The following is a 56504-nucleotide window of genomic DNA, read 5'->3' as shown; positions in this document are numbered from 1 at the left end:
TAAGCGTCCAGGTCCTCACAGACAACCTGAAGCACGAAGTCCACTCCGCCGCCGACAGAGTAGCAGGCAATGACTTGCTCAAGCTTCAGCACTGCTTCTTCAAACTCGACAGCCTGCTCCACGTTGTGTGCATCTATCTGGATGGTGACAATGACAAGCACACCAAAGCCGAGGGTTCGGCGATCCAACCGAGCTGAGTAGTCGCTGATCACTCCTTCCTGTTCCAGTCGTCTGACACGTCTCCAACACGGCGACGTGGACATTCCCACCTTTTCAGCAAGCTCTGTGTTGGAGAGACGCCCTTCCTTTTGAAGAACCCGCAGGATCTTCTTATCTGCGGCATCCAACTGAACAGCTTGCTTTTGCATTGCATTCTTCGCCAACGACATTCTCCATTTCAGGTAGACCCTACCCAATTAGACGCCAGTACAGGTAGACTCTACCCACTTGAAACTCATTACCAGTCAAAATAGATCAGATCGCCTCTACTCGTCCAGATACTATCCTCTGAACAGGAGGTAGTATGTTTATGAATCAAATCGAAAAGCAGCCGTTGCGAGGTGAGCAGGATTTGCGGCTTGCTGTTGTGGTGGATCCTGACTTGCCCGTTGGCTGGCTCGCCAACACTGTGGGTGCCATATCTGTCGGGATCGGAACTGAGAATGTAGGGCTTGGAGGTGTCACCCTCACAGACGGCGACGGCGCATCTTACAAGAGCAGTGCAGATCGCCCTGTGCCCATTCTTCAGGCCAATGGCGATCAGATGCGCGTGGTCCTGGAGAAGTCTGCTGCACGCCTTGATGAGATGACACTGGTTGTCTTTCCTGCCTTTGCCAGATCCATTCATACGTTCGCAGACTATGAAGCGTTGGTGCCGACACAGGCCCTTAAGAGCGAGAAGATCGATGGGATCGGGCTTTGTGGTCCCAGCAAACTGGTACGTTCACTGGTGGGGTCATTAAAGCTTCTAAGGTAAACCTCAGAGCACCAAAGCAAAAACCCCGGCGCATAGCACCGGGGTTTTCTCATTTCAGAAGATTTGATTGCCTGGCTTATGCTGCTTCAAAGCCGCCGCTGCAAGCAGTTCTTTGGTGTAGTCTTCTTTCGGGCTGGAGAAGATCTCTTCTGCCAGTCCCTTTTCAACCACTTCACCTTTCTGCATCACCATCACGGTATCGGACATGGCGCGAACCACTGCCAGATCGTGAGAGATGAAGAGATAGGTCAGGCCATGTTCCTTCTGCAGGTTACGCAGCAGCTCCACCACCTGTTTCTGTACAGTACGGTCCAACGCGGAGGTTGGTTCGTCCAATACAACAAGCTTTGGATTGAGGATCATGGTGCGTGCAATCGCGATACGCTGACGCTGACCACCGGAGAACTCGTGTGGGTAGCGGTTGCGCATTGCCGGGTCCATGGACACTTCTTCAAGCGCCTGGATCGCCCGCTGATCACGCTCTTTCGCTGAGAGCTGAGGCTCATGCACCAGCAGACCTTCGGTGATGATCTGGCCCACGGTCATACGTGGAGACAGGGAACCGAATGGATCCTGGAAGATCAGCTGCATTTCTTTACGAAGCGGCTGCATCTTCTTTTTGGTTGCACCGGTGATATCGTTACCGAGGTAAACAACACGACCACCTGCAGTTGGCAGAAGCTGAAGGACTGCGCGGCCCAGAGTGGACTTACCGGAACCGGATTCACCCACGATGCCGAGGGTCTGGCCTTCACGCACTTCCATGGAAATGTCGTTTACAGCACGCAGAACGTGGTTTGGCTTGAGGAAACCTGTTTCAGTTTCAAACTCAACGCGCACGTCCTTTGCATCCAGAACAATCGGGTTACTGTCAGGTACAACAGCTTTAGAACCGGTTGGCTCTGCATCCAGCAGCATCTTGGTGTAGTCGTGTTGTGGGTTACCAAAGATCTCTTTGGTGTTGCCCTCTTCAACAACCTCACCAGACTTCATCACGTACACACGGTCAGAGATGCGCTCAACGATACCCAGATCGTGGGTGATGAACACAACTGCCATGCCGAGGCGTTTTTGAAGATCTGCCATCAGCTCAAGGATCTGAGCCTGCGTGGTCACGTCGAGCGCAGTGGTTGGCTCATCCGCGATCAGGATATCCGGATCGTTTGCGAGCGCCATTGCGATCATGACACGCTGACGCTGACCGCCAGACATCTCATATGGGTATGCTTTCACCTTACGAGCTGGCTCAGGGATGCCAACGAGTTCGAGCAGTTCAACCGCGCGTTTCTTCGCGGTTGCCCAGGTGTACTCACCGTGCTCGACCATTGGCTCACAGAGCTGGCGTTCAATGGTGTAAAGCGGATCCAGAGAGGTCATCGGCTCCTGGAAGATCATGGTGACTTTCGCACCACGGATCTTGTTGAGCTTGCGAATGGAGGAGCCGAGGATGTTGTTGCCACGGTAACGGACTTCACCATGCGTGATGCCGTTGCCTGCCAACAGACCCATGGCTGCCATCATGGTCTGGGATTTACCAGAACCAGACTCACCCACAATTGCGACTGTCTCGCCGGAATCCACGTGGATGTTCACGCCTTTAACCGCGTGAACCATGCCGGTGTTGGTTTCGAAATCAACTTTCAGGTTGTCGATTTCGAGAACAGTGTTTTCGTTAATCTTGCTCATTCTGCCCTCTTATCGATCCTTAGGGTCAAGCGCATCGCGCAGACCGTCGCCGATGAAGTTCAGCGCGAACAATGTGGAGGTGAGGAAGATTGCCGGGAACACCAGCATCCATGCTGCACCTTGCAGGTTACGCGCACCTTCGGAGATCAACACACCCCAAGAGGTCATTGGTTCCTGAACACCAAGGCCCAGGAAGGACAGGAAGCTTTCCAGCAGGATCACTTTTGGCACCAGCAGGGTCATGTAAACAACCACTGGGCCAAGAGTGTTTGGAATGATGTGACGCTTCAGAATACCGCCACCTTCTACACCCATAGCTTCTGCTGCCTGAACGTATTCCTGACGTTTGATGGACAGGGTCTGACCGCGAACAATACGCGCCATATCCAGCCATTCCACCGCGCCTACGGCGATAAACATCAAGATGAAGTTACGTCCAAAGAACACAACAAGCATGATCACGAAGAAGATGAATGGCAGTGAGTAGAGGATGTCTACCACACGCATCATCACCAGATCGACTTTGCCGCCGAAGTAACCGGAAGCAGCACCCCAGAATACGCCGATGCTGATCGCAACGAAGGTTGCCAGCAGACCGATGGTCAGGGACACACGACCTGCAATCAACGTACGGGTGAGCATGTCACGGCCGTTTGCATCGGTACCGAAATAGAAGTGCATGTACTGAATATCAGCAGTTACAGTTGCGCTCTTCTTGTCAGCAGAGATGTTGGTAATTGCAGCGCTTTCGAACAGGTCGGAACGGTCGAAGTAACGTGCGTACCGTTCATCCAGCTTACGGCGGGATGTAACGGTTGCAGTCACCTTGCCATCGGTCAGCTCATAGCTTTCGATGGTCATACGAGCACGCTTTACGATCTTTTCAAAAGCAGGCTGGATCTCATCTTGCTTCGGATAAGCTTCCAGGCTCGCAGGTGTCTTCACGTAGTCGCGATAAACCTGATCATATGGGTGCGGAGACAGCATTGGGCCAATGATGGACAGCAGTGTGATCACTGCCAGCACGATCAAAGAGGTCACTGCTGCTTTGTTTGCGAGAAGACGATCACGGGCGTCATCCCACAGCGAGCGGCCCATTTTTGGGGCTTCTGTCAGCTGGTCGGAGGTAACACTCATAAACTACGTCCTCAGTCAAAACGCACGCGAGGATCAAGCATTGCGTAAAGCAGATCCACGATGAGGTTGAAGATAATGACGAAACAGGCGACGACCACTACGGTACCCATAACGAGTGTGTAGTCACGGTTCAGAGCGCCCTGTACGAAGTAACGTCCAATGCCCGGAATACCGAAGATGGTTTCGATAACCACGGAACCAGTCAGCAGAGCTGCAGCTGCAGGGCCGAGGTAGGAAACAACCGGCAGGATCGCGCCACGCAGAGCGTGAACGACAACGACGGTGTATCCGGACAGGCCATAGGCGCGTGCAGTACGGACGTGGTTAGAACGCAGTGCTTCGATCATGGAACCACGGGTCAGGCGTGCAACAACAGCAATCTGCGGAAGAGCCAGTGTTACGACAGGCAGAACCATGTTGACGAAGGCGCCCCCGCCCCAGCCCCCAACAGGAAGCCAACCATAATGAACACCCAGTATGAGTGTCAGAATTGGTGCCACAACAAAGTTCGGGATGGTCACCCCGAGTGTCGCAACGGCCATCACAGAGTAGTCGACGCCTTTATTCTGGCGCAGTGCTGCGATAACCCCCAAAAACCCACCAACAGCCAAGGCAAGTGCCAGTGCGGAAAGACCGAGCTGCATGGAGATTGGAAGACTTTGGGCGAAAAGTTCATTGATCGAGAAATCTCGGAAGAAGAAACTTGGACCAAAATCACCGGACAATACGCTCTTGAGATAAATGAGGTACTGTTCCCAAAGAGGTTTGTCCAAATTGTAAATCTTGTTCAGGTTCTCCATGACCTTTGCTTCCAGTGGACGTTCGAGATCGAACGGACCACCTGGCGCTACGCGCATAAGGAAGAAGGAAATGGTAATGATCAAGAACAAGGTCGGTATCGCGCTGAGCAATCTGCTCAGGACATAGCGTAACATGGGCCTTGCTTCTCCAGTTGTTTATCGTTTTTATTTACCGATAGTTCACAAAAATGCCAGCCATGAGCTATCCTGCATGACTGGCATTTTCTGTCGCGTTAAAGATTACTTGTTAATCTTGACGAAGCGGCTTGGATGCACGTCCAACAGGTTGGATTCGAAACCAGAAACCTTATCGGAAACAAGGTTCTTGGAGCCGTAGTACATCAAAGGCAGGAATGGCAGGTCACGCATGAAGATAGTTTCAGCTTTCTTCAGGATTTCTGCGCGCTTTTCAAGGTCAACAGTTACTGCTGCTTCGTCCATGAGTGCATCGTACTCAGGGTTTTCATAGCGAGCGTAGTTGAAGCCGGTGTTGTCGCTTTCGGTCATGAACAGGAAGTTCTGTGGGTCGGAGTAGTCACCGATCCAACCTGCACGAGCAACGTCGAAATCACCACGGTCACGCAGGTGTGCGTAGTGGGTCTTGGTGTCAGTGTTCAGCATGGACACTTCAACGCCAAGAGGCTTCCACATGTCTGCGATCGCAACAGCAGTGTTCTTGTGGTTCTCAGAGGTATTGTAACGGATTTCAACCTTCAGAGGGTTGCTCTCGTTGTAACCTTTGGACTCAAGAATTTTCTTAGCTTCTTCTTCACGGTCGAGCAGGTCAGTTTCTGCCCAGGAAGAGTATGCTGGTTCGCCGTAGTTGTCGATTCCTGGAGGCACGAGGGAGTATGCAGCAACCATGGTGCCGCCCCAGATGTCTTCTGCCAGGAACTCACGGTCGATTGCCATGGACAGAGCCTGACGTACATCAGGGTCTTTCATAGCTTCGGATTCGTGGTTCAGCGCGTAGTAGTAGGTGCCCAGGTAAGGCGCTACTTTGAACTGGTCACCCAGCTCGCTGCGGATGAACTCGATCTGCTCCAGTGGAGCGTCGTTGTTGGTGTCCAGTTCGCCAGCCTGGAAGCGGCGAAGAGCTGCACCACGGTCTTCAGTTGGGTAGAACTTAACTTTGTCCAGAGCAACGTTTGCTGCATCATGGAAATGTGGGTTCTTAACTGCGGTCACTGCATCGTTAGGAACGAAGCTGGACAGAACGAATGCGCCGTTGGTTACGATGTTTTCCGGCTTAACGAAGTCAGAACCATACTTTTCAACGGATGCTGGGTGTACTGGAAGACCGGACTGGTGCGCCAGCAGCTGGATGAAGTAAGGAGTTGGAGCGTGCAGCTTGATTTCAAGAGTTTTGTCATCAATTGCTTTAACGCCGAGCTTCTCACCTTCCATGTCGCCTTTGTTAACGGCTTCGGAATTCAGGATTGGGTAGAGAACGTTTGCGTATTTCGCACCGGTCATTGGGTTCATGATGCGGCGCAGAGAGTAAACGAAGTCACCAGCAAGAACTGGGTCGCCGTTTGACCATTTCGCGTCGTCACGCATCTTGAATGTGTATGTCAGACCATCGTCAGAAACAGTCCAGCTTGCCGCCGCGCCAGGGATGATTTCGCCCTTCGCGTTGTAAGCAACAAGACCTTCGTAAAGATCACGCAGGATGTGAGCTTCGTAGGTAGTAGATGTCTTATGCTGGTCAAGAGTTTCCGGGTCAGCGGAGTTACCACGGTTGTAAACGGTTTCAGCCGCAGCAGATAGCGAAGTAGCAGCCACAAGAGCTGCAGCTAGCGCTGACATACGAATGGACTTGATCATACAGATCTCCCCTCTCCTCAAGTTACATTCCGCCAGATTTGGAGACTGGCAGTTCGCAGCAACATTTCACTGTTGCGTTATTATAGCAAGTGTCGAGGGATCAAAATTTCCTCGCAATCGGAGATTATTTTAATCTCTTATTTGAATAATAAACGTTTATGGAAGTATTATTTCTAAACTTAGCTCAAATTCGAACTTTTATTTCAAGTTCCGTTGCTGAATCTTTTCCAATCGCGTCACTATGACGCTCGAGGTTTCTCGCCCCCATTTTTTCACAGGCGTGGCAAAAAACTTTAACCTCAGCTCATTTGTGGTAGAGCACTAGCAACAAATCTACTCCTAGCGTTGAAATGCGCTGCTTCAGGAATCTGGAAAGACTGGCTTAATGGCACCACCGCTTCTTCATGTGCGAGACATACACCTTAACTTTGGGACGACCCCTCTTCTTTCGGGTGCAGAGCTGCAAGTCGGGGAAGGCGAGCGGATCTGCTTAGTTGGTCGGAACGGGTCTGGCAAGTCGACACTGCTGAAAATTGCCGCCGGGCTCACAGAGCCGGATAAGGGGGAGTACTTTTTGCAGCCAGGGAGGACAATTCGCTACCTGCCGCAAGAACCTGATCTTTCCGGGTACCCAACCGTGCTTGCCTACGCTGAAGGTGGACTGGCGCCGGGCGATGATCAATACCGGGCAAAATACTTATTGGAGATTTTGGGCCTGACCGGGGATGAAGATCCGGCGACGCTTTCTGGTGGTGAGGCGAAACGGGCGGCAATTGCGCGGGCGTTGGCGCCGGAGCCGGACATTTTGTTGCTGGACGAGCCGACCAACCATCTGGACCTTCCCGTGATTGAATGGCTGGAATCTGAGCTGAAGCAGATGAAGTCTGCCATTGTTCTGATCTCGCACGACCGTCGTTTTCTAGAAAACCTCTCTCGCGTAACCTACTGGATCGACAGGGGTATCTCCCGCCGCATGGACCAGGGGTTTGCCAAGTTTGAAGAGTGGCGGGACAAGGTTTTTGAAGAGGAAGAAAAAGAGCAATCCAGGCTGAACGAGAAGATCCGGCAGGAAGAGCATTGGATGGTTTATGGCGTGACGGCGCGTCGTAAGCGGAACATGCGCCGGGTGCGGGAGTTGGCTGAGCTGCGTCAGAAGCGCAAGGAGCACAAGGGCCCGCAAGGCACCGTGAAGATGGCCGCCACTGAGGGGGATATCTCCGGCAAGCTGGTTTCTGAAGCCAAGGGCATCGGCAAGACCTATGAAGAGCGCCCGATCGTCAAGAATTTCTCCACCCGCATTTTGCGCGGAGACCGGATCGGCTTTGTGGGGCCGAACGGTGCTGGCAAGACCACCTTGCTCAAAATGCTGACCGGCGAGCTGGCTCCAGATACGGGCACTGTGCGCCTTGGCGCTAACCTGCAGATGATCACGCTGGATCAGAAGCGCGAGAAGCTTGACCCGAATGATACGCTCGTCAACGCCATGACAGGTGGCAGCGGAGACATGGTTATTCTGGGCGACACCTCCAAGCATGTCATGAGTTATCTCAAGGACTTCCTGTTTAAGCCAGAGCAAGCGCGCACCCCTGTGCGTGTGCTTTCTGGCGGGGAACGGGGACGCCTGTTGCTCGCGCGTGCGCTGGCTGCGCCTTCCAACCTGATGGTGCTCGATGAGCCGACCAACGATCTGGACCTTGAAACGCTGGATCTGTTGCAGGAGCTGATTTCTGATTATCCCGGCACTGTTCTGCTTGTGAGCCACGACCGTGATTTCCTTGATCGCATTTGTACCAGCGTGATCACCATGGAAGATGAGAGCGGCAATTGGGGTGAGTATGCGGGCGGTTACACCGATATGGTGCGCCAACGCGGTGAAGGTGTGCAGGCGCGTAAAGCAGCCAAAGCCGACAAGCCGGCAAAGGAGGATAAGTCCCCTGCCCCTGCTGCTGCGAAGAAGGAGGATAAGAAGTCTGGCCTCAACTTCACGCAGGCGCACCGTCTGAAAGCCATTCCGGGTGAGATGGAAAAGCTGGAAGCGAAAATTGCCAAGGCTCAGAAAGAGTTAGAAGACCCGAACCTGTTTTCTTCCAATCCGGATCGTTTTCATAAAGTGACGAACGCGATTGGGAAGTTTCAGGAGGAGCTTGGCGCGCTGGAAGAAGAGTGGCTGGAGCTGGAGATGCTGGCCGACGAGGGCTAACTTCTTCTTATAACTAGAGTATTTGCAAAGGCTTCGGAGCGATCCGGAGCCTTTTTTGCTTTGCGTTGTTTTGTGCGTTCGTTTGCGTTCTTTAGGGATTTTCTGCGTTCTTCCCGAAACGGTCACGTAGTACCCGATCAGACCTTATCCCCCTGCGCGGGCTTACTCATCGTGGTCAATCAGGTGCGTACCGTGGGTGATAGCGCTGCTGGCGCGGATGGCCGCAGCGATGAAAACCACTTCGGCGAGCTCGGCATCCGTGGCGCCACAGACCTTGGCGTTCTCGCGGTGGATCTCGATGCAATACGGGCATTGGGTGGTGAGCGCGGCGGCGAGTGAAATGAGCTGCTTGTTCTTTTTGGAAATCGCACCGTCAGACATGGCCTCCGCATTGAAGGCGATAAACATCTTCCATGATTTCCCGGTGGCCAAAGAATTGAACTTCTTCAGCTTGCGCATATTGTCCATGGAGAACATTGGCATGGGCGACCTTCCGGTTGGCTCAGGTGTTTCCCGGCAATTAAAACAGGCTGCGCTTAATAACTGCCGATGAAACCCGTTCAGCTTTAATCAGGATCAGATGGGTCGCCTTCACTCTTTATTTCGATAGTGGCCGCAGGTGCTGGTTTGCGGTGGGCGGTCCCGCTGGTCAATCTTTCTTGCGCGGCTGCCTGAACTTCAGGAACTTGCCGACAATGATGGCGGTGAGCACGACCATGTAGAACTGTCCTGCCAGCCCAACAATCATGGCGGCTTTTCGGGCGATGGGCGTTAAGGGTACGATGTCGCCGTAGCGATTGTCATCAGGGTGATGAAGGCGGCATACATGAGCGCTTCTTCCTGCGAGCGGGTCTCTATGTTTTCAATGGGCAGGCCTTTGAAGGAACCCGGGTGCATGTGCTCTATAAGTATAAAGAGAAAGAACGAGACCATGCCGATGGAGATGTAGCCGCTGAGCACGCCCAGAACGACGCGGTAGTTCTCTTCCTGAGTGACCAGCATTTCGTCGATCAGCACGATAGCGACCACCGCGTGAAAGGCAAAGTAGATGGCGATCTGCGGTACCAGCGGGTCAATTGTTGGGAAGATGGGCGTATCCAGAAACGCCAGCACCAGCGAGCAGCCCAGTAGGACGGCCACCAGCCGGAAGAACTGCGTCTTCTTGAGGGTGATCAGCATGCCGGTGGCGATGTTGAAGATGTAAAACGCGCTGAACACGTGGGCTTCCAGCGTCTGCCCCGGCAGGATCAATGATCCGAACATGAGCATCATCTGGCTGAAGAGAAACACCTCAACCCGATGATTAAACAGATCCTTCAACCGCTTCGACCGCACCGGTAGCCCCAGTTTCTTTGTGATTTACGGCCAATTTTCGCAAATGACTGCTAAAAAATGGGAAATCCTGAGGGTGGGTTGGCCCATGGTTTTTGGGAGGTCGTGGTGTGTACAGCGGAGCAGAACCGCGTCTATCGCGAGTGTCATAACACCCTAACGCTCGCCTCCTTCCAACGTCATCTCCCTAACAACGTCATCCGCGCACGTTCCTCAAACATCACCTTCCCCAGCAACATCATCTCCCCACCGACATCATCCGCGCGCCCTCCTCTGACGTCATCCCAGCCCCCGAGCCAGGACCTAAGGCCGCAAACACAGACGCAGCTTACTCACCAGCCGATGCCACACTCACATCGAGAGACGTGGGAACGTAATAAAGCAGAGAGGCTCCACCGTGCCACCCTAGGTCCCGCATCGCGCTACGCTTGTGCGGGATGACGGCAGAAGGACATTCGCAACCACATCACCTCACCACCACGCTATGACGTCGCCAGCCATCTCCGCTCCAACGCCACCTCCCCACCGACGTCAACCGCGCGCCATCCTCCGTCGTCATCCCGGCCCCCGAGCCGGGACCCAGTGCCGCAAACTCAGACGATGCTTAATCACCAGCCGAAGCTGCACTCAGGCTAGAAAGTATGGGAACGTAATAAAGCAGAGAGGCTCTACCATGCTCCCTAGGTCCCGCATCGCGCTGCGCTTGTGCGGGATGACGGCAGAAGGGGAGCCGTAAACGCATCACCTCACCACTACGTACATCACCACCACACCTTGACGTCACCAACCATCTCCGCAGCAACGCCAACTCCCCACCAACGTCATCCTCGCGCCCTCCTCTGACGTCATTTCGGCCCTCGAGCCGGGATCTAGGACCACAAACACTGATACTGCTTAATCACCAGCTGATGCTGCACTAACATTAGAAAGTATGGGAACGCAGTAGAACAGAGAGGCTCTGCCATGCCACCCTAGGTCCCGCATCGCGCTGCGCTTGTGCGGGATGACGGCAGAAGGGGAGCCATAAACGCATCACCTCACCACTACGTACATCACCATCACGCCATGACGTCGCCAGCCATCTCCGCTCCAACTCCGCCTCCCCACCAACGTCATCCGCACGCCATCCTCTGACGTCATCCCGGCCCCCGAGCCGGGACCTAGAGCGGCAAACACAGACGATGCTTAATCACCAACCAATGCTGCATTCACATTGAGAGACGCAGGAACGCAACAAAGCAAGATTTGCAAAGATTGGTGGGGCAACACTCTCTATCTTAATGAGTACAAAACGCGAACTCGATTGGAGAGAGAGACCATGGAAGTACTTGGTGTGGACGTTAAAAACTTTGAACCGCGCACTGTTGCTTATGTGCGTTGCACTGGCGATTTTCAAAAGAACCCTGAACTGTTTGCGCAGACATGGGGCAAGTTGATGGGCTGGGCAGCGCAATCAGCCTGATTGAAGGGGCAGAGACGCTGTGTATGTTTGATCAGGATCCTGATGCGGTTGGTTCTGATGAGCGGGAGTTCACCGCTTGCATTACCCTGAAGCAAGATATGGATGTTGCCGGTGAGATTGGCAAAATGACTGTTGCGGGCGGTCTTTATGCCAGTGGGCACTACAAGGTGAGCAATCAGGATTCTGCCAAGGCGTGGGAGGACATGTTTGCCAACTGGCTACCTGCAAGTGGGTATCAGCCCGATGCAAAACCGTGCTTCCAGCTTTATCCCAATATGCTGGCGGATAACACACCGCAGGATATTTACGTTTGTGTTCCTGTGCGGTCTTCCTGATTTTTCTACACCCACCGTTCTTTAAACGGAGGATGTACGCATCTGGCGTGCCGGGTCCCCAACCGATGGTGCGTCAGGTGCGGTTCCCCTTACCCGACTGGTTTGTTCTATCTATGCTCACCGACTTTCGACTTTTAAGTGGCACAGTTGTCGCTGCCGCACTTTCAGGCTCCCTTTTTGCAGGGAATGCTGTAGGTTTTTATCAGGCATGGGAGGCTGGTTATGCGGCATGAGGCTTTGCAGAAGAATATCTATACGCAGCGGATCAACCGGGCGATGGATTATATTGAGCGCAACATCTGCGAGGAGCTTTCTCTTGCGCAGATTGCGGATGCGGCCTGTTTTTCTCCCTATCACTTTCACCGCATTTTCCGGGCTATGACCGGGGAGACGGTAAACCAGTTCACCAGTCGCCTGCGGGTTGAAAAGGCGGCGCGGCGGCTGAAGCAGAACCCATCGATCTCCATTACGGATGCGGCGCTGGATATGGGCTTTGCCTCCCCTTCCACCTTTGCGCGCTCGTTTCAGGCGCGGTTTGGCATGCCTGCCAGCCAATGGCGGCGGGATGCGACGGCCTCAGTGGAGGCGCGGGCCAATGAGACCATGGTTCTGGAGCGACCTAGGTCTGGTTTGGTGGCGGACAAGGTGGAAGTGGGCAAGCTGGAGCCACGCACAGTGGCTTATGTGCGGCGCACCGGTAACTTTCAGGAACGGCCTGAGATTTTTGGAGAGGCGTTCGGCACGCTGATGGCATGGGCCGGGCCGCGCGGGCTGGCGCATGGGGCGGAGATGATGTGTCTGTTCCACGACGATCCGCAGGTGACTGATGCGGAGCTGATGCGCTTCAGCTCCTGCCTGACCTTGCGCGGTCCAGCGGATGTGGAAGGTGAAGTGGGCAAGATGGTGGTTGGCGGCGGGCGTTATGCCTGCGGGCACTTCGTGATCACCCATGATCAGTCGCAGGCGGCGTGGGAGTATATGTTCGGCGACTGGTTGCCCATGAGCGGGTATGAGCCGGAGAACATCCCCTGCTTCCAGCTGTACCCTTCCATGACCGGCGAGATGGGGCCGCATGAAGTGGTGATCTGCATTCCGGTGCGGCCACTTTCTTAAGCCGGTTGTGCGCAAGTTGCACCTGCGGTTTATCGCGGGGTTAAGGGGCGTGGCCTTAGGTTCCGGTGGTGTTGGCTGGTTCGCGAGAGGTTCATGGTCTTCGGCTGGATATTCAGGCGCCTGTTGTTCTATCGCCTCCTGACCCTGTGCAGGATGTGGGGCTTCTACCTGTCCCTGCTGCTATGGGCGCGCAAAGGGCTGTATCTGGGGTTGCTGGCTGGCGTGCTGATGACGGCACTGACGTTTGCTTATGCTCTCGGGATCTACTGGGTTACGAATTGGGTCTACGGCCAGTCGGAGGGCTATCTGCTGGCCGAGATGAGCTGCTGGCTGCTGTGGTTTCCGCTGGTGTGGATGGCGGCACTGGACACGCAGCTCTACATGGTTTGCCTGCGCACGCCGAACCAGAAAGTACTCGGCAACCTGCTTTCCACCTGGGCCTATGAGGAGAAGTTTCTGGCGCATCTGGACATGGTGCGCGAGAAAGCTGGCGGTGACGAGCGCTGAAGAGTGGTGTCAGCGCTCTATCTTGTCATTCGCACTATCGCGTTTTGCAGGACAGCAGGATTCTTGAGGTCTGTGTGCTTTCATCCACGAGTGGCTTCTTGCTCAGGATACCGAACCTGTTGGGATCGGCATTTGGCAGGAGGGAGTTACACATAGGCGTGACCGTCTCGAAGATCGTTTCCAGCACTTTCTGATCCCGGAATGGATTGGTGGTTGGGGTGATGCTGAGCAGGAACTGCCAGTTCTGCGTTTTGTCTGGCTTGCCGTAGGACAAGGTGTATTTGCCGACCTTCTTTGTATAGGTCAGCGGGTATTTGCCAGACTTGATGTTCTCGTGAATGCGTTTTTGATTGGGGCTTTGGCAAGCTGCCAGAGCGACACCGCTGAGCACAAGAGCTGCAGCCAATTTCAGTTTCGGGTGCATGATCGACCTTTGGTTTGAAGGCCAGGTCTGTTGCACACTGATGGCAGCAGACACGACCTTGCGCATGAAAGGTCTCATGTCTCATCTGGAGCCGGAGTGAGGCTGAATGTGGTGAGCGCGCAGCCTTACCCGAAGATCTTATCGATGTCGTCTTGTGCGAGGAGCTTCCAGGTGCCTTCTTCCACGCCGTCCAGTGTGAGGCCACCGAGCTGGGCGCGGTGGAGGTTGGTGACGTGGTTGCCGGTGGCGGCGAACATGCGGCGGACCTGGTGGTAGCGGCCTTCGTGGAGGGTGAGGCGTGCTGAGGTCTCGGAAAGGACTTCCAGTTCTGCTGGCTTGAGCGGATTGGTCTCGTTTTCCAGCATCATTTCACCGGAGGCAAACAGATCGCCTTCGCCGCCGGTCATTGGGCGGTCGAGTTCAACCTCGTAGATTTTTGCAACATCTGCCTTGGGCGAGATGATCCGGTGCAGCAGCTTGCCATCATCGGTGAACAGCAGCAGACCGGTGGTGTCCTTGTCCAGTCTGCCCACGAAGGACAGCGCTGGTTTGCGGACACGGTAGCGATCTGGCAGCAGGTCAAAAACCAGCCGCCCGCGATCTTTCATGGAACAGGTGTAGCCGAGGGGCTTGTTGAGCAGGATGACGGAGCCTTCTGGTGGGTCCAGCGGCTCGTCATCAAACAGGATCTGATCATGAGGCAGCTTGCTGTCGGCTTTGATCGGGTTGCCGTCTTTATCGGTGACCCAACCATTGCGGATGGCGGCCTGCATTTCTTTGCGGCTGCCGTATCCCAGATTTGCAAGCAGTTTCACAAGTCTCATGCTCGTTTCACCCTTCAAAGACGATTTATGCAAGATCATCAGGCTGTGCGCTGCACTCCTGATTGAATTCTGGATCCCCGATCAAGTCGGGGATGACGAGACTGCGTGGAGCATTTTTGAGTTAAAGCTCATCTCAAACATCCACGCAGATCAACTTCCGCCGCCTTACTTATTCGCCTTGATGGCCCGGATGACCTTGTAGCCGCCCTGATCTGCCATGATCTCGTAGGAGGCGAAGACTTTGTCCAGCGTTGCTTCGTATGGCAAGTGGCGGTTGGCGACCAGCCAGAGGTGGCCGGACGGGCGCAGTGCCTTGGCAGCGGCTTTGATGAAGCCCTGACCGATGTCGGCACGGTCCTGCTTGCCACCGGCGTGGAATGGCGGGTTCATGACGATGAAGTCATACGCGCGGTTGAGACCCTTGGTGACGTCCTGCCAGATGAAGTCGACGGCGACTTCTCCTGTCTTGCCCTTCAGGTTGGTTTCAGCCAGATCCAGCGCGCGCTTTTCGGCTTCATACAGATCCATAGCTTTGACTTTGTTCACCTTAACCACTTCAGAGGTCAGGTAGCCGAAGCCTGCGCCCAGATCAGCACCGCGGCCCGGAAGGCGGTCCGGCAAGGTTTTGACCAGAAGCTGGGAGGCTTTGTCGATGTGGTCCCATGCGAAGACACCCGGACGGCTCATGAAACGGCCATCGAGGATTTCGCGTGGGGCATCCAGCTGGCTCCACTCTTCCAGCAGCTGCTGGTTGATGGTGTCTGCAGAGACTTCTGCCCAGAACACACGGCATTTGTTTTTAGAAAGCTTGCCAGCGTTGCCTGCCAGTTTGGTCAGGTCGCTTTCCGCTGTCTTTGCGCCTTCGGTGTTGGAGACAGCTGCGATGACGATGCCACCCTCACCTGCGCTTTTGACAGCCTGTGCCATGAGAGCACGGGCTTCATCACGCTGGCGTGGAGGCAGGACCATAACCAGCGGATAGGTACCGGAGGCTTCTGGTGTGACAGTGAAGCCTGCACGTTCCAGATTGTCTTTGTCTGCAGCGAACGTCTGCTGGCAGACCACGCGGGACTTGTCCATGGCGTTCATGGCAAAGCCCATGCGGGCGCGCAGGAACAGAGCCTTTTGGTCTGCACTGCCGTCTTCAAAGAAGTCGAGACTGCCGTTTTCAAAAGGCAGAAGAAGCGTATCGAGAGCCGGGTCTTTCATGAGACTGATCTGCCTTTAAGAGGTGTGCACGATTTCGCGGGTTTCGCGGAAGCTGATGTCCGGGTTTTTCTCACCCACATAGCTTACTTCCCAAGCGTTCTTGAAGAGGTAAACAGGCTTGTCGTCCCGGTCCAGCGCCACGTGTGCACGGTTGGTCTCAAGGAACTTGTCCAGCTTGAGAGGGTCCGTGCACTCTGCCCAGCGGGCGGTGTTGTACATGACTGGCTCGAAGCCGATTTCCGTCTGATATTCCGCTTTCAGGCGATCGACCACAACGTCGAGCTGGAGCACGCCGACCACGCCGACGATCCAGTTGGTGCCGATGGCTGGTTTGAAGATCTGCACCAGACCTTCTTCTGCCAGATCTTCCAAGCCACGGCGCATCTGCTTAACGCGCATGGTGTCTGTCAGGCGGACGCGGCGCAGGATTTCCGGTGCGAACGCTGGCAGGCCGGTAACGTGGATTTCTTCGCCCTCGGACAGCGTATCACCCACACGCAGCTGGCCGTGGTTTGGCACACCGATCACGTCGCCCGGATAGGCTTTTTCTGCGATCTCACGCTCTTCTGCAAAGAAGAAGATTGGCGCGGACACGGTGATTGGCTTGCCTGCGCGCACGTGCTTAAGCTTCATGCCGCGCTTGAAGGTGCCGGAGCACAGACGCACAAACGCGATGCGGTCGCGGTGTTTCGGGTCCATGTTCGCCTGAACCTTGAACACAAAGCCAGTGACCTTGTTTTCTTCTGGCTTGATGGTGCGGCCACCGGTGGCTGGCTGAGAGTGCGGAGACGGTGCGTGGGCTGCGATGAAATCGAGGATCTGGTCGATACCGTAGTCGCGCAGAGCGGAACCGAAGAAGACTGGCGTCAGATGGCCTTCCAGGAAGCTTTCCTGATCAAACTCGGAGTAGCCTGCGCCGCCGAGCTCTACGTTTTCTTCCAGCTCTTCGCGGATGTTGTCGAACAGCTCACCCACCAGCTCAGGGTCTTCGAGGCCCTTCACGTCTTTGATGGTGTCGAGCGGACCACCGCGGCCTTCAGTGGAAGTGAAGAAGCGGTTGCCGATGTGGTCGTAAACGCCGAAGAAGTCGGAGCCCATGCCCACTGGCCAGCTCATTGGAGTGACGTCCAGCGCCAGCGCTTCCTGAATCTCGTCGAGGATTTCCAGTGCGTGGCGGCCTTCACGGTCGATCTTGTTGACGAAGGTGATGATCGGAATGTCACGCAGGCGGCAGACTTCAAAGAGCTTGCGTGTCTGGCTCTCGATACCTTTTGCAGCATCGATAACCATGATCGCAGCGTCTACGGCTGTCAGCGTACGGTAGGTGTCTTCAGAGAAGTCTTCGTGGCCCGGTGTATCCAGCAGGTTATAGATGATGCCGTTACGCTCGAAGGTCATCACGGAACTTGAAACGGAGATGCCGCGTTCCTGCTCGATCTTCATCCAGTCAGAACGGGCGCGGCGGCGCTCACCACGGGCGCGGACCTGACCCGCAGCACGGATCGCACCACCACCCAGAAGCAGCTTCTCAGTCAGTGTGGTTTTACCCGCATCCGGGTGAGAAATAATCGCGAAGGTGCGGCGTGCCTCATAGGCCTGTGTGCCTGCTGTGCTCATAGAGCCTCCTTTTGCAGGCAAACCCCTGCATATTCTATGTACCGCAGATTTGAGGGTATCCATCTGACGCGCAGGTCTGAGTGTCCTTTCCGGCAAACTCCGGTCCGAAAATTTCCGGAGCTTTTGAAGGACATCGTGCAGGCGCAAAATCTGCTGAAACTTTTGTCGGATTGGGTCTTACAGAATGTGCCTGCGCAATGCCAGCCCTTCCCTGAACTTTTTCCGCAAAGCATGGCTGCACTGCAAATGCACAAAACAAATACCTGAGATATTTTAATTGCTCAAAACTTTTGCATCTTTACGTTGCATTAACTGGAGGCTGAAAAAACGATTTTGCATGAATTTACTGATTCCATATTTAAAATCAGAAGCTTCATACAATTGATATATATTATTCATATTTGACGAGATCAATTATGTTGCGCAATTTGTCTGTTTCCAGCAAGGGTGTTGCTGCCTTTGGCATTCTTGCTGTGGTTGGCCTTCTCATCAGCAGCCTTTCCTATTTCTCATCTTTGCGTGTCAGCCGGGACGCGGTTGAGGTTGCTCACTTCCACACTATCCAGACAGAACTTGAAGAGCTGGAAATTCTGGTTCTGGATCAGGCAATCTCTCTGAAGAACTATTTGCTGACAGGTCAGAAGCACTGGGCCGAGAAGCTGGAGCATGATGCAGAGCTCATTCCAAAGATCTTTGATGAGATCGGTGCAGATGTAGATGCCTTGCAACTTGAAGCCACTTCTATGACAGAGCTGCTGAGCGCCTGGCAATCATGGATGGATGCTTACACCAACACGCAGATCATGCTGATGGCGGATGAGGCAACCCATGATGTTGCCCGTGAAATGGAGATGGATGGCACCAGCGCATTGCTGCTGGAGGAGATTGAGCTTGGTTTTGAGGCGATCGTCAAAGAGCTGAAGATACGCCGGGAGATTTTGACCGGCTCGCAGGAGCATGATTTGCAAATCCTCCAATCGGTTTCTCTCATTGGTGCTGTGGCGGTAGCTCTTGCAGCATTGCTGATGGGTTATCTGAATTATGCGTTGATCTCTAAGCCTATGAAACAACTGACGGATACCACTCATGCGCTGGCGCAGGGACAGCTGGATGTTTCCATTGGACATACCGCCCGCGGTGATGAGATCGGCGCACTTTCCAAGGCTTTGGGCGTGTTCAAGGAGGAGCTTCAGAAGTCTCAGGAGTTTGAAGCTCAGCGCAAGCAGGCACGTGAGGCAGCAGAAGCAAAGCGCCGTGCGGAGCTGGATCGGCTGGCTTGTGATCTGGAGGGCTCTGTTCTGGCGATTTCGACGGATATCCGCAGCTCCACCACGCAGCTGGATGCAACAGCCAGCAGCCTTGCAGAGATTGCTGCGCAGACCACCGAGGAATCTGAGATTGCCTCCGTATCTTCTGAGGAAGCCAGCCGCAATATGCAGGGGGTTGCAGGCGCGACAGAGGAGCTTTCTGCCTCTATCAACGAGATCAACGGACAGGTTTCCACCAGCTCTGATGTAGCGCAAAGCGCTGCCGCTCAGGTGGAGCAGACCAACGCAGCCGTTGGCCGATTGCAGGGCGTTGTGGCGCGTATTGGTGAGGTGACGGACCTGATCCATGCCATATCCGACCAGACCAACCTGTTGGCACTGAACGCGACCATTGAAGCAGCCCGTGCCGGGGAAGCAGGCAAAGGGTTTGCTGTGGTGGCCTCTGAGGTGAAAGCATTGGCCCAGCAGACTGGGTCTGCCACTGATGAGATTGAGGCGCAGATACAGGAAATGCGCAGTGTGGTGGATGCCTCTATCTCTGCAACAGATGAGCTGACAGCACTGGTGAACTCCTTCCGCGAGCACACTACGGCGATGGCGTCTGCTGCCGATCAACAGGCCACGGCGACCAACAGCATTGCGGAGAACATCTCCAGCGCGGCGGATGGTACCGCGGCGATTGCACGGGCGATCAATACGGTGAAGGTGTCTGCGGGCAAAACGGGTGAGCTTTCGGAGGAGATCCACCATTCCATCGCCAGCCTGTCCGAGCGGTCCGATCAGATGCAGGATGCCATGCAGGCGTTTTTGAGCCAAGTTCGGGCCGGATAAGTTAGTTCGATCTCTATCGAAACATCGCTTAAGTGAAGTGGGTTAGAGCTTGAGGTGGGTTTTCCATCTCAAGCTTCAGGAGCGTAGCGTGCTGCTCAACTATCTTTACTCAGAGTTCTATGAGGAACAGGTGTTCCTTGATCTGCTTGGCCTTTCTTCAACCGACTGGCAGAGCCTGCTGGAGCGGCGGGTGATGCCAGCTGCGTCCTATCTGTTCACCAACAGCTCACTGTGTGTCTCCTTCCTTGGGCAATATCAGGAACGGGAGCTTTATCGCTTTCACCTGAAGAGCCATCGGCGCTGGTTTGAGGATCTGCAGTGCTTTGGACTGACACAGGAGCAAGCGGCCAAGGCGTTTTTCCTCTCCCGTTTCCGCAGCGCCAAAGAGGCGTTTCTTGCCGGAGAGCTGGGGGCACGTTTGCACGCGCTGCATCCTGATGTGATGGCGGATTTTGATGGCGCTCTGGAAGAACGCACCTGGGGCCACTTTCTCAACGGAACCTATGGCATCTGCACCCGTGACGGGCAGCCGGACACAATCTTCCAGAAACAGGCTGGCGTGCGGTTTATTGAGAAGATGACAGAGACTGAGCCCCGCCAGTTCTCAAAGGAGCACCTTGGGCTGCTGCGGCAAACCGTAGACTTTCTGGACGGTGTGGAATCTGAGTTTGCTCCGCATGAGGTAAGTCAGTCCTCGAGACAGCGCTGTATCATCGATGTGCGGAAGCGATATTTGGCGGAGCGGGCTGCGGCTTAGTTTCCCTCGCAGGTGGTTTTCTCAAGCAGGTGGGCCCAGACGTTCTTTGGAACGGCGATTGAGAACTTGTTTTGGGCGGAGGCGACCATGATGCCGGTGAGTTTGAGTTGGCCGTTTTCTTCCACCATGACAGGGCCGCCTGAGCCCCGTAGTTGGTGTCACAGCTGGTGAGCCAGAGGTTGCCGCGGTCTTTGTAGAGCTTGCAGTTTTTATCGGCGGCGAGCAGGAACGGGCGGTCTCTGGCGTATCCGGCGCTGGTGAGGTCAAGGTTCTGTGTTACTTCCGGCGCTTTACTGATCACCGGCATGGGCGGCACGTCCAGCGGCTTTGAGAGAATGATCACACCTACATCGGTTGCGGCATGTTTTAGTGTCGGGCGGTTGGTGAAGGTGTAGCCATCCAGCAGATGGGTGCAGGCGGCGGTGGTGTGAGCGATGAACTTATCCCGGCGCACGCCTGCCACGAAGTTGATCTTGGACGGCACATGAGCTTTGCCGGTGCGGGCGTTGTAGAGGCAATGGGCGGCGGTGATGACCATGCGGTCGGAGATCAGGGTACCGGAACACATGGAGCGGGAGCGAAACCCGGCGACGTTGACGCGGCCAATGGCGTTCCACGGCTTATCCCAGCTGTCGATGATCTCGCGGTTGTCTTCTCCGATGATGCCGGGAAAGAACTTTTCCGATTTGCTGGATTTATCCTGAGCCAGAGACGGGCCAGCACTCAGGGCTACCATGAATAGTGCAGCGCTGAGCACGCATTTGGAGAGAGCATTCAAAAGCATATGCAGATCCTGCTGAGCCGGTACCGGCGAAAACATCCCTGCGTTTATAGGCGGCTTGCGGGCGTTCGCCCAGAGCTAATTGGTGCCTGCGGTTTGCCTGTTACTCGGCTTTGGCTTTCGCGTCAGCGCGGGCCTGCGCGATGACTGGCAGATCCATGTTGCCGTCCTGGAACTTGAAGTTGAACTGGATGCGGCTGATCTTCCACGTCCCGCCTTCATGCACCAGTGCGATGTTGTAGGTGCCGTAGACAACCCAGAGATCACCGCCCTCAGCGCCATCAATGAAATGAGTGGCGGTTGCATGGACTTTTACGTTGGCTTTTTGCTCTTTGGATTCAATAAGCGGATTGCCGATCTGGTGGTGGGTCTGGTCGAAGCCGGGCAGCAGCTCTTTCCAGGCTGTTGTGATTTCAGCTGGTGTCAGATCCACGGGTTCCCCTGCCCCGAAGGAGGAGTAATCCAGATGTACGCGGCTGGTCATGACACCTTCGACGGACTCCCAATTTCGGTCGTCGACATCAATGAAGAAACGACTTACGCGATTTTGGATTGGCCCAATAGTGTCCATCTACATGCTCCCAGCTGGTCAGGGCATCCGATGATGCTCTAACTGTTCGTTTTCGCGCGTATCCATAAGCCGAAATCTGGTGTGCGTTTCAGGGATAAGCCCGAGTTCGTCTCCAAAGAGTACCATAGCCGCAGGCAGACTAGCGCATTTGCCTGCACTACATACCTAAGGAATATAACGGTTACGCAGCGGAAAGAGCAGCTTCTTCCGGTTCTATGGTTTTCAGAGGGATAATTCCCCGCCGCATTTCCGCCACAAATAGTGACGGATTACTGATCTTTGGGCCGGTGGATCAGGCGGGTGGCGATGGTTTTGCTGTGAGCCTGCTCGCTGCTCATGGTCTGGGTCATGGCTTCCAGCGCCGCTTCGGCCCATTCTGCCTCGTTCTGTTTGACGGACCAGATCTCGTTGGGCAGGAAGGACAGCATCTTGTTGTCATCGAAGGTGGCCAGACGCAGCTGAGGTGGAATGTGGCCCAGCTTTTCGCGCAAAACGGCCAATGCGCCTTCCAGAACAGGCAGAGAGGACACCATCAGGTTCTGCGGGGCTTTGCCGAGCTTCTCCCAGAGCTGCAGCATCATCTGCTCACCATCCTGCGTGCGGTTGCGGGCAGATTGCAGGGTCCAGTCTTTCTCGGCATTTTGCGGCATGACTTCCAGATAGCCGCGGGCACGCTCGGTGATAGTTGGCTGGTTGCTACCGCCAATGAGGAAGTAGACCGGCTCTCCGTCTGCATGTTTGGCAATGGCGGCGGCGAGATCTTTAGCGCCCTCAAAGTTGCTGGAGGTGATGATGGGCGCGTCGGTGTTGCCGTAGTCACGGTCCAGAAACACCATTGGCTTGGAGATGGTTTTGCCCAGATGCTGCTGGCTGCCAGAAGTGGAGGACACCACGAACAGGCCATCCACATTGCGCTGAACGAGGCCGCTGGCCAGTTCTTTTTCCGTTTCCTCATCTGAGTTGGAGCAGCTGATGATGAGCTGGTAGCCGGTTTCGCGGCAGCGGTGTTCCAGTTCTTCGGAAAGCTTGGCGAAGAACGGGTTGGCTAAGCGCGGAATGATCAGGCCGAAGGTGTTGGTGCGTTTCAGCTTGAGGCTGCGGGCAGTCAGGTCGAATTTGACGCCATGCTCTTCCACATACTCACGAATGCGGGCTTGGGTGGCTTTGCTGATGCGGTACTTTTCCGCCTTGCCGCCCAGCACCAATCGCACTGTGGTGATGGAGACGCCCAGCGCCTTTGCAATTTCATCTGGCTTTTTGGCCATTGCGTGCTTTCTCGCCCTGATTTTTGTAGGTACGCTTAACTGTCGAGTGGTAGTCAGCCTTCCTCAAATTGCCAAGCAGAATATGGCAGGTGCGGGGTGGTGTCCGTGGATATCCCGCAGCTTTTGCGTGAGTTTGAGCACCACGGGATGCTCAAACTCTGTTTTGCTGGGTTTAAAGCAGATCTTTCGCAGAGCCTGCGATTTTGACGTTGATGCCCTGCGTGAGCGCCTGAGCCACGAAGGCTCGCAGCACATCCTGCAATTTTTCTTCCGGCACATAGGCCACGGTGATGTGGTTGGACTGGTGCCCTGCCATCAGATCATCACGGCCCACACCATCGAGCGTGCAGTTCATCAGAGGCCACTCATAGGTGGTTGCCTTGCGGCGACGTTCAAACTCATCTTCTGGCAGCTCAACCGCATGGCCAGTGCCGATGTGCATGATAACCTGTGTGCCTTCATAATGCGCGCGCGCCCAGAGGAAGGCACCCGCCTTACACTGGCCTGCGATGCTGGACCCGCCTTTCGGGAAGTACATGGCCGGCTGGCGATAGCCTGTTGCCCCTGCAAGGCCGCCTTTGAGATGCTCAAACGGTACGGAGCCGGAGATTTCGAAGTCCCAATAGAAGGTGCCTTCATACTCGCTGCCCCAGCGCACATCATGCAGAGTGGTTTCAGCAGGCAGGCCCATGGCGTCCAGCAGGCGCCACATCATGGTCTGCGGAATGGCGGTGCCCATATCCACTTCGTTGATGCAAGGGATGGGCTTGCTTCCCAGATGATGGACCCGTCTTCATCCGGGATCGGGAAGCGCTCGGTGGACCCGATGGCGCCCTCGGCAAAGTCAGAAGCTGCGCAGCTGTCCTTCAAGCCCTGCTGGTACTGTACGCCGACAGCGGACAGACCAAAGCGGGTGGTGAAGCGGGCCATGGCGATCATCATGGCGCACTGTTCCAGCACCTGCTCGCGGGTGAGTTCGGTCGCATCATCACTGCCGAACATAAAGGTCATGCCACGGTCCTCATAGAACTTCAGGCAGTCTTCACGCAGGGACTGAGGCACCTTTTCCATTTCCACCAGAAGGGCCGACTGGGAGAGGCTTTCCAGCGGCATGCCGATGTCAGTGAGGGCTTTGACCGGGAAGTAGCCGTTCATCATGCCCATGCAGAACGTATCAAACAGCCCAAGGATCGCTTTGTTCTTGAGGATGTACTCGCCGACCTGCTGACCGGCCTGCCCTGCTGGTGTTTGCAGGAGGGCATGGTTTGCTGCGACATCCTGCAGATACGAGGTGTCGTGGCTGAGCTTACCGTCTTTCAGCCATGTGGCGAGACCGGATTTGAAGAAGTCATCTTCAAAGGTCTGGGACCAGAGACGGGAATACTCAACACCCAGACTGGTGAGAGACCCAGCCATGCAGAGCATGCCCACCAGACCCGGCCATGTACCATCAAAGTTGGCGAGCAGCAGGACTGGACCTTTGTGCTTGGCAAGGGATGGCGCAATGTGGTGCGAGTATTGCCACGCGGTGAGCAGCACGATGAGCGGAGCTTCCGGATCGATCTTCGCAAACAGCTCTGAGCCTTCTTTTTGCGAAGAGATGAAGCCGTGGCCGCGCGCTGCATCATATTCATGGGCGCGCTTCATCTTGAAGCCTTGCGCGGTCAGCTCGTTTTCCAGTCGCTGCGCATAGTCCTCATAGGTGGGCCAACAGGTGACGTTGGCACTTTCGCGAAGATCTGCATTGGTGACGACAAGGATTTCCTTGTCCGCTACGGAGATAGGCGCTGGGGCCTGAGGCAGGTTGAGCACGTGGTGTCCTCCTGAACTTGTTTTGATACTTAAATTGCTTTTTCCATGAGCGCCTTATGGTGCTGATGGTTGTCGTAAAGATTGAGGTAGACCTGATATTTGGCGGCGTGGAACTGAGCGGTGTTGCCTTCTGGTTGATGAGCCCACCAACACGCACCAGCTTTGCGCTGGCTGATGGAATGTCCTTGAAATCACCACAGGCCACGGCGCCCAGAATGGCAGCGCCCAGCGTGACGGCATCTTCTTCTTCCGCCAGCTGAATTTCCCGCCCTGTGATGTTGGCGTACTCTCTAAGCCAGAGCGGGTTTTTGGTGGCCCCACCGCACATGAACAGCTTGGTGATGCTGTGCCCGGCCTTGGTCATTTCCTCAATGATATGGCGGGTGCCGTAGGCAATGGCCTGAAGCGTTGCCAGATAGAGGCGGGCCAGAGCATCCCGGCCTGTTTCCAGTGTGAGGCCAGAGACAACACCCTTTGCATGCGGGTTGGCGCGTGGTGATCGATTGCCGTGATGGTCAGAGAGCACATGAAGATCTCGGGTTGGGTTTGCTTCCCGCTCCTCCAGATCCTGTACCCAGTTGTTGAGGAGTGCGGTCTCATGCAGGCCCTGCTTGGCGGCTTCTGCTTTGAGCTCGTCATAGGCATCAGACTGCTGGATGGTCCATTCTACCAGCGAGCCAGCAGCGCTTTGTCCGCCCTCACCCAGCCAATAGCCCGGCAGCATGGCACCCCAGTATGGACCCCAGACACCTGGCACCATGACGGGCTTTTCATTGACGATCATATGGCAATTGGAGGTGCCGCTGATGATGGCAAGCCCGCCATCCGGCTCCGCTCCAATGAGTGCCAGACCTCCTGCATGCGCATCAATGATGCCCGCAGCAACCGGTGTGCCTGCGTTGACACCGAGGTCCTTGGCCGCTTGTTCTGTCAGACCTCCGGCGGATGCGCCAAGATCCAGCACTTTCTCCGGCACCTTCTCCGGCAGATCATGCAGACCGACGGCTTGCAGCATATCTTCAGCAAAGCGGCCTTCGTGAGCCAGATAGTTCCATTTGCAGGTCAGCGTGCAGGTGCTGGCGACGTCCGCACCTGTTGCCCGCCAGACCAGATAGTCTGCCAAGTCAAAGAAACGCACGGTGCGCTCATAGCGGTCCGGATAGTGGTTCTTGAGCCAGAGGATTTTGGGCAGTTCCATTTCGATAGAAACTTCACCGCCAACATATTTGAGCGCCTCATCCCCGGTGGCGTTGATTGTGGCGGTTTCTTCTGCTGCGCGATGGTCCATCCACATGATGATGTCCTGATCGGCCTCTCCATTTTCAGAGACGGAGACCGGGCTACCACCCTGCCCGACTGCGACCAGCGAACAGGTGGCATCGACGCCCAATGAGCGGATTTCATCCGCAGAAACGCCAGCGGTGGCCATCGCCTCCTTCATGGCGGCGCAGATCTGTTGCCAGATGTCTGATGAGGACTGTTCGACAAAGTTGGCCCGACCATGAAACTGCTTGATAGGCCGCACCGCAAAGGCCAGCCTCTCGCCCTTTTCATTGAAGATCCCGACGCGTGCGCTTGCAGAACCGACATCAATGCCAGCGTAACATGTCTGTTTCATACGCGGCCTCCCTTTTCGACTCGCGATTGTTCTTCTCCCTTGCTAACTACACCTGCTAACTCGTGTTAGCAAGAGCAAAGCAAATGAGATTTATGCAAAAATTCTCATAGGCAAGCACAGCAAAGCAGGCCGGAGGACGGTTCCACCAGCCGTGACTTTTCAGGATTTGATTGGATCAGGGTGGGTTAGTTTGGCTCTTTCGAGCGGTTTTGTGCATCACTCAGTAATCGCGCGAAAAACCCGTAGCCGATGCCAAAGGCCAGAGCGCGAATCACCAGATCGATGATGAAGAACAGTCCCATCTCGTCCCCAGCAAACGTGGGAAACGGACTGGCCGGAGCAACTGTACCCTCCCCTGCCAGCAGGTAACTGCGCACAATCATGGAGATGGGAAGGCTGGCTGCAAGGGAGCCAACGAACAGACCCCAATAAGTCGCCCCGGTTGGCGCCTTGTGTTCATTTCGCACAAAGATCAAGCTGGTCAGGATCACTGGCAGGCCAAGTTCTATGAACATATTGCCCGCCTGCTTGATGCCGTATTGAAAGACCAACAGGGTCACTGCAACCTGCACCACCGTATAGCTCACGATGAACCAGCTGAGGTAAAACCAGAGGGAACGGTGCAGCTTGGTCATGGATTATACTCGGCTTAGGATGTAGTCAGATCGTTCTCTTCAACATGCTCAGCCACGGTTTGCAATGGCCTGTGCATCTCATATTGCTGCAGCGTTTTTATTGCCCCCAGCTTTGGCAGGGCCTGCATGATGGTCTCATCGCTCTCATCCACGTTGATGAAGGTCAGCGCTTCCTTCTCCACATTGGCAAAAGCAACCGCAAGCAGTGCAGAGGCAAAGCCCTTACCGCGATGTTCCGGCGCGACAGCAAGCTGCATCACAGAGCCGGTTTTGCGGGTGAAGGTGATATAGGCAGCGAGCTTTCCATTCTGCTCGATCTTATAGGAGGTAGCCTCGTCGCCCAGAGCATTGACCGCGAAAGCAGAGTTCTGCCAGCTTGGTGGCTTTTGCCAGAGTTCAGAGGCCAGTGGCTCCAGCTTGCTCCATGAAGCGATGACAGGCTGGGCTGTGGTTGAACGTTCAGAAAACGCAGTCTTTTGCAGGCTGAAGCACTGGAAGTGTCTTTCAGTTGCAAAGCCCAGCTTTTCATAGGCTTTGACAGCCGCGGTGTTGCTGGTGATCACTTCCAGCTGGATTTTGCCGTAACCTGCTTTCAAGGCATGCTCTTCAACCTTGGCAAAGAGCTTGCTGGCAATGCCCTTCCCGCGTGCATCTGGCACCGTGCCTGTTGAAACGGCATAGACTGCGCCAGGGTAAGCTGCCTGTTTGCCGATGAACCAGAACCCCACCAGCTGCTCATCCTCAACCGCCACCCAAGACAGCTCAGGATCAAACCCGCGGGTGGTGATCATCCTCTCAAAATCCGCCAGAGGCATTTCCATCTGAATGACATAATCGGAAAACGCCGAAACCATCACCCGATGCAACTGCTCCATCGAAAACGCCGAAGCCTTCTGAAACAAAATCACCCCAATCCCCTTATCCCATGAATCACCTTGGACGGTGCGCCTGTTTTGATACCTACCCTGTTTGAGGGGGATGGCTCAATGTTTGTGTGGGGTGTGACGTGAGCATTTGTGATCATCTTCCCGTTTCCTACGCTGCGTTTCCGTGAGGGTTTGGGGATTTTGGGAAAAGGTGTTCTCAAACAGAGGTGTGTGAAGAAAGCTGTCGCGTTTTGGGTGGGGGTGTGGTTCTATCGTCTACTGTGATTTTCGGGGCTTCGTCTTTTCAGGGATACCTGCCCATTTTCTGAGTAGTTGCCATGCGCCAGTTCCTGCTTCCCATTGCGTCCTTGCTGCTGGGGTCCGCCTTTCTGTTTTTTGCCGGTGGTGTAACCGGCATGCATTTGCCTCTGCGTGGTACGTTTGAGGGGTTCTCTTCTCTCTCGCTTGGTCTGCTTGGTACGGGCTGGGCGATTGGTTATGTGACTGGCTGCTTGAGCGTGCCGAAGATCGTGCAGCGGGCAGGCCATATTCGCGCTTTTGGGGTGATGGCATCGCTGGCGTGTCTTTCTGTGCTTGCCTCATCATTGCTGGTTGATCCGATTGCATGGGTTGCTTTCCGCTCTCTGGCGGGCTTTGCCTTTGCCGGTGCGGCGATGATCGTTGAGAGCTGGCTGACGGAACGCTCCAACCCGGGCAACCGCGGCGTGATCTTTGGCACCTACACCATGGTGAACCTTGCTGCGACCACTGCCGGTCAGGTCGTGCTTTCCATGGGACCGATTGATGGCTTTGAGTTCTTTGTCATCGCCTCGATGTTTTATGTGGTGGCGCTTATTCCAACTGCCGTCACCCGCACCCCTGCCCCAGCTCCACTGGCGCAGGTGAAGCTGGATCTGAAGCGGCTGTGGCGGAACTCTCCAGTGGCCGTGGTTGCCGTTACGCTGACCGGCGTTTCCAACGGTAGCTTTGGCACGCTGGCGGCGGTGTATGGTGGTCAAGTTGGTTTGCCGATTGCCAGTATTACGCTGTTTGTAAGTGCTTCCATTCTGGCAGGTGCGTTTGCACAGGTGCCGATTGGCATGATCTCTGACCGCACAGACCGACGCTTTGTGGTGATTGCGATTGCCATGGTCGCGCTGGCGGCGGACTGTATCTTCCTGTTTGCCGATACCAGCAGCGCCAACATTGCCATTGCGTCTGCTGTGATCTTTGGCGCGGCGATCTACACCTTCTACCCTGTGCTGGTTGCGCACGCGAATGACCACGCGGATGCAGGGGATGCCATGCAGACCAGTGGTGGCTTGTTGCTGATGCTGGGTGTTGGTTCCATGATCGGGCCGTTTCTGGGTGGTGTGCTGATGAGCGTGTTTGGGTCGATTGGCCTGTTTATGTCCACCTTTGCAGCTCACGCGCTCATTCTTGCCTTCACCCTGTGGCGCCTTACTCAGCGTTCTGCTGTGGCGGAGAGCGAGAAGAGTGTGTTTGTTCCTTCTGCTCCAACGCGCACTGCGACACCGCAAACGATTATTCTGGCGGACGAAGAAGTGGCCAAGGAAATGGAAGTGGACGAGATGTCGGAGCAACCTTCGTCTTAAGTGGTTTTGCGCAGGTATCCACCGGATGCCTGCGTTAACGAATAAATATGAGGTTAAAACTCCTATTTAAACTTGACTATAATTATCAGGTATACAATAGCTCGGAACACAACCGTTGCTTTTGCTAATCCTTTTGAGAAGTCAAGCTCATGAAAACCAATCTTTTCGCTGCTGCCATTGCCGGTGCCCTTTCCACACTTGTTGCCTTTGGTGCTTCTGCACGGGACGTCAAGCACGAGCTGGGCACCACCACCGTTCCTGATCAGCCACAGCGCATTGTTGTGCTGGAATACAGCTTTGTGGACGCACTAGCTGCTGTTGGTGTGGCACCAGTGGGTGTTGCGGACGACAAGAAGCGTGATCGCATCATCAGCGCGTACACCGACAAGATTGGTCATGACTGGGTTTCTGTTGGCACCCGCAAGACCCCAAGCCTTGAAGTGATTGCCTCACTGGGTCCGGATCTGATCATTGCTGATAAGACCCGTCACACTGCGGCCTATGAGACCCTATCCGAAATCGCACCAACCGTCGTGTTTGATAGCCTCGGCGGCGACTACCCTTCCGCGATTGCGCAGCTGGAAGCCATTGGTGCTGCTGTTGGCAAAGCCGATGAGATGAAAGCCCGCGTTGAGGCGCACAAGGCCAAAATGGCGGAGATTGGTGCGCAGTTCAAAAATGCTGGCCACTACAAAATCCAGTTTGGTGTAGCGAATGCCAAAGGTCTGTGGCTGCACTCCCCAGTTTCCTACAATGGCTCTTTGCTGAAGGGCTTTGGTTTTGCCAGCGGCATGAAGCCGACCAATGGTGCGGTTTATGAATCCAACTATGTGAAGACCTCACTGGAGCAGCTATCTGCGGTCAACCCGGACATTCTCATTCTCGGCCCATACGCAACACCATCCTTTGCTGATGGCTGGAAGGGTGAAGCGCTATATGAAAACATCAGCGCCGTGAAGAACAATCGCGTGTTCCATGTGGAAGCACATGTGTGGTCTCGTCTGCGCGGCATGGTGGCTGCAGAGATGACCGCCACTGATCTGCTTGAAATCATGAAGCAAGTTCAAAACTAAGTCCCGCACATGCCATTGACTGCCATGTACTGGAGCCTTATGGGGATGGCGCTGCTCGCAGGAGCGGCGCTGTCCCTTGCCACAGGTGGCCGGCAAGATATCGGCTTTGATCAGATCCTGAGCGCGCTGTCTGCGCAGCTGGATGAGCAGAGCCTTTCCATTATCTGGGACATTCGTGCCCCACGTACTCTGATTGCTGCGTTGATTGGCGCCAACTTGAGCCTTGCCGGGTTGCTGCTGCAGGCCACAACTCGCAACCCGCTTTCCTCTCCCTCCATCCTCGGCATCAACCAGGGTGCTGCCCTTGGAATTGCCATCGGGCTGGTGTTTCCATCTCTCGTGATCTTTAACATCGACACCATGGCCGTGCTGGGTGCCGCCTTTGCTGGTGGCCTGACCCTGACGCTTGCGGGTGGATTGAAGGGCACGCTCAGTGCTCTGCGCCTGATCCTTTCCGGGGTGGCTGTCAGTGCTTTCGCATTCGCGCTGGTGCGCTTTACGTTTACGCTGGATGACGAACTGGCGCTTTCCGTTATTCAATGGACAACCGGTGACATTGCCGATGTGCGCTGGAAGCAGGCCACGCCACTGCTGGTGTGGTGTCTGGCTGCTGGTGTGATGACATTCTTCATGTCTCACAAGCTCAATCTGATGGCGCTTGGGGAAGCTGCCTCGAAGGGGCTTGGCTCTGACCCACGTTTTACCCTGCTGTTCGGCATTCTGCTTGCTTCTATTTTGACCGGCGTTTCTGTTTCCGTAGCTGGCCCAGTAATGTTTGTGGGTCTTATCATTCCGCATTTGTGCCGTGCTGGGTTTGGAACGGATCACCGTGTACTGGTTCCTGCTGTGATGCTGTGCGGCGCGACCCTGATGCTGGTCGCAGATGGCGTTTCCAAGCTGATCAACTTTCCTGAGGAGACAGCCGTTGGCGTGGTCTCCGCTTTGATTGGTGCACCTTACTTTCTTTACCTGACCATCACTGCCAAGGAGATTGACTGATGAGCGTGCTCTCCGAGACCTCCGCGCCTCCTCAATGGCGGGTGGACTTTAAAACCCATCGTGGCACCAAAGCGTTCCGTGTTCAGCTGCTGCTGTTCATTGCCTGCATCACTGCCAGCATGATCAGCCTTGGCGTGGGTGCTGTCAGCATTCCGCTGGATGTGATCATCAACAGCCTGTTTGATCTTGAAGGGCCAAAGCAGACCTACATCATCTGGAAGTCTCGCCTGCCCCGCGTTCTGATTGCCCTTATGGCCGGCGCGAGCCTTGCTGTTTCCGGTGTGATTGTGCAGGCGATTGTGCGAAATCCGTTGGCGAGCCCGAAGATCATGGGCATCAACTCGGGTGCTGCGCTGGCCGCTTTGGGGACAATCATGTTCCTGCCTGAGATGCCCGTCACCTATCTGCCGTGGCAGCTGCTTTGGGCGGCATCGTTGCAGCGGTGATTGTTCTGTTTGCAGCGCACTTGCGTCAGGTCTCTCCTGCCCGTCTTGCTTTGGTGGGCATTGCGGTGGGCATGGTGTGTGATGCGGGCGTTGATTACCTGCTGGTGACAGCGGCCACATTGGAGATTTCCAATCCACTCGTGTGGCTGACCGGCTCCTTGTGGGCGCGCACCTGGGCGCATGTGCACTCCATCTGGCTGCCACTGATCAGTCTGCTGGGTCTGACCATGGTGCTGTCCTATCAACTGGATTTGCAACAACTGGGAGACCAGACGGCACGCGGTCTAGGTCAGAGCACCAATAAGATGCGGCTGTTGCTGCTGGGTGTGGCCACGTTACTGGCCAGTATCTCGGTAGGCGTAGTCGGTGTGATCGGCTTTATCGGCCTCATGTCTCCTCACATCAGCCGATCTCTGGTTGGTGGCAGACATCGAGTACTGCTGCCAACGGCTGCACTGGTGGGCGCCCTATTGGTTGTTCTAGCAGATGCTGTCGGGCGTGCCATTGCGCCGCCGATTGAGGTTTCCGCAGGTATTTTGAGCGCCATGCTGGGCGCCCCCTATTTCATCTGGATCATGACCAGATCTCAAAAAGGACAGAGCGCATGAGCATCGTTCTTTCAAACGTGACTTCTGGCTACGAAGAGTTTTCACTTCAAAGCATCAACCTGACCATTCAGAAAGGCAGTTATGCGGCTTTGATCGGCCCTAACGGCTGCGGAAAATCCACGCTGCTGAAGACCATTGGCCAGATCAACAAGCTCAACACGGGCAGCATTACCGTTGATGGGAAGGAGATCCATCGGCTGCCTGCCAAAACCGTGGCGCGGCAGATTGCTTTTCTTCCGCAAAGCCCGGTTGTGCCGACTGGCATCAACGTTGAGCAGCTGGTTGGCTATGGCCGCGCACCGCATCAATCCATACTAGGCATTCGCAGTCGCCGTGATGTCGAAATTGTTGAAGAGGCCCTGCACACATCCGGGCTTTACAGCTTCAAGGATCGCGCTTTGAAAGACCTTTCCGGCGGTCAGCGCCAGCGGCTTTCATCGCCATGTGTCTGGCTCAGGATACGCCCTACATCATGCTGGACGAACCCACCAGCTATCTGGATATCCGCTATCAGTACGAGACGCTGGATCTGCTCCAGCAGCTCAACAGTCAGGGCCGCACGGTCGTCGTCGTCCTTCACGACATCGCCCAGGCATCGCGCTACGCCGATCACCTCATCGTCATGCGAAACGGCGCCCTCTTCGCAGAAGGCACCCCACACGATGTGGTCAGCCCCTCCCTGGTCAGCTCCGTCTACGAGATCGCAACCAACGTTTATGCTGACCCGGTGTCGCAGACGCCAGTGGTGACGCCTGTTTGAGAAATGGATCTAGAATAAGGAACCTGCCATAGCCCTACCCAATCAACGCCTCACTCTCCCCGTCAAACAGGCACACGCGTTCCATATCAACGGAAAACACCATGCTCTCCCCCGGGTTACATGCGAACAAGGGGGAAACTCTGGCTTTGGCGGGGTGGCCGGATAGGTGGAGGAGGCAGAGGGTGTCGGCGCCGGTGGGTTCGAGGAGTTCAACGTCGCATTCGATCTGTGGGATGTTGGGGGCTGCGAAGGCGTTGTGGGTGATCATTTCGGGGCGTAGGCCGAGGATGACCTTGGTGTTTTCGCGGGGCTCCAGTTGTTTTGAAGCTGGGAGTGGGAGGAAATAGTCTTTGGGCTCACCTTTCAGGACAGCAGGGAGAATGACGCCGAGTTGGTCGTCCTGCTTCACCAAATCTACCTTGACAAAGTTCATGGGCGGTGCGCCGACGAAGCCGGCGACGTACATGTTGGCGGGTTTGCTGTAGATCTCTTGCGGCGTGCCGATCTGCTGGATAATGCCGTCTTTCATGATGGCGATGCGGTCTGCCAGCGTCATGGCCTCGATCTGGTCATGGGTCACATAGACCATGGTGGCCTTGAGGGTCTGGTGGAGCTTCTTGATCTCCGTGCGCATTTCGCCGCGCAGTTTGGCGTCTAAATTGGAGAGCGGCTCGTCAAACAGGAAGATCTTGGGGCGGCGCACCAGGGCGCGACCCATGGCGACGCGTTGGCGTTGGCCGCCTGAAAGTTGCGCTGGTTTGCGGGCAAGCAGATGCTCGATCTGCAGCATGCTGGCCACCTCGCGCACGGCGGCTTTGCGCTCAGCCTTGCTGATCCTGCGCATTTCCAGGCCAAACGCGATGTTGCGTTCCACCGTCATGTTTGGATAGAGCGCATAGCTTTGGAACACCATGGCGATGTCGCGGTTCTTGGGATGGACGTCGTTGACCACTTCCCCATCCAGCCGGATTTCACCGTCCGCGATGGGTTCCAGCCCTGCGATGATGTTGAGCAGTGTGGACTTGCCGCAGCCGGAGGACCCGAGCAGGACGAGAAACTCACCGTCTTTCACATCAAGGGAGATGTCTTTCAGAACTTCTGTTGAGCCAAAGGACTTGGACGCATGTTCGATGGATATGGTCGCCATAAATAAGCCTCTAGCCTTTGACTGCGCCGGCGGTGAGCCCGCGCACGAAGAACCTGCCTGCGATGATGTAAACAACAAGGGTCGGCGCTGCGGCGATGAGGGCGGCGGCCATATCCACGTTGTACTGCTTTACGCTGGTGGTGGAGTTGATGAGATTGTTGAGCGCCACGGTCACCGGCTGCGCTCCGCCGGAGGTGAAGCTGGCGCCGAAGAGGAATTCGTTCCACACCTGCGTGAACTGCCAGATTACCGAGACCACGATGATGGGCACGGAGAGCGGAAGCATGATGTGCCAGAAGATGCGGAAGAACCCTGCCCCGTCCATGGTGGCCGCCCGCACCAGCTCTTGGGGCACGGACACATAATAGTTGCGGAAGAACAGTGTGGTGAAGCTGATGCCGTAGATGGTGTGCACCACAATCAGGCCAGTGATGGAGTTGGCAATGCCCAGAAACCCGAGGGTTTGGGCCATGGGCAGAATGACGATCTGGAACGGGATGAAGCAGCCGAACAGCATCAGGGCGAAGATGATGTTGGCACCGCGGAAACGGAAGAGCGACAGGGCGTAACCGCTCAGGGCACCGATCAGAGTGGAGATCACCACGGATGGCACGGACATGATCACCGAGTTGAGGAAGTATGGCCGTAGACCCTCACAACGCACGCCGATGCAGGCACTGGACCAGGCCTCACGCCAGGCGGTGAAGTTGAGCTCGTGGGGCAAGTCCAGCAGAGCGCCTGCCCGGATTTCAGCGAGATCCTTCAGGGAGGTGGAGAGCACCACGTAGATTGGACCCAGATAGAGCACGGCGGCGGCGAGCAGCAGGGTCCAGATGAAGAGACGGCCAAGCAGGTAGCGTTTGCCGCTGGCGCCGGGGAGTGTTTTGGGGTCAGCCATGGCGCTTTGCCCTCAACTCTGAATAAAGATAGGGCACGATGATCGCGGCCACTGTGGCCAGCATCATCATGGCGGAGGCGGCGCCAAGGCCGATCTGATTGCGGCGGAAGGCCATCTCGTACATGAAGTTGGCGGGCAGCGTCGAAGAATAGCCCGGACCGCCATTTGTCAGCGCCACCACAAGGTCAAAGCTCTTAATGGACAGGTGCGCGAGAATGACGAAAGCCGAGAGAAACACGGGTCGCAGGGACGGCAGGATGATGCCGAAGTAGATGCGGGTGGTGCTGGCGCCATCCAGATGAGCCGCGCGGATAATGTCCTCATCACGGTGCGCAGGGCAGAGAGGAACAGGGCCATCACGAAGCCCGAGGCCTGCCAGACAGCGGCGAGGACCACCACATAGATGGCCATATCCCGGTTGACGATCCAGTCGAACTGAAAGCTCTCCCACCCCAGCTGTTGCATGTAGCTTTCGATGCCGAGGGACGGGTTCAGGATCCATTTCCACGCCGTACCGGTGACGATGAAGCTGATCGCCATGGGGTAGAGATAGATGGTGCGCAACGCCCCTTCGGCGCGGATGCGCTGGTCCAGCAGCACGGCCAGCACGCAGCCGATGGTGATGGCGAACAGGATGTAAAGACTGCCGAAAATCAACAGGTTATGAAAAGCCACGTTCCAGCGGTCCATGGCCAGCAGGCGCACATATTGCTGGATGCCCTGAAAATCGAAGGTGGGCAGCATGCGGGAGTTGGTGAGCGAAATGAAGCCCGTCCACGCGATAAACCCATACACGAAGAACACGATGAGTAAGAATGGCGGACCAACGACCAGCTGCGGCAAATATCGCTGCAGTCTGTCAAGAACAGACATCTGCTTGCGCTGCTGGGGGTTGGACATGGGGCTCTCTTTGCTCAGTGCTGGTTTGGGTGTCAGTGCGTACCCTTTACTCTGACTGCCCTTGGGAAATCAATCTGCTAGGATTACGGTCTCGGCAAGCTTTTCGACAGCTTCCTGTGAAGACATGTTGGTGTTGAAGTGCTCTGTCACCACATCCAGAAAGGCACCGCGTACCGCGCCGGACTGCACAAGCTCGTGGGCGATGGAGCCAACGACGGTGTTGCGGGCTTCATTGAGCACCAGATCCTCGCTGGATTTCATGGCGCATTCGTCAAAGCCTCCAAACTCACCCCCAGTCTGGCAGGAATGGAGCCTTTCAGCAGGTTGAACTCCTTCTGCACATCCTCATCCAGCAACATGGAGGCCATCAGCAGCTGGCCTTTCTGCTGTTCTTCATCAGAGACCTGAAACATGGCGAAGCTGTCGGAGTTGATGATGTAACCGCCGCTGGACGGAGCTGAAACACAGATGAAGTCTTCGCCGTACTTGAGGCCTGCGGTCAGAAATTCCGCCTTGGCCCAGTCGCCCATGATCTGCATGGCCGCCTCACCGCGCATCACCATGGCGGTGGCAAGGTTCCACTCACGGCCCGGAGCGCCGGGGTCCACATAGGTGCTGAGTTTACGCATCTGGTCAAACACCTTGATCATGGTGTCTGAATGCAAGGCTTCCTGATCCAGATCCAGATAGACCTGCTTGTAAAAATCCGCGCCGCCGATGCCCAGCAGTACCACCTCAAACAAGGTTACGTCCTGCCAGGGCTGGCCGCCATGGGCCAGCGGAATGAAGCCAGCGGCCTTGATCTTTTCAGCGGTCTTGTTGAACTCATCCCATGTTTGCGGAGGTGTGACGCCAACCTTGTCGAGCACCTTTGGGTTGGCCCAGATCCAGTCCACCCGGTGAATGTTCAGGGGGACGGCCACATACTCGCCCTGATACTGCACGGTCTCTTTCAGAAGATCCGGCAGCAATGCGTCCCAGTTTTGCTCGTCTGCAACTGTGTTGAGCCTTCCAGCGCGCCAACGGCGGCCCATTCCTTGATGTTCTGGCCTTTGACCTGCGCCACCGAGGGCGGCACTCCGGCCAGCACGCGGGCGCGCAGAACGGCGGCCATGGCATCACCACCACCGCCTGCCACAGGCGCGTCATCCCATACGCCGCCGCGGGCTTCAAAGGCGTGTTTCAGCGACAACGCGGCGCGTGCCTCCCCGCCTGACGTCCAGAAATGCAGAACTTCGGCTGTGGGTGCGGCCTGCGCCGTTATGCTACTGAGTAAAACAGCAAGTGCGACCAAGCTGAGACGCTGGCTGCCCATTACACTCTCCCGATGGATGGTCAGAGGACGCTTCTAGCAAACTCTTTCTTCAATTTATCTCGTATAAACACACAATCCAATGAACTTGCACGTGCAAGACAACCTGACGCATACACATTCCTCTCGCCGCGGCCAAATGTTTTGTTATACAGCACTGGGCCAGAGTGAGCTGGTTGGGATTGAAATGGGTACACCGAGGTATGATGCTCTCGAACAAAACACTGCTGATTGTTGACGATGATGAGGAAATCGCCAGCCTGACGGCAGACTTCCTGAAAGATCGTGGGTACACCGTGTTCACCGCAAACTCGGCGGAAGAAGCCATGGAGCTTCTGGACACCAACCACATTGATCTGATGGTTCTGGACATCATGCTGCCGGGAGAAAACGGGCTGACCTTGTGCCAGCGCGTGCGTCAGACCTCCAAGATGCCAATCATCATCATCTCCGCCATTACCGGTGATACAGAACGCATTGTCGGGCTGGAGCTGGGTGCAGATGACTATCTGGAAAAGCCGTTTAACCCCAGAGAGTTGCAGGCCCGTATCTTTGCCATTTTTCGCCGCACGGAAGACGTTGAAACAGCAGCAGCGCCCAAAGCGCAGCGCTTTGAGTTCAGCGGCTGGAAGCTGGATGAAGCAACCCGCCACCTGACAGCGCCGGACGGTGTGCTGGTGCATCTCAGCTCTTCCGAGTTTGATGCTCTGCTGACTTTTGTGAAGTCACCGCAAAAGCCGATCTCCCGCGATACGCTGGGTCGCGTGCTGCGCGGTGCCAAGGTGAATTCCCATGATCGCAGCATCGATATTCTGATCAGCCGCCTACGCAAAAAGCTGGCTCAGACTGATCCAAACACCGACTTCATCACCACAGTGCGCCATCAGGGCTATCTGTTTTCTCAAAGCGTAACGCGAGTGTAATGTGAGAGCACCGGAAAGAGCGTGGCCGTGTCAGGACTGATCCTGAGCATCCTTCCCAGATCACTTGAACGCCGTATGGTTGTGGTTCTCATCACCGCGGTGCTGTCGATCTTTGTGGTTCTGGGGCTCACGCTCAATGCCTACAACAACAGAGAGCTGGCGCTCGCCAACTCCTTTGAGGCCGGTGCTGAACTGAGCCAATACGTTCGCTCGTCTTTGCTGGGAAGCTCCGCACCAGCGCCCTTTGCAGGCACCTATCTGCAGGTGGTTGAAGCTGGCAAACCAGCGCTTTCTGGCGATGCCTCTTCTCTTCCTTTTATCATTGAGGAGGACAGACTCAGACTCGCAGCTGAATTGGTGTTTGCAGGCAACTTGCCACGGGCAGATCTGATCACACACGACCAATCCAATCCAACCTATCAGCTTGATAATCTGGGCGCTTTTGCGCAGGCTGTCACACGGCAGGATAAGGCTGTTCAGCTCTACCTGACCTTACCGGATGGACAAGGCAATCGCCTGATCACATTCCCGAAACTGTGGCAGGACCGGATGACAGAACCGGTGCTCTTCATCATCGCGGCTCTTTGCATCACGCTGGTGTTTGTTCTGGCCCGCAGCCTCGTGCATTACACTGCTGCTCCTTTCCGGTCTCTCGCCAAGTATGAGCGCGCAGAGCTGAAACCGTGGGATACGGAGGAAGCCGTCGCCCTGCAGGATACGCTTGTACGAGAGCAGGAGGCCCGGGCGCAGCTGCTGGAAGAGCAAAAGCGCATGCTGGCCTCCATCAGCCATGACCTGCGCACACCCGCCACCCGTTTGCGCCTGCGGCTGGAGCAGATTGAGTCCACCTCCCTGCGCAATCGCATGCTGCATGATGTAGAGGAGATGACCCGCCTTATCGCAGCTTCCCTTGATTTTCTGCGGTTCAACGCGCTGCTGGAAGAGCCTCAGCAGCTCTCCCTCGCCGCACTGCTTCAATCGCTTTGTGATGATTACATGGACACGGGCAACGATGTTGTCTTCGTGCCGCAACGCCACAAGATGACAGACCAGAGCCGCAACATTTTCGGCGGTGGCGGCGAGGTTGAGCTGGAAGTGGAAGGCCGCGCCGTCATGAATGGCCAGCCCACGGCGTTGCGCCGCGCCTTCAGCAATCTCATTGATAACGCGCTCAAATATGGCGGTGCGGCCACGGTTGAAATGCAGAACCTTGAGAATGATCAGTTGCTTGTTTCCATCAGCGATCCCGGCCCCGGCATCCCACCTCATCTGCATGAGAAGGTGTTTGAGCCGTTCTTCCGCAATGACAGTGTGGAACGCACACGCTCTTCCAGTGTTGGCCTCGGCCTGTCCATCGTCAAGCAGATCATCAACGCCCATGGCGGAGAGATCAGCCTTGGCGAAACGGCAGAAGGCAAGTTCTGCATCTTCGTAAAACTGCCCCGCGAACTTTAAAGAATCACGCCCTGCGTAGTTTTCCTCATCCCACCCTTCATTTTGGGGAAAGATCTGCAAAAACAACCTGTAATGTAACAAGTTGAAACATCAGGTTTGCCGAGTGACCAGTTTCATGATTTCCCTAGGACATCATTTAGAAATCCGCCTTTAAAAGCGGAGGGTGCTCTCACTGCATTTGGGCAGTGGGGCCGGACTATAATGGAGTACAGGATGAAAGCGCTATTCATTGGCCAGTCCTACATCGACGTAACCTTTTTGTCAGAGACCATGCCGGAAGGCGACGAAAAGGCGATCGCGCAGGATTATGCAGTCAGCTTCGGCGGCAACGCCGTCACCGCAGCTTTTGTTTGTGCCAAGCTGGGCATCGCGCCAGACCTGTTGTGCTCCATGGCAGACGACTGGCTCTCCCGCATGTTCCGCGATATGGCCGCGAAATACTCCATTCCGATCCATAGCTGTAAGGTGAAAGAAAGCTCTCTCTCCTTCATCATGCCGAAAGATGGCAAGCGCGCGATTGTCCGTTGTCGTGACAACGACTTCCTGCATCCGTTCCCGGATCTCAACCTTGCAGGCTGTCAGGCCCTGCACGTGGATGGCCACATCCCACACGCTGCTCTGCACTACGCCAAACTGTGCCGCAAGCACGGCATTCTGACCTCTCTGGACGGCGGTGCGGTTCGCGAGAACACCGAGGAACTGCTCGATTACATCGATGTGGCGATTGTTTCTGAACTGTTCTGTGAGCAGCTTGGCAAGTCACCTGAAGACACGCTGGAATACCTGCGCGCCAAAGGCGTGAAGGTGGGCGGTGTGACTCAGGGCGAGCAAGGTCTGCTGTGGTACGAAGACAAATGCCCGATCAAACGCCAGCCAGCGTTGAAGGTGCCAAAGAGCCGAGTCATCGACACCAACGGTGCGGGTGATACCTTCCACGGCGCATACGTTTACGCGTATCTGGCTGATCCAAAAGGCAGCTGGGAAGATCACTTCAAAACCGCCCGCGCAGCTTCTGCGCACGCCATTCAGTTCCTCGGCAACGAAGCATCTTTGCCAACGGTTCTGGATCTGGACAACGTGCAAAAGAACTTCCCTGCAGGCGATGAGTAATATGAGCGCTGATCAACCTGTAAAGACGGCGCTGGTGGGCTTTGGCGTTTCCGGCCAAAGCTTCCACGCCCCGCTGCTGACTTTCGTTGACGGGATCGAGCTGGCTGCCGTTGTTTCCAGCAAACCGGATCTCGTGAAGAGCAAACTGCCGGACTGCACACCCTACACCTCTTTTGAAGAGGTGTTAGAGCAGCCGGAGATCGAGCTTGTCGTTCTTAGCCTGCCCAACACGCTGCACTACGATCATGCCAAAAAGGCGTTGCTCGCTGGCAAGCATGTGGTGGTTGAAAAGCCATTCACTATCACCAGTGCAGAAGCCAAAGAGCTGATTGAGATTGCAGAGCAGAAAGATCTGAAGCTCTCCGTCTATCACAATCGCCGCTTCGACTGTGATTTCCTGACACTGCAGGACCTGATGGAAACAGGCCGCCTCGGCAAAGTGCACTCTTACTTGTGCAACTACAATCGCTACCGCCCGGACATCAAAGGCCGCTGGCGCGAGCAAGATATCCCCGGTGCAGGCATTCTGTATGATCTGGGTGCCCATGGCATCGATCAGGCGCTCTGCCTGTTTGGCACGCCAAAGTCGGTTCAGGCGAAACTGCGTGTTCAGCGCAAAGATGCAGCGGCGGTGGATCACTTCCACCTTGTGCTCGGCTATGACGACTGTGACGTCATCCTGCACGGCAACTGCCTCAGCACAGAGCAAGGCCCCCGCTTTCAGGTGAGCGGGGATAAAGCCACCTACATCACCTATGGCATGGATCCACAAGAGGACATGCTGAAGGCCGGTGGCGGACCAGCTCGTTCTGACTGGGGTGTTGAAGCGGAAGACGACTGGGGCACCCTTTATGATGAAGCTGGTGAAGGTAAACCTGTACCAAGCCAGAAAGGTGGCTATGAGCGCTTCTACGCTGGTATGCGGGATGCGATCCGCCACGGTACCGCAGTACCCGTCTCCCCTCACGATGCCATGCAGACCATCCGCATCATTGAGGCCGCTTATCTGAGCGACAAAGAGACCAGAACAGTCTTCCTTTGATTTTGAGATCTGACCTGTGGCAGCCATGTGCTGCCGCCGGTTCCTTCCCTCAGTGTTCAGAACATAAGCGCGCAACGAAACGTGCTTTGAACGCAAATTTCACATAGCAACGCACGAAAAAACGGTGACCCAAATCCGGTGCTCTGAAGACGTCTTCAGGTGCGGATGTAGTCGGTTTCTGTCTGTTACAATCTGATTTTGGGCAGTTTGCGGGCAAAGCAGCGTGAAAAACTTGGTCTGTAATGTATCAAACTGTTGTTACAAACCTGTTGCAAATGCGTAAGGGTACGCTCTGACCTGCATGTAATTACAAGATATATATTAGTATAGAACTCAAACTAATCTTTCTTACAGATCTAATAGATTAGCCCTGAGTTTTATAAGTAAGTCATTCTCTATGTAATGAGAAATATTTCCCTTTGTAACAATTCGTAACACCTCGTAACACTAGTCTTTTTACGTATTGTTGCGCGGCCTCGCCCAAATGATCCTCGCGTAAAAATCGCCTCTTGTCCCTTCAAGACTTAGTGAAAGCTTAAGAAGGCGCGCATTCACCTAATATAATCGGGAGATAAAACGGTGAAGGATCCAAAAAACAAATTTTCCATCAATTTGCCTTTGAAGGGCATTGTTCAGGCTGTCACCGACCTGCCCGATCCGGTGTTTGCCGAAAAGATGATGGGTGATGGCGTTGCCATCGACCCGATCGACAATGTTCTTTACGCCCCGTTTGCTGGTCAGATAACTCAAATTCATAATTCACATCATGCAGTTACGTTGCAGCAAGGTGACGTTGAACTGCTGATGCACATCGGCCTCGACACTGTCGCTCTGAAAGGCCGTGGCTTCGAACTGCACGTCGCTGAGGGAGATCAGGTCGAGCAAGGTCAGCCACTTATCACCTTCGACGCCGACGTCATCGCCCGCGAATGTGTTTCCGTCCAGTCCGCAGTTGTTATCACCAGCGGTCAGGAAATCACCCCAGTTACTCCCCTTGGCAGCGTCCAGACAGACCTTAATCAGGTCGTCTTCACCGTCCCAAGCAGCAACGATCCTCAAGGCACATTCGCCCCTGTGCAGGACACTGCCGTAGAGCCAACCGGCCCTGCGATCACCGGCTCCATCAAGATCCCAAATGCCACCGGCTTGCATGCCCGTCCAGCTGCTCGCCTGGCTGTTGAAGTGCGCAAAGCCGATGCAAAAGTGACCTTCACCGTCAACGGCAAAACCTGCAGCGGTTCCTCAGTCACCGGCATCATGTCCCTGAAAACAAAGCTGGGTGATACGCTGGAAATCGAAGCTGTTGGACCGGATGCACAACAGGTTGTGGCTGATGTTATCGCCGCTGTGAAGGCAGGTCTTGGCGAAGAAATCACCAGCTTCTCTGAAGCCCCACAGCAAGAGGTTGAGGAAGAAGCGCCGCTGCTTCAGGTTAAGTCTGGCGAAGAAGGCGTTCTCATTGGCTTCACCGCATCACCGGGCCGCGCCATCGGCAAATTAGTCAAGCACAACAAAGCTCTACCGGAAGTCACCCGCGAAAGCATCGGCGCTGCTGAAGAGCGTGCAGCCTTCAAAGCTTCCGTTAAATCTTCCATCGCAGACCTGCAAAGCATCATTGATCGCCTGACCAAGAACGGTCAGGAAGAGCTGGCAGAAGTCTTCAACGCTCACATCGAGTTACTCTCCGATCCGGAACTCTCCGAAAAGCCATTGGCCGACATCGCCAAGGGTCAGGGCGCAGCCTGGAGCTGGAAGCTGGCCTATGAGGCACAAGCAGAAACCCTCGCCAAGATGGACGACCCTCTGCTGGCAGGCCGCGCTGCCGACGTGCGCGACATTGGCCTGCGCGTTTTGAAGAAGCTGCTCGGCGTAGATGATGGCGGCGAAATCCTCGAAGAAGGTACGATCCTCCTTCAGGAAGACATCACACCATCCGAAATCGTTGCACTGGACCTGACCAAGATCGTCGGCCTGTGCACCACTCACGCGGCTCTTCCTCTCACGCAGCTATCATCGCGCGCTCCAACGATCTGCCTTATCTTGTCAACGTTGAAGACGCCATGAAGGATCTGGAAGACGGCACCGTTCTGCTTCTGGATGCCAAACGCGGCAAAATCAAAGTTGCCCCGACAGATGCCGAGCAAGCGGCTTTCACCAAGAAGATCGAAAATGCTGCGAAACAGGCTGAAGAATACCAGCGTGACGCGCACAAACCAGCGATCACCAAAGACGGTTTTCAGGTCGAGATCGCAGCCAACATCGGTAGCGTAGAAGACGCCGAAAAGGCTGTTGCAGCCGGTGCTGAAGCCGTTGGCCTGCTGCGTTCCGAGTTCCTCTATATGGAGCGTCTCAACGAACCAACCGAAGAAGAGCAAGCCGAAAAAGTTGGCGCAATTCTTGAGGTTATGGGCAAAGAGCGCCCTGTCATCATCCGCACACTGGATGTGGGCGGCGACAAGCCTCTGCCATACCTGCCAATGCCGCATGAAGAAAACCCGTTCCTTGGTGTACGCGGTGTGCGCATTGGCATCGAGCGCCCAAGTATCCTGCGCCGTCAGATCCGCGCGATCCTCTCTCAGGCACACAAGGGCCACGCCCGCATCATGTACCCGATGATCAGCGCCCTGGACGAGCTGCGTGCCGTCAACGCGCTGGTGCGTGAAGAGCAGAAAAACCTTGGTGTTGAACACGTTGAAGTTGGCATCATGATCGAAGTGCCATCCGCCGCCCTCATGGCCGACAAGCTGGCACAGGAAGTCGACTTCTTCTCCATCGGCACCAACGACCTCACCCAATACGTCATGGCCATCGACCGTGGCCACCCAGGCCTCGCAGCCCGTGCAGATGCCCTGCACCCAGCCGTTCTGCGCATGATCGAGCTCACCGTTAGAGCCGCAGAAGACGCAGGCAAATGGGTCGGCGTATGTGGCGGCCTCGCCAGTCAGATCGAAGCCGTGCCGATCCTCATCGGCCTCGGTGTCAAAGAACTCTCCGTCAGCGTACCTGCTCTGCCGGAAGTGAAACACACAGTTCGCACTGTATCCATGGAGGAGTCCCGCAAGCTCGCACAAGCGGCTTTGGACTGCGCGGATACCAGTGATGTGAAAGATCTCCTCAAGTCACACCAGTGATGCAGGAGTAAATGTGGGAGTTGGCGTTCCAGATGGGAATGCCTAACAAAATCAGGGGGCATGGCGTGTTCGCACACCATGCAACTCTGGGGGAAAAACAATGAGTACATTCTCAAACGCATTTGGTGCCTTACAAAAGGTTGGTAAGGCCCTGATGCTGCCAGTGTCGGTTCTTCCAGCTGCTGGTATCCTTCTCGCGTCGGCGCTGCTGACCTGCCGTTCATTCCGGAATTCATCAACCATCTGATGGCGCAGGCTGGTGGTTCGATCTTCGGCAACCTGCCAATCATCTTTGCAGTTGCTGTTGCACTCGGCTTTGCGAAAAACGATGGTGTAGCCGGCCTTGCTGCTGTGGTTGGCTACGGTGTCCTTCTGGCAACAATGGGCGTTGTTGCAGAAACACTTGCCATCGAAACCAAGCCGATCCTCGGCATTACTTCCATCGATACCGGCGTGTTCGGCGGCATCCTCGTGGGCGCACTTGCTGCGTTCATGTTCAACAAGTTCTTCCGTATCAAGTTACCGGATTATCTCGGTTTCTTCGCTGGTAAGCGCTTTGTTCCGATCATCACAGCATTCGCCTGTATTTTCCTCGGCGTTATCCTGTCCTTCGTCTGGCCTCCAATCGGTGGTGCGATCAACGCGTTCTCCCGTTGGGCAGCTGAAGAAAACCCAGAAGTTGCGTTCTTCATCTATGGTGTGATTGAACGTGCGCTGATCCCATTCGGCCTGCACCACATCTGGAACGTTCCATTCTTCTTCGAAGCTGGTTCCTACATCGATCCGGCAACCGGTCAGGCTGTCACCGGCGAAATCCAGCGCTACCTTGCTGGTGATCCAACTGCTGGTAACATGGCTGGTGGCTACCTCTTCAAAATGTGGGGTCTGCCTGCGGCTGCATTGGCAATCTGGCACTGCGCGAAGCCTGAAAACCGCACCATGGTTGGCGGTATCATGATCTCCGCAGCGCTGACCTCCTTCCTTACAGGTATCACTGAGCCAATCGAATTTGCGTTCCTGTTCGTTGCGCCAGTTCTTTACATTGCACACGCAATTCTGGCAGGTGTTGGCTACTCTCTGATGATCATGCTCGGCATCAAGCACGGCATGACCTTCTCACACGGCTTCATCGACTACGTTCTGCTCTACCCACTGTCCTCCAACGGCTGGATGCTGGTCGTGTTTGGTCTGGGTTATGCGGCTCTGTACTACGCTGTGTTCCGTGTTCTCATTGTAGCTCTGAACCTGAAAACACCTGGCCGTGAAACTGCAACTGAAGCATCTGCTGCTGTTGCCTCCGGTGATGAAGACGCCATGTCCGCAGCGCTTGTGAAAGCCTTTGGCGGTGCAGACAACATCACTAACCTGGACGCATGCATCACCCGCCTGCGCGTCAGCACGGCTGATGTTTCCAAGGTTGACGATGCGGCTCTGAAAGCCCTCGGCGCCCGCGGTGTGATCCGCGTTGGCAACGGTGCACAGGCGATCTTCGGCACTGCCTCTGAGAACCTGAAAACCGACATGGAGATCTACCTGCAAGGTGGCGGTGCTTCCGCAAAACCAGCAGCAGAACAAACTCTCGATGCAGCCGCGATCTTTAGTCAGCTTGGCGGCAAGGATAACGTGGTAGCTGTTGAAGCTGTGGCAAACACCCGCGTGCGCGTTGAACTGCGTGACATCGCTGGTGTGTCCATGCCGGATCTGTCCCAGGCAGGTGTTCAGGTCATGAAAGCCGGAGACAAAGCGCTCCACCTCATCGTTGGCGAAAAGTACACCACCCTCGCCAAGGATCTCTCTGCTCAGATCTAACTGGCAGAGACCCAAGGTGCCTTTGGAGGTTTACCCTCCTCCCGAACCTTCAGAGGCACCGCCACCAAAAGCAGCACTCCCCGCCCGGCGAGTGCTGCTTTTTTACATTCCAATGTAGTAATCGACTGTTGTTCATTTCGCAGCAGAGAAGCGAACATAAAAATCAGATGTATCGAGCAGAAAGCAAATCATCTGGGCAATTAAGCTAATAAGCTAACTTCTGATCATTAAGTATGTTCAGGTACGAACTTCGATATGCCACTCTTGGCTTATCGATGAGCCAAGAGTGGCATATCGAAGTTCTATTGCTACCAATCTTCAGCCATCAAATGGCTACCCACCTACATGATAAATTTATTTATGCATAATAATCAATGAGTTAAATATTGTTTCTTTCAAATTGCCTCTCACCCAACGCAACTGGCACACAAATTGCTGATGTGTTGGCAAGCGTCCGCTGAGTGAGGAATGGCGGGGCTTCCCATTTTTATTGAATGGGGTTTATTCATTGATTTTAAGGAGCATGTAATGCCAACTCCCGCTTATATCAGCATTGAAGGGTCAACCCAGGGTCCAATTACTCAAGGTGCATTCACCGAGGATTCTGTCGGTAACGTATGGCAGGAAGGCCATGAAGATGAAATCATGGTGCAGCAGATTGATCATACAGTGATCATTCCGCGTGACCCACAGTCCGGTCAGCCTGCAGGTCAGCGTGTGCATACACCATTCAAATTCACTTGCTCCATGAACAAGTCCATCCCTCTGCTGTACAACGCGTTGTGCACCGGTGAGATGCTGCCAAAGTGTGAAGTGAAATGGTATCGCACCAACTCTTCCGGCAAGCAGGAGCACTTCTTCACCACCACCTTGGAAGATGCACTGGTCACCAACATCGAGTGTGATCTGCCGCATTGTCAGGATCCAAAAAACGCTGACTTCACTCAGCTTCTGACCATTGAGCTTTCCTACCGCAAGATCATGTGGGAACACACCGTCTCCGGCACTTCCGGTGCTGACGACTGGCGCGCACCAGCAGCTTAACGCTGTTTTCCAAATGGTATGAGGTCAGATCCGGGTCAGCTTTGACCCGGACACTGCCTTTGGGTGAAGTTTACAAGGGGCGATCAGAAGATCGGCTCTGCGGAGTTCCATTATGCGGTTTGTCTCAGGCAAAACCTCCAGAAAACGTGGCTACCTTTCCAGTTTCTTTCGCAACCTGTTGTGGCGACATCGGAAAGTTGAAGAAAGCGCAGAGGACGCTCCCAAACAGAGCGACCCGGCTGGAACAGCCCATGTGGTTCTGGCTGGTCGGGACCGACCAAAACGCAGTGCGGACGTTCTGAATGAAGATCTGTCTGATGAGCTGGAGATCCGCGGCTTTCTGGATCAGTTTCCCGGTCATCGCCTGATGGTCAAGCCAGGAGATAAGCCTCATAAGGAGATATTCTGATGGTCTATCCGCTGGCAGAGCAAAGATTGGCAGAAGAGCGACTAAATCAGCGGCAGGAAGAAGCTGTTGTGCTGGACATGACGCTCTTTGCGCAGGTCGTTGTCGATACTCATAAGAGTCTGGGTGCGACAACAGGTGGCGCGCTGGATTTGGCAAGTCTGCCGGTGCTCTTGAGAGACCTGAAAGGCGGACAGGCACTTCTGAAGGAGATCGGCCTGAACGGGCGCTATTATACCAAGGCTGTCAACGGCAAAACCTATGTGGTTTTCAAGGGCTACTCCGCTTTGCGAGAGACTTTGAAGGGCACGCGATACCTGTCTACCTCACCAAAGGTCGTCGCTTTTGGAGTGGGGCCAGAGGCGCTTAAGTCTGCCGGCCGGTCCAATGCAATCATAATGATCACCTGTTATGTGGTGCTGGATGTGATGACGTTCATCATGAGCGATGAGCAGCTCTATCACGAACTGTTTGCCAATATTATCACTGATGTTGCGATTGGAACGGTCGCCATGGCTGCGGGAACGTTAGCCGCTGGCATGTTGGCTGGAATTACCGTGATTGCTCTTCCTGCGATAGGGGTTACCGCCGGCGCGATTGCTGTTGGCATGCTTGTGGGCGTGGCCCTAACCGAGATTGATAAGGCTTTCGGGCTTCGTGAGAAACTTGGCGACGCGCTGTACTGGACAGGTAAAGCCGTGGCCCAGGGCATCCAAAAGACTGGAGAAGTCATTCAAGCTGCTCACATTTCCATGCGCCAGAAAGTTGAAGAGTTTGAACGCCGCAGCAACAGCTTCCTGTATCGGCTGGAACGCGAGATGATCTGGCATCTGGGTGGCCCGGATCTGTATCACCAGATCTACCGGAGGTACTGATGTTTGATTGGTGCTTCGACCGTATTGACAGATCTGCAAGGTGGCTTGTTGCCGATATCAAACGCACACATGCAGCAATGTTTTTGATTGATAGCCTTGTGGTCATCCTTTGCTGGATCATCCTCACAGACATTTACGTCTTGTATGGGCAGTCTCAAGACCTTCTGTCAGTTCCAAGAGGGAAGAAACAATGGATTCTGGCAGGCCTCTGCTTTCCGATGATCCATTATGCTCTGACCCCCTGGGGACAACGCTGGATCAAACGGTCAGCCCAAAGCTTCTCCGTTGCAATCCTGGTGGTTTCCATTGGAGGGGCGTTTCTAGGTTTCGCTCTTACTGATCATGCACGCACACAAGCCGTTCTCGCAGGCTACCAAAGCTGCGACCAAACCTTTCTGGAAGACCTCCGTCGTGACGACGAAACACTGGTAGCCCCCGGCGTGCTGTGCCCCCCTACATCTTCCAATGGGAAACCCTATCCCCCCCCAGACTAGGGCTACACCCACTCTTCTCAGCCACCTCTGTACTTTTGCAAATGCTTTATTTTTCTTTTTGCCAGTGAGATTGTTATGAATGCGATTGTTCAAATTCCCCAGCTCTATCAGGATCAAGATCTGGCTTTTACGTTCTCAGCCCCTGCTGATCCAGATGCTGAGCTGCTGGTTACAGGCTTCTCGGCCTCCGAGCGTCTGAATGGTCTTACGCAGATCCATATCGAGCTTGCCAGCCCCAACAATGCTTTGGATTTGCACGCACTGTTGGACACTCCAGCTACGCTGACAATCCATCATAAATACGAGGGCCTGCGGCATCTTTCAGGTGTGGTTTCTGAGATTGCCCGCGGCAACGAAGGTCATCATCGCACCAGTTACTCGCTCACGCTGCTTCCCAGCTTACATCGCATGGCACATGGCTCTGATTGCCGCATTTTTCAGAAGAAGAGCGTCCCTGAGATCGCCAAGATTTTGCTGAAAGAGCATGGGGTCGAGGACGTAAAATGGAACCTCACTGAGCCGCACGAAGCTCGGGAGTATTGCGTTCAGTATCGTGAAAGTCATCTGGGCTTTCTGGACCGGATCACGGCTGAAGAAGGGATCTGGTATTTCTTTACCTATGGCGCGAACGGCCAGCACACGCTGCATTTCATAGATAATCCGCAGATCGTCTCCGAGCTGCCGGACCAACCTTCATTGGAGTACAACAGCACAGTCGGTGGAGCGGTCAAAGGCGTCTATTGCAACAGCTTTGTCCTGCGTGAGCAGCTCAGAGCTACCAGCTTCATGCAGCGCGACTACACCTTCAAAAACCCGCCTTATAATCAGCAGCATGCTCATCAGCGCGGGGAAGACAACGGTTCGGCTGGAGATTACGCGCTCTATGAGTATCCTGGCCGCTACAAGGCTGATGGCGTAGGCAAGCCATTTACAAAACACCGGTTGGAAGCAGCCCGTGTAGAGGCAACCACAGGACAAGGAGCCACCAACGCCATTCATCTGATTGCTGGCCATCAGTTCGCTCTCACAGACCACCCAAACGGTCAGTACAACATCAAGTATCATCTGCTAGCGGTCTCCCATCAAGGCAGCCAACCGCAAGCTGTGGGAGAGGAAGCAGGCGCGGGCGCGACAACTTACAGTGCCGGGTTTGAAGTGATGCCAGCCCGCTTGCCATACCGACCTAAGCTAAGCGCAAAACCCCTCGTTGATGGACCACAAATTGCACATGTGACAGGCCCGGAAGGTGAAGAGATTTACTGCGATGAACATGGCCGCGTGAAAGTCTGGTTCCCGTGGGATCGGCACGGCAAGAAGAACGACACCTCCTCCTGCTGGATCCGCGTTGCCTCCAACTGGGCCGGAGCCAGCTGGGGCCACATCGCCATCCCCCGCATCGGCCACGAAGTGATCGTGGACTTTCTGGAAGGTGACCCCGACCAACCCATCATCACCGGCAGAACCTACCACAACAACAACCGTACACCGAACAAGCTTCCCGACTTTAAAACCCGCATGGTTTTGAAGTCAGATAGTCATAAGGCAGATGGCTACAACGAGTTGCGGTTTGAAGACGAAGGCGGGCAAGAGGAAGTCTGGTTCCACGCCCAGAAGTTCCACAACGGCGTTGTTGAGAACAATGAGACCTGGAAGGTGGGAGCTAACCGCCACAAACGCGTTGATGGTTCTCAGTCTGAATCTATAGGTGGATCAAAGGATATCGAAGTCGACGGAGATCACCGCGAACAGGTGAAGGGGTCTGAACACACTCAAGTTGATGGCTCAACACTCCGCCATGTCAAAATCAATGACTTCTTGAAAGTTGTTGGCGACAAAGTCACCCATGTCGTGCGCAGCGCTGCTACGCTTATTGATGAAAACTGGCGTTTAGAGACCAAAGGCAAGCAGCATTTTGAAACAGGCACAACCCATTACATCAATGCTGGGGATGCTGTCGTGGTTCAGGCAGGCGCGAGCATTAGTCTTAATGTGGGAGGAAACTTCATTCGCATTGATCAAGGCGGTGTCCAGATCGAAGGTTCATTGGTGAAAGTCAACTGCGGTGGTTCTCCTCCTAAGGGGTCGCCTGTTGATCCAATGGAAGTCGTAAAACCTGATGTTTACTCCGGCCCACACGCAGAGCGCTATAGCCGCTCCTATGAGAACTAGGAGATCTGCTATATGTCAGGAAAACCAGCTGCACGCCTTGGTGATATTGGATCTGGTCACGGGTGTCACTTTCCGCCAACCCCAGCAATTTCCGGAAGCCCCAATATTTTGATTAACAACCGCCCTGCCGTGCGCCAGGGCGATGCATATGCACCTCATCCCTGCCCGGTATGTCCTTCGCCACCTCATGGTCGCTCTCTGGCTTCTGGTAGCCCAACTGTTCTGTTCAATAACAAGCAAGCCGGACGACAGGGAGATCCAATAGATTGCGGAGGAGCGGATTCGACCGGATCAGGAGATACGCTTATCGGCGGCGCATCTCCTCCAGGTGTCTCGCGCTCACCGTTTTGTGAGGCTTGTGAAGACCAGGCTACCAAAGGGTGACCGCATTGAACATAAAAGAGAAGTTCACAAGCATTACAGCGCAGGGTGCTGAGTTTGGTGCAAAGCCATATTTGGTACTGGATGCATCATGGCAACAGGAGCTGGCGGTATCCATACGCAATAAAGGAACTGATGGCTGGGAACCTTTGATGGGATCACCTGCAGAGGACAAGCAGGAGGCCCACTATCGCACACCGTTGCTTATTGATCTAAATGTACACGCACCGTTTTTTGATGATTGGCTTGCAGTAGGCTTTCCCGAAAAGCTAGGCATCATCATCTTTTCTTCAGCATCAATTGAAGATCTGCGCACCTCTTTAAAACGCTTCATAAGCGTGATCACGCCAAGAAATGCTAAACCGGTTTACTTGCGTTTCTACGATGCCCGTGTGCTTTACTGCTTCTTGCGTCACGGTTTCCCAGAGCAATGGCAGGACTTTTTCAAGAACATTGAACTGATAGCAGCGCCCTATGATTACACATCAAGCTTCGCCATATATCGCTTTCGTAATCAGGCCTTACAATTCGGTGTCGAGTGCAAGGGAAGCAGTGAGTACCGCTGGTATATCCATGAAAACAAAGAGCGCGCAGTAGAAAACTATCGAGCAACGTTCCCCTTCCGACAGATCGAGCAGCGCCAATATGACGACATGATGTACTGCGCAAGTGAAAGCTTGCTCAGGGAAACAAACCAACTTCTTCAGGAAATTAAATCGCAGGATGAAACTCTCAAAGAAGATCTGCAGATTCATGATCTTCGGCAACTGGTTAAAGACGCCGAGCGTCATGAATGCCTGAATGAGCAGTCAAAAATCTACTTCTGCATCGCAGCACTTTTGTTCGGTAAGGATTTCCATACCAAGCCTGAGTTTGTGGACTATTGGAAGATTAAATATCAGATGAGAGAAGAGCTACTCGCTTTTCTAATTCAATCCTATGCCGATACGAGCAAAAACTCATTCCTATCAAATATTGTTTCTCCCTGGATACCGTGAGATTTTATGCCAAGAGTTCCTTACAAATTTAGCCCTTCACAAGCTAGGGATGCCCAAAGGTTGGGAAAGGCCATCTCTGATGCGATCAATCGATGGATCAAGGCCGCACCCCCGCCTCCAATTTACGTACCACCTGCACAACCTTTGCCGGGGCCTTTTGCCCCGCCGGTATCAGGTGCGCCTCCCACTTCTGCAACTCCTCTTCCTGCTGAAGTACCGGAAGAACTAACGAGAGAACAGCAGATTGCAAAAGAAGCGGTACAAACCCGGTCAGAGCGCGAGAAGGGTGATTGCTGCAACAGCTTTCAGTTTCAGTATGTTTGGCCAAAAGCAGTCAAGAACGCAAACCTTCCAGGGAATGGTAACACCAGAAAAGACAATGAGCGACGTTTCCAAATAATAACTTGCGGAATGCTCGAATACCACTGTTTTGGGACTGGAAATGCTAAAGCCTGGGCTGATGGACTGAACTCTGGGATTTGCTACATGAAGGATGCAAAGTGGTCTCAGTCAAGGAACTCACCTTATAGGTTAGAAAACAGCATACCAGAAGCGGTAAGAATTAAGATTAATCAGGATATTGAATCCTTGTTCTTGCGTTATGGAAAGATAATAAAGGCTCCGCTTCTACCTGTTACACCATGTTGGAAGATTGGCCTTCATGTAATCATCAATACAGTAGAGACCTATGGTTATTTTGCGCAGCTATGCACCAAGGCAAAAATCCCCAAAGGTAGGTGGTTCATTGAGATTAGGCACATGAACACTGAAGGTATTTCTGGCTTGTACAACAACGTGAACCGAAAGGCTGACGTGATCGCCAACCAGAAAAAAAACATATATGACAACGTCTTACAAAAACTAGACCGAAAGATCATGGATAAGTTGAATGAAAGCTTACATTATCTTCCAGATGGTAGACCAATTTATCTGTTTCCGAAACTTTAGGCTGAATAATGATATTTACAGAAATCACTGACGAGTTGTACTTGCAATATAAAAGATCAGAATTCACGGGAACGGTCTTTAAGCTCGATATTGATCCAATTAATACGCCCATCGAAGAGTGGAGAGAAGACAATTTTCAAATGCTCACGTGGGATTTTGAGCAGCTAGACAGCCTTGTTCGATCCCTATTTGAAGTGCGCGATTTTTTTAATGAATCTGAACATGATAGCCCTGAGCCTGCCTTTGAGTATGATTGCATTGGTGGAGATAAATGGGAAATCTACAAGGACAACTACTTTACATTTTCGTTTCAAAAAAACATGACAACGATGGTGTGCAGGGATGTTCCGTTCTTATTGCTCGCAAAGTTTTTCCAGCTTTATGATACTTCATTTCCAAAAGACCAGCCTTTGGTGGCAACAAATGAGGGCTCAGCCTCGCCAATCTACATGCGGAAAGATTTGACCACTGAAGAGTTCTTTGCTGCGATTGTAGAAGCAGATTAAGTTGTCTGTTGCATCCAACTTTGCTTTGCGTTGGCTGGACATCAGTTGGGGCAGCTGTATTGTTCTAGTGCAAGGATGTGCCTTTAAAGGAAGTCTTCAAGGCTTGGAATTGTACATGCCAAAGGCCATCGAGGGAATGATGGTCCTGCCCGCCCTATTAGGATGAATCCTGAAGACGACAGGTGGAACTACGATCCATCACAATATGACGATTTAGCTTAGCAAGGGTAGTTAGTAGAAAAATGCATGATGTTCAAAAGTATAATGATGTTTATGCCCCTTGTATGCTCACTGTGCTGCCAAAAGGCGTAAAATTATTTTCTGATAACGCAAGTTTAGAACAGTGGCTTCGGAATACATGGAAGTTAAAAAGCATCGAAGATGCCGAGCGTTCAGGAAAAATAAAACTGACCTGCAAACTACAAATAGGCTCAGTTTTGGTGGAGTTTATTTACAGAAATAATCAAACGTTTCACTTTCTGACACCGCCCACCAATATTGAAGGCGCTTTTTACATTTGCAATCAGCTTCGAAAAGACTTCCCTGATCTTGATGGAAAGCTGATTTTTCTGAGTGAAGGAGAGGTCACACACTTTCCTTTTAGCTGTGAGGATGATGAACTGTGCCGCCGTATCGGTTTCGATGATGAGTTTCTCGACCATGATCTCATGCAACAAATGGGGCTAGAGTGATCGTTTAGTAAAAGTAGCTCGCAGAATTGCAATGATAGATTTCAGAAAATTCAATAGAGACTTCGATCCGAGTATAATCTTGGTCGTTGAGGAATCCATTAAGATATTTGGCACACAAGAAGCTTTTAGAGACCGGATTCAGAACAAATGGGAAATCGTAAATGAAAAAGGTATTACTTATCGAAACGGTGGAGTGGGTATACAGTACAAGCTAATTTACCGAGATAATCGCGCAATAAACATGAGGGTTGTTTTTACCGATTTGAATGGATTTCATGTTTCTGATCCATCCTGCAACATCGAGAATGTGTTCTATTTTTGTGATCAACTCCGTAAAGATTTTCCTGAGCTAGATGGGAAACTAATTTTTGTAAGTGAGCATGGAGAGATTGTTCGATTTCCTTTTGATTGCAATGATGACGAACTTTGCCGGCGCATTGGATTAGATGACGAGTTTCATGATCATGATCTCATGCAAGAATATGGACTCGAATGATGGCTCTAGCACTTCTCATATTTCAGATGATACTGAAAAACTTATGTACTTCGGAGGTTTGATCGTTTTTTAAAATGTACAACGAACGTAATCTCACACCTATTGAAATCTGGTTGGGCCTTCATACTGAACTACAAAACTGGTCCCTCAAATTTGCAGAGGAGGAAACTTCCCCTCACCCCTTAAGAGATCCTACCAATAAGACATACCTTCAGATTTTGCGAAAATTCCCGGCGAAGAACTGGTCCATGATTGGAGACGGGGCGGGATGGACGCCGGTAGCTGCCATGGCTTTATCTTGGTGCAAAGATGCTAGTTGGGAAGCTACACTCAAAGCGTGGCAATCAATCGAAAACCTCGATCTGGGATCTCCAGTTGCCAAACTATCTGCCCAGATGACAAACCCCCAGTTT

59 protein-coding genes and 1 pseudogene (2 of these 60 running past the window's edge) are annotated in these 56504 nt (G+C 54.2%); 35 read left to right on the top strand and 25 right to left on the bottom strand.

Annotated features, from left to right (window positions below):
* A protein-coding gene (locus JCM12308_RS06720) for an Lrp/AsnC family transcriptional regulator (protein WP_083416549.1) crosses the window boundary here: on the bottom strand, window positions 1-389 show its 5' portion. It extends 106 nt beyond the left edge of the window; only the first 389 of its 495 coding nucleotides appear in the window; it begins with the start codon at window positions 387-389; the stop codon falls past the left edge of the window.
* 140 nt (window positions 390-529) lie between these two features.
* On the opposite strand from JCM12308_RS06720, the gene JCM12308_RS06715 reads away from it, so the two are divergent.
* Entirely contained in the window at window positions 530-976 is a 447-nt protein-coding gene (locus JCM12308_RS06715; RefSeq protein WP_054783228.1) for a DUF2000 domain-containing protein, read from the top strand.
* A 54-nt stretch (window positions 977-1030) separates the two neighbouring features.
* Here the strand turns inward: JCM12308_RS06715 and JCM12308_RS06710 are convergent, their stop codons facing one another.
* From JCM12308_RS06710 to JCM12308_RS06695, 4 genes are all read right to left on the bottom strand, one after another.
* On the bottom strand, window positions 1031-2662 hold the full coding sequence (locus JCM12308_RS06710) for an ABC transporter ATP-binding protein (protein ID WP_054783227.1): 1632 nt from the start codon (window positions 2660-2662) through the stop codon (window positions 1031-1033).
* 9 nt (window positions 2663-2671) lie between these two features.
* Window positions 2672-3799 carry an ABC transporter permease subunit gene (locus tag JCM12308_RS06705; RefSeq protein WP_054783226.1) on the bottom strand — a complete coding sequence of 376 codons (1128 nt, stop codon included), beginning with the start codon at window positions 3797-3799 and terminating at the stop codon, window positions 2672-2674.
* An 11-nt stretch (window positions 3800-3810) separates the two neighbouring features.
* Window positions 3811-4734, bottom strand: coding sequence for an oligopeptide ABC transporter permease OppB (oppB, locus tag JCM12308_RS06700; RefSeq protein WP_008549535.1), 924 nt, complete (start codon window positions 4732-4734; stop codon window positions 3811-3813).
* Between the two features lie 105 nt (window positions 4735-4839).
* Window positions 4840-6426, bottom strand: a complete 1587-nt coding sequence (locus JCM12308_RS06695) for a peptide ABC transporter substrate-binding protein (RefSeq protein ID WP_008549809.1) — start codon at window positions 6424-6426, stop codon at window positions 4840-4842.
* 385 nt (window positions 6427-6811) lie between these two features.
* Here JCM12308_RS06695 and JCM12308_RS06690 point away from each other — a divergent pair, with 385 nt between their 5' ends.
* Window positions 6812-8626, top strand: a complete 1815-nt coding sequence (locus tag JCM12308_RS06690) for an ABC-F family ATP-binding cassette domain-containing protein (RefSeq protein ID WP_174519179.1) — start codon at window positions 6812-6814, stop codon at window positions 8624-8626.
* A 162-nt stretch (window positions 8627-8788) separates the two neighbouring features.
* Here JCM12308_RS06690 and JCM12308_RS06685 read toward each other — a convergent pair whose 3' ends face one another.
* Both JCM12308_RS06685 and JCM12308_RS06680 read right to left on the bottom strand, forming a co-directional pair.
* Entirely contained in the window at window positions 8789-9094 is a 306-nt protein-coding gene (locus tag JCM12308_RS06685; protein WP_244271840.1) for a carboxymuconolactone decarboxylase family protein, read from the bottom strand.
* A 303-nt stretch (window positions 9095-9397) separates the two neighbouring features.
* Complete coding sequence (locus JCM12308_RS06680; protein WP_208978317.1) at window positions 9398-9961, bottom strand: hypothetical protein; 564 nt, start codon at window positions 9959-9961, stop codon at window positions 9398-9400.
* Between the two features lie 1315 nt (window positions 9962-11276).
* Between JCM12308_RS06680 and JCM12308_RS28240 the strand changes: the two genes are divergently transcribed.
* From JCM12308_RS28240 to JCM12308_RS06665, 4 genes are all read left to right on the top strand, one after another.
* Window positions 11277-11420, top strand: a complete 144-nt coding sequence (locus tag JCM12308_RS28240; RefSeq protein WP_164845275.1) for a GyrI-like domain-containing protein — start codon at window positions 11277-11279, stop codon at window positions 11418-11420.
* Window positions 11381-11755 carry an AraC family transcriptional regulator gene (locus JCM12308_RS06675; RefSeq protein ID WP_128647345.1) on the top strand — a complete coding sequence of 125 codons (375 nt, stop codon included), beginning with the start codon at window positions 11381-11383 and terminating at the stop codon, window positions 11753-11755. The genes JCM12308_RS28240 and JCM12308_RS06675 overlap by 40 nt, the downstream gene beginning before the upstream one ends.
* A 222-nt stretch (window positions 11756-11977) precedes the next feature.
* Complete coding sequence (locus JCM12308_RS06670) at window positions 11978-12868, top strand: AraC family transcriptional regulator (RefSeq protein WP_054783224.1); 891 nt, start codon at window positions 11978-11980, stop codon at window positions 12866-12868.
* Window positions 12869-12961: 93 nt separating this feature from the next.
* Window positions 12962-13375, top strand: coding sequence for a hypothetical protein (locus tag JCM12308_RS06665; protein WP_054783223.1), 414 nt, complete (start codon window positions 12962-12964; stop codon window positions 13373-13375).
* A gap of 34 nt (window positions 13376-13409) precedes the next feature.
* On the opposite strand, the gene JCM12308_RS06660 is transcribed toward JCM12308_RS06665, so the two are convergent.
* The 4 genes from JCM12308_RS06660 to JCM12308_RS06640 all read right to left on the bottom strand — a co-directional run bounded on the left by JCM12308_RS06660 (window position 13410) and on the right by JCM12308_RS06640 (window position 17449).
* A complete protein-coding gene (locus JCM12308_RS06660; protein WP_128647344.1) occupies window positions 13410-13865 on the bottom strand; it encodes a hypothetical protein in 456 nt (151 codons plus the stop codon).
* Window positions 13866-13924: 59 nt separating this feature from the next.
* A complete protein-coding gene (locus JCM12308_RS06655) occupies window positions 13925-14623 on the bottom strand; it encodes a pseudouridine synthase (RefSeq protein ID WP_054783221.1) in 699 nt (232 codons plus the stop codon).
* Between the two features lie 165 nt (window positions 14624-14788).
* Complete coding sequence (locus JCM12308_RS06645; RefSeq protein WP_054783219.1) at window positions 14789-15832, bottom strand: class I SAM-dependent methyltransferase; 1044 nt, start codon at window positions 15830-15832, stop codon at window positions 14789-14791.
* 15 nt (window positions 15833-15847) lie between these two features.
* Window positions 15848-17449, bottom strand: a complete 1602-nt coding sequence (locus tag JCM12308_RS06640; RefSeq protein ID WP_008549619.1) for a peptide chain release factor 3 — start codon at window positions 17447-17449, stop codon at window positions 15848-15850.
* A gap of 123 nt (window positions 17450-17572) precedes the next feature.
* Between JCM12308_RS06640 and JCM12308_RS28235 the strand changes: the two genes are divergently transcribed.
* From JCM12308_RS28235 to JCM12308_RS06625, 3 genes are all read left to right on the top strand, one after another.
* Window positions 17573-17716 (top strand): hypothetical protein, encoded by a 144-nt coding sequence (locus JCM12308_RS28235; protein WP_164845274.1) that lies wholly within the window; start codon window positions 17573-17575, stop codon window positions 17714-17716.
* A gap of 149 nt (window positions 17717-17865) precedes the next feature.
* Window positions 17866-19548 (top strand): methyl-accepting chemotaxis protein, encoded by a 1683-nt coding sequence (locus JCM12308_RS06630; protein WP_054783217.1) that lies wholly within the window; start codon window positions 17866-17868, stop codon window positions 19546-19548.
* Window positions 19549-19636: 88 nt separating this feature from the next.
* A complete protein-coding gene (locus JCM12308_RS06625) occupies window positions 19637-20305 on the top strand; it encodes a DUF6058 family natural product biosynthesis protein (RefSeq protein ID WP_054783216.1) in 669 nt (222 codons plus the stop codon).
* Here the strand turns inward: JCM12308_RS06625 and JCM12308_RS06620 are convergent.
* From JCM12308_RS06620 to JCM12308_RS06590, 8 genes are all read right to left on the bottom strand, one after another.
* Entirely contained in the window at window positions 20259-21089 is an 831-nt protein-coding gene (locus tag JCM12308_RS06620; protein WP_164845273.1) for a trypsin-like serine peptidase, read from the bottom strand. The genes JCM12308_RS06625 and JCM12308_RS06620 overlap by 47 nt on opposite strands.
* Before the next feature lie 100 nt (window positions 21090-21189).
* Window positions 21190-21657 (bottom strand): nuclear transport factor 2 family protein, encoded by a 468-nt coding sequence (locus JCM12308_RS06615; RefSeq protein ID WP_083416553.1) that lies wholly within the window; start codon window positions 21655-21657, stop codon window positions 21190-21192.
* A gap of 269 nt (window positions 21658-21926) precedes the next feature.
* Window positions 21927-22922 carry a LacI family DNA-binding transcriptional regulator gene (locus tag JCM12308_RS06610; RefSeq protein ID WP_054783214.1) on the bottom strand — a complete coding sequence of 332 codons (996 nt, stop codon included), beginning with the start codon at window positions 22920-22922 and terminating at the stop codon, window positions 21927-21929.
* Between the two features lie 172 nt (window positions 22923-23094).
* Complete coding sequence (locus JCM12308_RS29210) at window positions 23095-23661, bottom strand: hypothetical protein (RefSeq protein WP_208978316.1); 567 nt, start codon at window positions 23659-23661, stop codon at window positions 23095-23097.
* Entirely contained in the window at window positions 23634-24734 is a 1101-nt protein-coding gene (locus JCM12308_RS06605; protein WP_208978315.1) for a hypothetical protein, read from the bottom strand. Before JCM12308_RS06605 ends, JCM12308_RS29210 begins: the two co-directional genes overlap by 28 nt.
* Window positions 24619-26352 carry an FGGY-family carbohydrate kinase gene (locus JCM12308_RS06600; protein WP_208978314.1) on the bottom strand — a complete coding sequence of 578 codons (1734 nt, stop codon included), beginning with the start codon at window positions 26350-26352 and terminating at the stop codon, window positions 24619-24621. Before JCM12308_RS06600 ends, JCM12308_RS06605 begins: the two co-directional genes overlap by 116 nt.
* 185 nt (window positions 26353-26537) lie before the next feature.
* A complete protein-coding gene (locus tag JCM12308_RS06595) occupies window positions 26538-26987 on the bottom strand; it encodes an ABZJ_00895 family protein (protein ID WP_054783213.1) in 450 nt (149 codons plus the stop codon).
* A gap of 14 nt (window positions 26988-27001) precedes the next feature.
* A complete protein-coding gene (locus JCM12308_RS06590; protein ID WP_208608721.1) occupies window positions 27002-27895 on the bottom strand; it encodes a GNAT family N-acetyltransferase in 894 nt (297 codons plus the stop codon).
* Between the two features lie 296 nt (window positions 27896-28191).
* Between JCM12308_RS06590 and JCM12308_RS06585 the strand changes: the two genes are divergently transcribed.
* The 6 genes from JCM12308_RS06585 (at window position 28192) to JCM12308_RS06565 (ending at window position 33344) form a co-directional block, all read left to right on the top strand.
* The gene (locus tag JCM12308_RS06585; protein ID WP_008550037.1) at window positions 28192-29469 is read left to right on the top strand and encodes an MFS transporter; all 1278 of its coding nucleotides are present in this window, start codon (window positions 28192-28194) and stop codon (window positions 29467-29469) included.
* Window positions 29470-29618: 149 nt separating this feature from the next.
* The gene (locus JCM12308_RS06580) at window positions 29619-30542 is read left to right on the top strand and encodes an ABC transporter substrate-binding protein (RefSeq protein ID WP_054783211.1); all 924 of its coding nucleotides are present in this window, start codon (window positions 29619-29621) and stop codon (window positions 30540-30542) included.
* Window positions 30543-30551: 9 nt separating this feature from the next.
* Complete coding sequence (locus JCM12308_RS06575; RefSeq protein ID WP_083416556.1) at window positions 30552-31541, top strand: FecCD family ABC transporter permease; 990 nt, start codon at window positions 30552-30554, stop codon at window positions 31539-31541.
* On the top strand, window positions 31541-31987 hold the full coding sequence (locus tag JCM12308_RS29205) for an iron chelate uptake ABC transporter family permease subunit (RefSeq protein WP_208978313.1): 447 nt from the start codon (window positions 31541-31543) through the stop codon (window positions 31985-31987). Before JCM12308_RS06575 ends, JCM12308_RS29205 begins: the two co-directional genes overlap by 1 nt.
* Window positions 31951-32595, top strand: a complete 645-nt coding sequence (locus tag JCM12308_RS29200) for a FecCD family ABC transporter permease (protein ID WP_208978312.1) — start codon at window positions 31951-31953, stop codon at window positions 32593-32595. Before JCM12308_RS29205 ends, JCM12308_RS29200 begins: the two co-directional genes overlap by 37 nt.
* Window positions 32592-33344 (top strand): ABC transporter ATP-binding protein, encoded by a 753-nt coding sequence (locus JCM12308_RS06565; protein WP_208978311.1) that lies wholly within the window; start codon window positions 32592-32594, stop codon window positions 33342-33344. Before JCM12308_RS29200 ends, JCM12308_RS06565 begins: the two co-directional genes overlap by 4 nt.
* A gap of 45 nt (window positions 33345-33389) precedes the next feature.
* On the opposite strand, the gene JCM12308_RS06560 is transcribed toward JCM12308_RS06565, so the two are convergent.
* From JCM12308_RS06560 to JCM12308_RS29185, 6 genes and pseudogenes are all read right to left on the bottom strand, one after another.
* A complete protein-coding gene (locus JCM12308_RS06560; RefSeq protein WP_054783210.1) occupies window positions 33390-34502 on the bottom strand; it encodes an ABC transporter ATP-binding protein in 1113 nt (370 codons plus the stop codon).
* A gap of 10 nt (window positions 34503-34512) precedes the next feature.
* Complete coding sequence (locus tag JCM12308_RS06555; protein ID WP_054783209.1) at window positions 34513-35400, bottom strand: carbohydrate ABC transporter permease; 888 nt, start codon at window positions 35398-35400, stop codon at window positions 34513-34515.
* Window positions 35393-36273, bottom strand: a pseudogene (locus JCM12308_RS06550) (carbohydrate ABC transporter permease). The gene JCM12308_RS06555 and the pseudogene JCM12308_RS06550 overlap by 8 nt, the downstream one beginning before the upstream one ends.
* A gap of 96 nt (window positions 36274-36369) precedes the next feature.
* Window positions 36370-36561, bottom strand: coding sequence for a hypothetical protein (locus tag JCM12308_RS29195; protein WP_208978310.1), 192 nt, complete (start codon window positions 36559-36561; stop codon window positions 36370-36372).
* Window positions 36558-37271, bottom strand: a complete 714-nt coding sequence (locus tag JCM12308_RS29190; RefSeq protein ID WP_208978309.1) for an ABC transporter substrate-binding protein — start codon at window positions 37269-37271, stop codon at window positions 36558-36560. The genes JCM12308_RS29195 and JCM12308_RS29190 overlap by 4 nt, the downstream gene beginning before the upstream one ends.
* Window positions 37253-37492, bottom strand: coding sequence for a hypothetical protein (locus tag JCM12308_RS29185; protein WP_208978308.1), 240 nt, complete (start codon window positions 37490-37492; stop codon window positions 37253-37255). The genes JCM12308_RS29190 and JCM12308_RS29185 overlap by 19 nt, the downstream gene beginning before the upstream one ends.
* Window positions 37493-37818: 326 nt before the next feature.
* On the opposite strand from JCM12308_RS29185, the gene JCM12308_RS06540 reads away from it, so the two are divergent.
* From JCM12308_RS06540 to JCM12308_RS06460, 20 genes are all read left to right on the top strand, one after another.
* Window positions 37819-38535 (top strand): response regulator, encoded by a 717-nt coding sequence (locus JCM12308_RS06540; RefSeq protein WP_208608766.1) that lies wholly within the window; start codon window positions 37819-37821, stop codon window positions 38533-38535.
* A gap of 27 nt (window positions 38536-38562) precedes the next feature.
* Complete coding sequence (locus tag JCM12308_RS06535) at window positions 38563-39990, top strand: sensor histidine kinase (RefSeq protein WP_054783297.1); 1428 nt, start codon at window positions 38563-38565, stop codon at window positions 39988-39990.
* Window positions 39991-40203: 213 nt separating this feature from the next.
* Window positions 40204-41100, top strand: coding sequence for a sugar kinase (locus tag JCM12308_RS06530; protein ID WP_054783207.1), 897 nt, complete (start codon window positions 40204-40206; stop codon window positions 41098-41100).
* Window position 41101: 1 nt separating this feature from the next.
* Complete coding sequence (locus JCM12308_RS06525; protein WP_054783206.1) at window positions 41102-42142, top strand: oxidoreductase; 1041 nt, start codon at window positions 41102-41104, stop codon at window positions 42140-42142.
* A 579-nt stretch (window positions 42143-42721) separates the two neighbouring features.
* The gene (locus tag JCM12308_RS29180) at window positions 42722-44206 is read left to right on the top strand and encodes a glucose PTS transporter subunit IIA (protein ID WP_208978307.1); all 1485 of its coding nucleotides are present in this window, start codon (window positions 42722-42724) and stop codon (window positions 44204-44206) included.
* On the top strand, window positions 44116-45273 hold the full coding sequence (gene ptsP / locus JCM12308_RS29175; RefSeq protein WP_208978306.1) for a phosphoenolpyruvate--protein phosphotransferase: 1158 nt from the start codon (window positions 44116-44118) through the stop codon (window positions 45271-45273). Before JCM12308_RS29180 ends, ptsP begins: the two co-directional genes overlap by 91 nt.
* A gap of 100 nt (window positions 45274-45373) precedes the next feature.
* The gene (locus JCM12308_RS29170) at window positions 45374-45520 is read left to right on the top strand and encodes a hypothetical protein (protein ID WP_208978305.1); all 147 of its coding nucleotides are present in this window, start codon (window positions 45374-45376) and stop codon (window positions 45518-45520) included.
* Window positions 45520-47082 (top strand): PTS glucose transporter subunit IIBC, encoded by a 1563-nt coding sequence (gene ptsG, locus JCM12308_RS06515; protein ID WP_208978304.1) that lies wholly within the window; start codon window positions 45520-45522, stop codon window positions 47080-47082. The genes JCM12308_RS29170 and ptsG overlap by 1 nt, the downstream gene beginning before the upstream one ends.
* Window positions 47083-47610: 528 nt before the next feature.
* Entirely contained in the window at window positions 47611-48126 is a 516-nt protein-coding gene (locus JCM12308_RS06510) for an Hcp family type VI secretion system effector (protein WP_008549198.1), read from the top strand.
* Between the two features lie 112 nt (window positions 48127-48238).
* Window positions 48239-48535, top strand: coding sequence for a hypothetical protein (locus JCM12308_RS06505; protein ID WP_054783205.1), 297 nt, complete (start codon window positions 48239-48241; stop codon window positions 48533-48535).
* A complete protein-coding gene (locus JCM12308_RS06500; RefSeq protein ID WP_054783204.1) occupies window positions 48535-49407 on the top strand; it encodes a hypothetical protein in 873 nt (290 codons plus the stop codon). Before JCM12308_RS06505 ends, JCM12308_RS06500 begins: the two co-directional genes overlap by 1 nt.
* Entirely contained in the window at window positions 49407-49901 is a 495-nt protein-coding gene (locus tag JCM12308_RS06495; RefSeq protein ID WP_054783203.1) for a hypothetical protein, read from the top strand. The genes JCM12308_RS06500 and JCM12308_RS06495 overlap by 1 nt, the downstream gene beginning before the upstream one ends.
* 75 nt (window positions 49902-49976) lie before the next feature.
* Window positions 49977-52070 carry a type VI secretion system tip protein TssI/VgrG gene (gene tssI, locus JCM12308_RS06490; RefSeq protein ID WP_054783202.1) on the top strand — a complete coding sequence of 698 codons (2094 nt, stop codon included), beginning with the start codon at window positions 49977-49979 and terminating at the stop codon, window positions 52068-52070.
* A 12-nt stretch (window positions 52071-52082) separates the two neighbouring features.
* The gene (locus JCM12308_RS27700) at window positions 52083-52454 is read left to right on the top strand and encodes a PAAR domain-containing protein (protein WP_083416562.1); all 372 of its coding nucleotides are present in this window, start codon (window positions 52083-52085) and stop codon (window positions 52452-52454) included.
* Complete coding sequence (locus JCM12308_RS06485) at window positions 52451-53449, top strand: DUF4123 domain-containing protein (protein ID WP_054783201.1); 999 nt, start codon at window positions 52451-52453, stop codon at window positions 53447-53449. The genes JCM12308_RS27700 and JCM12308_RS06485 overlap by 4 nt, the downstream gene beginning before the upstream one ends.
* 60 nt (window positions 53450-53509) lie before the next feature.
* On the top strand, window positions 53510-54397 hold the full coding sequence (locus tag JCM12308_RS06480) for a restriction endonuclease fold toxin-2 domain-containing protein (protein ID WP_164845272.1): 888 nt from the start codon (window positions 53510-53512) through the stop codon (window positions 54395-54397).
* 8 nt (window positions 54398-54405) lie between these two features.
* Window positions 54406-54903, top strand: coding sequence for a hypothetical protein (locus tag JCM12308_RS06475; RefSeq protein ID WP_054783199.1), 498 nt, complete (start codon window positions 54406-54408; stop codon window positions 54901-54903).
* 284 nt (window positions 54904-55187) lie between these two features.
* On the top strand, window positions 55188-55595 hold the full coding sequence (locus JCM12308_RS06470) for a hypothetical protein (RefSeq protein WP_164845271.1): 408 nt from the start codon (window positions 55188-55190) through the stop codon (window positions 55593-55595).
* A gap of 79 nt (window positions 55596-55674) precedes the next feature.
* Window positions 55675-56091, top strand: a complete 417-nt coding sequence (locus JCM12308_RS06465; RefSeq protein WP_128647343.1) for a thioredoxin domain-containing protein — start codon at window positions 55675-55677, stop codon at window positions 56089-56091.
* A 74-nt stretch (window positions 56092-56165) separates the two neighbouring features.
* Window positions 56166-56504 carry the 5' portion of a type 1 periplasmic-binding domain-containing protein gene (locus tag JCM12308_RS06460; protein ID WP_054783196.1) on the top strand. The gene runs 186 nt beyond the window's last position, so only the first 339 of its 525 coding nucleotides appear in the window; its start codon is at window positions 56166-56168; the stop codon falls past the right edge of the window.

The sequence above is a fragment of the Pseudovibrio denitrificans JCM 12308 genome (assembly GCF_001310815.1).
GTDB lineage: Bacteria > Pseudomonadota > Alphaproteobacteria > Rhizobiales > Stappiaceae > Pseudovibrio > Pseudovibrio denitrificans.
Note: the sequence above shows the minus strand (reverse complement) of the source record. Positions and strands in the feature narration are given on the sequence as shown.

Bases quoted from the DNA above. Each gene is read 5' to 3' on its own strand.
- JCM12308_RS06715 (WP_054783228.1), top strand. From the start codon at position 530: ATGAATCAAATCGAAAAGCAGCCGTTGCGAGGTGAGCAGGATTTGCGG.
- JCM12308_RS06710 (WP_054783227.1), bottom strand. From the start codon at position 2,662: ATGAGCAAGATTAACGAAAACACTGTTCTCGAAATCGACAACCTGAAA.
- JCM12308_RS06705 (WP_054783226.1), bottom strand. From the start codon at position 3,799: ATGAGTGTTACCTCCGACCAGCTGACAGAAGCCCCAAAAATGGGCCGC.
- oppB (WP_008549535.1), bottom strand. From the start codon at position 4,734: ATGTTACGCTATGTCCTGAGCAGATTGCTCAGCGCGATACCGACCTTG.
- JCM12308_RS06695 (WP_008549809.1), bottom strand. From the start codon at position 6,426: ATGATCAAGTCCATTCGTATGTCAGCGCTAGCTGCAGCTCTTGTGGCT.
- JCM12308_RS06690 (WP_174519179.1), top strand. From the start codon at position 6,812: ATGGCACCACCGCTTCTTCATGTGCGAGACATACACCTTAACTTTGGG.
- JCM12308_RS06685 (WP_244271840.1), bottom strand. From the start codon at position 9,094: ATGGACAATATGCGCAAGCTGAAGAAGTTCAATTCTTTGGCCACCGGG.
- JCM12308_RS28240 (WP_164845275.1), top strand. From the start codon at position 11,277: ATGGAAGTACTTGGTGTGGACGTTAAAAACTTTGAACCGCGCACTGTT.
- JCM12308_RS06675 (WP_128647345.1), top strand. From the start codon at position 11,381: ATGGGGCAAGTTGATGGGCTGGGCAGCGCAATCAGCCTGATTGAAGGG.
- JCM12308_RS06670 (WP_054783224.1), top strand. From the start codon at position 11,978: ATGCGGCATGAGGCTTTGCAGAAGAATATCTATACGCAGCGGATCAAC.
- JCM12308_RS06665 (WP_054783223.1), top strand. From the start codon at position 12,962: ATGGTCTTCGGCTGGATATTCAGGCGCCTGTTGTTCTATCGCCTCCTG.
- JCM12308_RS06660 (WP_128647344.1), bottom strand. From the start codon at position 13,865: ATGCGCAAGGTCGTGTCTGCTGCCATCAGTGTGCAACAGACCTGGCCT.
- JCM12308_RS06655 (WP_054783221.1), bottom strand. From the start codon at position 14,623: ATGAGACTTGTGAAACTGCTTGCAAATCTGGGATACGGCAGCCGCAAA.
- JCM12308_RS06645 (WP_054783219.1), bottom strand. From the start codon at position 15,832: ATGAAAGACCCGGCTCTCGATACGCTTCTTCTGCCTTTTGAAAACGGC.
- JCM12308_RS06640 (WP_008549619.1), bottom strand. From the start codon at position 17,449: ATGAGCACAGCAGGCACACAGGCCTATGAGGCACGCCGCACCTTCGCG.
- JCM12308_RS06630 (WP_054783217.1), top strand. From the start codon at position 17,866: ATGTTGCGCAATTTGTCTGTTTCCAGCAAGGGTGTTGCTGCCTTTGGC.
- JCM12308_RS06620 (WP_164845273.1), bottom strand. From the start codon at position 21,089: ATGCTTTTGAATGCTCTCTCCAAATGCGTGCTCAGCGCTGCACTATTC.
- JCM12308_RS06615 (WP_083416553.1), bottom strand. From the start codon at position 21,657: ATGGACACTATTGGGCCAATCCAAAATCGCGTAAGTCGTTTCTTCATT.
- JCM12308_RS06610 (WP_054783214.1), bottom strand. From the start codon at position 22,922: ATGGCCAAAAAGCCAGATGAAATTGCAAAGGCGCTGGGCGTCTCCATC.
- JCM12308_RS29210 (WP_208978316.1), bottom strand. From the start codon at position 23,661: ATGGGCACCGCCATTCCGCAGACCATGATGTGGCGCCTGCTGGACGCC.
- JCM12308_RS06600 (WP_208978314.1), bottom strand. From the start codon at position 26,352: ATGAAACAGACATGTTACGCTGGCATTGATGTCGGTTCTGCAAGCGCA.
- JCM12308_RS06595 (WP_054783213.1), bottom strand. From the start codon at position 26,987: ATGACCAAGCTGCACCGTTCCCTCTGGTTTTACCTCAGCTGGTTCATC.
- JCM12308_RS06585 (WP_008550037.1), top strand. From the start codon at position 28,192: ATGCGCCAGTTCCTGCTTCCCATTGCGTCCTTGCTGCTGGGGTCCGCC.
- JCM12308_RS06580 (WP_054783211.1), top strand. From the start codon at position 29,619: ATGAAAACCAATCTTTTCGCTGCTGCCATTGCCGGTGCCCTTTCCACA.
- JCM12308_RS06575 (WP_083416556.1), top strand. From the start codon at position 30,552: ATGCCATTGACTGCCATGTACTGGAGCCTTATGGGGATGGCGCTGCTC.
- JCM12308_RS29205 (WP_208978313.1), top strand. From the start codon at position 31,541: ATGAGCGTGCTCTCCGAGACCTCCGCGCCTCCTCAATGGCGGGTGGAC.
- JCM12308_RS06565 (WP_208978311.1), top strand. From the start codon at position 32,592: ATGAGCATCGTTCTTTCAAACGTGACTTCTGGCTACGAAGAGTTTTCA.
- JCM12308_RS06560 (WP_054783210.1), bottom strand. From the start codon at position 34,502: ATGGCGACCATATCCATCGAACATGCGTCCAAGTCCTTTGGCTCAACA.
- JCM12308_RS06555 (WP_054783209.1), bottom strand. From the start codon at position 35,400: ATGGCTGACCCCAAAACACTCCCCGGCGCCAGCGGCAAACGCTACCTG.
- JCM12308_RS29195 (WP_208978310.1), bottom strand. From the start codon at position 36,561: ATGAAATCCAGCGAGGATCTGGTGCTCAATGAAGCCCGCAACACCGTC.
- JCM12308_RS06540 (WP_208608766.1), top strand. From the start codon at position 37,819: ATGCTCTCGAACAAAACACTGCTGATTGTTGACGATGATGAGGAAATC.
- JCM12308_RS06530 (WP_054783207.1), top strand. From the start codon at position 40,204: ATGAAAGCGCTATTCATTGGCCAGTCCTACATCGACGTAACCTTTTTG.
- JCM12308_RS06525 (WP_054783206.1), top strand. From the start codon at position 41,102: ATGAGCGCTGATCAACCTGTAAAGACGGCGCTGGTGGGCTTTGGCGTT.
- JCM12308_RS29170 (WP_208978305.1), top strand. From the start codon at position 45,374: ATGAGTACATTCTCAAACGCATTTGGTGCCTTACAAAAGGTTGGTAAG.
- ptsG (WP_208978304.1), top strand. From the start codon at position 45,520: ATGGCGCAGGCTGGTGGTTCGATCTTCGGCAACCTGCCAATCATCTTT.
- JCM12308_RS06510 (WP_008549198.1), top strand. From the start codon at position 47,611: ATGCCAACTCCCGCTTATATCAGCATTGAAGGGTCAACCCAGGGTCCA.
- JCM12308_RS06505 (WP_054783205.1), top strand. From the start codon at position 48,239: ATGCGGTTTGTCTCAGGCAAAACCTCCAGAAAACGTGGCTACCTTTCC.
- JCM12308_RS06500 (WP_054783204.1), top strand. From the start codon at position 48,535: ATGGTCTATCCGCTGGCAGAGCAAAGATTGGCAGAAGAGCGACTAAAT.
- JCM12308_RS06495 (WP_054783203.1), top strand. From the start codon at position 49,407: ATGTTTGATTGGTGCTTCGACCGTATTGACAGATCTGCAAGGTGGCTT.
- tssI (WP_054783202.1), top strand. From the start codon at position 49,977: ATGAATGCGATTGTTCAAATTCCCCAGCTCTATCAGGATCAAGATCTG.
- JCM12308_RS27700 (WP_083416562.1), top strand. From the start codon at position 52,083: ATGTCAGGAAAACCAGCTGCACGCCTTGGTGATATTGGATCTGGTCAC.
- JCM12308_RS06475 (WP_054783199.1), top strand. From the start codon at position 54,406: ATGATATTTACAGAAATCACTGACGAGTTGTACTTGCAATATAAAAGA.
- JCM12308_RS06470 (WP_164845271.1), top strand. From the start codon at position 55,188: ATGCTCACTGTGCTGCCAAAAGGCGTAAAATTATTTTCTGATAACGCA.